Genomic DNA, 57,369 nt, shown 5'->3' with positions numbered 1-57,369 from the left:
AAGCGCATGGGCCTGGCCTCGACCCAGGAGCCGGTGTTTTTCCTGCAGCGCCGCCGCTGGATCGACCGCCGCCCGGTGCTGCTGGAATTCAACGCACTGCTCGCCAGCTGGTGCCCCGGCCTGCTGGAAGCCGACCTCAATACCTCGCTGACCCAACTGCTGCGCGACCGTTTTGCGCGGGTGCAATCACGCTGTGAACTGCAGATGCACATCGGCACGGTGAATGAAGAACAGGCCGAGCTGCTGCAATTGTCGCCGGGCTCCACCAGTGTGTACCTGGAGCGCTTGAACTTCGGCGAGGACAACCAGGCGGTGGAATTCGACCAGGAATACTGGCGCCCGGATGCACTGTCGATCGTGATGGAGACGCGGTATCCGGGTACGCGCTGAGGCATCAGGCTTTGATGTTCTGCCGGATATTCCAGCCAAACTTCACTGGCCCACCGTCCTTGGCGCCGTCAGCTTTTTGCGGCTGGTAGCTGACGTCGACGGTGGCAAAATTCAGGGCGATGCTGTCGTACAGCACATCATCCTGGCTTTGAGCACCGGTGCCGTAGGACACCACCATGACCTCCTTCAAAGTCATCACCAGGTACTCCACCGGGCTGGCCCCGCCGGCCTTGCGCACCACCAGCCTGGCTTCGGGGTAATGCTTGCCGCTGGCGCAGGCCATCATCAGATTGGGGCTGGATTTATCCAGTGGCTTTTTCAGGTTCAGGTTGGCAATCGTGACTTTGCCCGCACCGCCACCGGTACCGGAATGCATCGAGCCTGTCTGCGACAACCCCCACCACCACTCGGTTATATCGATCTCGTCGCGATGGGCCTGGTCCCGTGACTCACCCTTGATATCACCGAGTTTCAAAAACATATCGACTGCCATGTTGGCTCCCTGTCGTGGTGTGCGTCGGTAATGACGTGGGGCACACTTTTCCTCAGCCGCACACGGGTTCACAAGACGTAAAAGTGGGTTCAGGACATGCCTGACTCTAAATGGCGAAGCTTCCGACATTCATCCCAGCCCCGGCATCTTTACTCTCTCGACTCCCCCGAAACAGGAGTCAAGGAATGACGGTGTCCCCGCTCAAGGATGGTTTCCCCTCAGCCCACCGCGCCACACGGCAACGCATTGAAAGCAGCATCGACCTGCGTCAGTTGTTCTTCGTCATCGACAGCGACCCGGCGCTGATTGGTGCGGGAGTGGTGTACATCGATGAAATGTTCAACGTAGTGGTACTGCGTGAGTTTCAGGCGATTTGCAGGGTGCAACCCATCAAGGTGGTGTTGCGAGAGGCGCCGAGGTATGTGGGGCCGGTGGAGTTCAAGCGGATGCTGGAGCATGAGCCTCGTGATCCGGAGTTGATGAAAGAGGCGCTGCCCACGGCGGTGACGTGTGCGGGGGCGCTGTTGAGTTGGCATGTTATTTACAGCGGGGTCGCCTGGATGCCTTTTACGGGAGGCACAAGCGTTGTCATCTCATTCATTGGCACAGCCGCAGTGGCAGCGGGTCTCTTCCAGTGCGCAGTTGGAGCCTACCGAACAGTCAACGAAGCGTGGGAGCCGCAGAGGAATGACGGCCTGGACAGTAATGCCTGGTACGAAGGGATGATGGCGGCCCTGGATGCCGTCTCTTTACTTGGCGTCGCAACTTCTGCAGTGACGACTATGAAAGTGATCAACCTGTCCAGGCGGGCAACAGGAAAATCACTTCGAGAGGTTCTCCAGAGGCTGAGCCGACAAGAGCGAGCAAAATTGACGGATGAGCTGCTGAAAATCCAGGACCCGCGACTGACACCCAAGCTCCTCAAGCTGAAACAAGCCGCAGGCAGTTTCCCCAAGCGCATCCCCGCGACACAGATAGAACCTATTATTGCCACCCATCGCAATGATGCGTTTGCGGCAGCGTTAGGCCTTACAAGCAGCACCCTATCCGGAAACACCAAGACGCTGGCCGTTGGCATCTACGAAGCGCTCAGCGAATGAAAAAACGCCAAGAACCCTTCTACATCGTAGATCCTCGCCCGCTTTGGAGGCATCACAGATTAGCGTTGTTTGGCGGACTGTTGGCCTTGTGCTTTTCGATTGCCACTGCCAGCACGCTCATGAACCTCACCTACTTCTCTGACGCCTCCGACGAATTCATCGATGGCGTATTTTTCCTCGGAGGGGGCATGGCATGCGTGGTTTTTGGCGTCGCACAGAGCATTGTCCTCCACGGTTACCCTCGGTGGGTTTGGCTTCAGGCGGGCGTGTTCATGATTTATTTGCTGCTTGTGCTGCCGACCGCCCTGTTCAGCCCTGATCACCGCTTATTTATCCTTGCCCTGCTGAGCCCGGTATTTGGGCTTATGTGCCTGAACAGCAAGCGCCAAAGGGAAATGCGTCAGGAAATGCTCGAAATCCGGTACGCACGAAGAGACGGTGGCGTGACTCGCGCAAAATCAGGAGTCAAGGAATGACGGTTTCCCCGCTCAAGGATGGTTTCCCTTCGGCCCACCGCACCACACGGCAACGCATTGAAAGCAGCATCGACCTGCACCGGCTGTTTTTCGTCATCGACGCCGACCCAGCGCTGGTAGGCGCGGGGGTGGTGTATATCGATAAGGATTTCAACGTCGTGGTGCTGCGTGAGTTTCAACCGATTTGCAGGATGCAGCCGATCAAGGTGGTGTTGCGAGAAGCGCCGAGGTATGTGGGGCCGGTGGAGTTCAAGCAATGAAAAAGCAGAGAGCCCTGAAAACCCTTGAGTCGTTAGGATTTGACAGCAGTAGCAGTAAACTGCCTGACGGGAAAACGATGGATGGAAAAGATCCCTGTTACTCGATTTTTTATATAGAAGATCCACGACCACTGTGCAAACGTTACATGCCAGTCATCGGCGGGTGGATACTTGCCGGGTGTTTTTCGATTGCCATGACCGGGGTGCTGATATTGGACACTTATCTATCCGGAGCCCCTGAGAATACGACGCTTCGCAATTGGTTCTTTAGCGGCTTAGCAATCAGCGTGGTGTTTTCCATCGCCCAGGTACAGGTGCTATACGGTCGCCGCCACTGGGTCTGGATCAACGTCGCAATTTACCTCCTCTGCCTACTGATTTCCCTCGCCACAATTTTCTGGCTCCCCAACACCTACATCTACTCAATGGCCCTCGCCGCCCCCCTGACCGGCCTGCTGATTCTCAACAGCAACCGCTGCCGCGAACTGCGCCACAAGATGGTCGAGATCCGCCAAAAACGCAAAACCATCATCGCCCCCCTGAAAAAGCAGCGCCGCTGGAAAGGGGTGTAACTGCCGCTGTTGCTTGCGTAACAACCTGCCGCCCGCGTGTTGCATAAGCAACGCGCCAACCGTGCGCGTTGAAAAATCCCGAATAAATTCATCAACTTAATTATGACAAAATGATGGCATATAGCTTGCTATCGATGTCAGCAGCTTACTCTTCAAAGAGCGGCCCCTGCGCGATGGGACGGCATTCCGCCTGCCCCGCGCTCAAGAATCGGATTTCTTAAGGGACCTTGCCATGCACTCGCTGCTTCGCAACCATCGCTACACCAAACCCGCCCGCCCGTTTGTCCTTGCCAGTGCGCCCTTCATGGCGTTGCTGGCCGGCGATGCGCTGGGGGCCGACAACCAGACCACGACTGCCCTGCCGCAGGTCACGGTGACCGCCCAGCGGCATGAAGAATCCGCCCAGGACGTGGGTATCGCCCTGACCGCGCTCAGCGGCCAGGACCTGCAGAACAAGGGTGTGACCAACGTCAACGAGCTGCAGAACTACGTGCCCAACCTCGACATCGCGCCGCAGTACGGCGGCGGCAACCCGCTGTTCCGCATTCGCGGCGTCGGGCTCAAGGATTACGGCAGCAACAACACCTCCACCGTCGGCGTATACCTGGATCAGGTCGCCTTGCCCTACCCGATCCAGACTCAGGGCCAGCTCTTCGACCTGGAGCGCGTCGAGGTGCTGCGTGGCCCGCAGGGCACGCTGTACGGGCGCAACAGCACGGCCGGCGCGATCAACTTCATCACCAACAAACCCACGCGTGAATTCCACGGTGGGCTGACCACCAGCTACGGCTCCTACAACGCCAGCAACGTCGAGGGGTTTCTCTCCGGGCCGCTCAGCGACACCCTGCGCGCACGCCTGGCTTTCATCACTGAACAAGGCGGCGCCTGGCAGGAGAACCGGGTGACCGGGCAAAGCCTGGGCGACAAGGACAACACCTCGGTGCGCGGCCAGTTCGATTGGGACGCCACGCCGGACATCAACTTCAACCTGACCGTGCATGCCGGCGAGGACAAGTCCGACAGCCGCGGCTCGTACCTGTACCAGGGGCTGAAACCCAACGCCAACGGCGCCGCCTACTCAAGCATCAGCCCGGAAAACGACGGCAAGAAAACCGGCTGGGGCCTCACCCCGGGCTTTGCCAAGCTCACCGGGCTGTCGGTGGGTGACAAGCCGCATCGCGATAACGACAACACCGGTTTCGCGCTCACGGGTACGTTCGACCTGAATGACCATTTGAGCGTGACCAGCATCACCGCATCCGACCGCTTCCGGCGCCGCGAATACATCGACTGGGACGCGTCGGTGATCCCGCAATCGGATGAATACTTCGACTCCAAGATCGAAGTGTTCTCCCAGGAACTGCGCCTGGCCTCCCACGACAACGAGCGCTTCAACTGGCAGACCGGCCTGTATTTCGCCCAGGACCGCCTGGACGAAAACTTCTACTCGGACTTCAGCGCCAACCTCGGCTACGGCACCTACACCTCCTACACGCAGAAATCCAACACCTACAGCGCCTTCGCCCAGGGCGACTACCAGCTGACCGATGACTGGAAATTGATCGTCGGTGTGCGCCAGGAAAAAGAACACCGCGAACTCGAGGATTTCTCCACCCAGCGCATCCTCGTCAACAACGGCGTGTACCGTCTCGGGCAGTTGAGTTTCCCGGCCGCCGACAGCGACCTGGACAGCAACTCCACCTCCTGGAAGCTCGGCCTCGAGTACCAGCTCACACCGTCGACCCTGCTGTATTCGACGGTCAGCCGCGGGATCAAGTCCGGTGGTTTTACCGCCTACAACTCCAGCTATGCCGAGCAGATCGCACCGGTCAAACCGGAAAAACTGCTGGCCTATGAAGTGGGCTTCAAGAGTGACTTGAGCGACACGCTGCGCTTCAACGGCTCGGCGTTCTACTACGACTATCGCGACCAGCAATACCAGTCGCAGGTGTGGATCAGCCAGGCAGTGGGCAACGTCGGCCGGCTGGTGAATATTCCCAAGTCGAAGATCTACGGCTATGAGCTGGAGCTGCAATGGGAGCCGGTGTCGGGCCTGACCCTCGGCCAGTACTTCGGCACCAAGAAAGGCAAGTACGTCGACTACCAGGGTCTGAACAGCACCGCGACCCGCGCGGTGGGGTTTGCCTACCCGGTGTACACCGACTTCTCCGGTTCCAGCCTGACCAACTTCCCGAAAATCAGCTACGGCGGCCAGCTGCAATATGTGTGGGACGTCGGCGGTTTTACCTTCAGCGCCGAGAGCGACTACTCGTTCCACGACCGCATCACCGGCAGCAACGGCACCACCACCCAGGCCTACTGGCTGGCGAATGCGCGCCTGGGTGTGACGCCCAAGGGCAGCAACTGGTCGGGCGCGCTGTGGGCCCGCAACGTGTTCGACAAGAAATACGACCTGTACCACGGCTCGTTCCTGTCCAACGCCCAAATCGCCACGCCGGGCGACCCACGCACCGTGGGTGTCCAGGCCAGCTACAAATTCTAGGGACCTGTCATGACTTTTGATCTGAACCGCCGCCAGGCCCTGCGCCTGCTGGCCGGGGCGGCGGCTGCGCCCCTGGTGTTGCGTTACGGCAGCGCGCTGGCGAATGTCGCCACGCCGTTCACGCTGGGGGTCGCCAGTGGCGATCCCTGGCCCGATGGCTTTGTGATCTGGACTCGACTGAGCACGCTGCCGCTGTTTCCCGGCAATGAATACGCGCTGCCGGCGAGCATCCCGGTGGATTGGGAAGTCGGCCTGGATGAACACTTCCAGCGCATTGCCCAGCGCGGACGCACCCAGGCCCTGGCGATCAACGGCCACGCCGTGCATGTGCAATTGCACGGGCTGCAACCGGGGCGCGAATACTGGTATCGCTTCATCGCCCTGGGCGAGCGCGGGCCGACCGGCCGCGCCCTGACCCTGCCGGCACTGAACGCCAAAGTCGATCACCTGCGCCTGGGCGTCGCTTCCTGCGCCCATTACGAGCGTGGGCTGTTCAGTGCGTATCGGCACATGGCCAACGAGCGTCCCGACCTGGTGCTGTTTCTCGGCGACTACATCTACGAATACACCAACGCCCCCGGCACACAGGGCCTGGCCCGCTCATACGGCGCCCCCGAAGCCACCGACCTGGCCGGCTACCGGTACCGCTACGCATTGCACAAGACCGACCCGGACCTGCAACAGCTGCACGCCGCTGCACCGTGGATCGCGACCTGGGACGACCATGAGGTGCAGGACGACTACTCCGGTGTGTCCTCCAAGGATCCGGGCGTGACCCTCGCGGCCTTCCAGCAACGCCGGGCGGCGGCGTACCAGGCCTTCCTGGAGAACATGCCGTTGCGGCGCCCGCCGCTGGGCAGCAATGGCAGCCCGCAGATTTACCGGCGTTTCACCTATGGCGATCTCGCCGCGATCCCGGTGCTCGATGGCCGCCAGTACCGCTCGCGCCAGCCGTGCTACCAGGCGCCGAATTTCGGCAAAGGCCACATGGAACTGAGCAGCTGCGTGGACCTCTCCGATCCCAAGCGCACGCTGCTGGGGTTTGAGCAGGAACGCTGGCTGTACGACGGTTTGCGCCGCAGCGACAGCCGCTGGAACCTGCTCGCCCAGGACCTGCTGGTGGCGCCGTTGCGGGCGGAACGGCCGGGCACCGATGGCGCGCGGTACTGGACCGACAGCTGGGACGGTTTCCAGGCGGCGCGCGGGCGGCTGATCGACAACCTGCGTGAAAGCCGGGTGGCGAACCCGGTGGTATTGAGCGGGGACTATCACTCGTTCTGGGCCAACCATTTGTATGAGCGGCCGGAGGATCCGGATTCGAAGTTGGTGGCGGCGGAGTTTGTCGGCACCTCGATCACCTCCAATGGGCCGAGCTACGAGGCAGTGCAGTCCATATTGCCGGCCAATCCGCAGATCCGCTTTTACGACAGTCGGCCCCGTGGATATTTGTCGCTGGACCTGACGCCGGAGCGCCTGGCGGTGAAGATGCAGGCGATCTCCGATCGCCTGGACCCCAACGCCACGGTGTCGACGCTCAAGCACTTTGTCGTGGAGAGTGGCAGCCCGCAGCTTATCGAGGCCTAAAGCTGCACCACCCTCCTTGCAGGAGCCGGCTTGCCGGCGATGGCGGTCGCCGAATTGACGCTTAAAGAAGGCGCCTCATCGCCGGCCAGCCGGCGCCTGCAGGGGGTGTGCTGGCCGGGAATATCGGCCAGCAGGCTACGGGTGTAGTCATGGGCAGCCGCGGTGAAGATCTGTTCACAGGCGCCCTGCTCCACCACCCTGCCCGCCTGCATCACCACCACATGATCGGAAATCTGCCGCACCACCGCCAGATCATGGGAGATAAACAGGTAGCTCAAGCCCAGCCGTTCTTGCAGGTCCGCGAGCAACGTCAGAATCTGTCCCTGAATCGACGCATCCAGCGCCGACAACGCCTCATCCAGCACCAGCAACTGCGGCTCCAATGCCAGCGCCCGTGCAATCGCCACCCGCTGCCGCTGCCCGCCCGACAACTCCACCGGCCGACTCCCCAGCAACCGCGCCGGCAACTCGACCTGTTCCAGCAAGGTCGCCGCGCGCTGGCGGCGCCAGGCGCTGTCGCCCAACGCAAAGGCCTGCAACGGCTCGCTGATGATCTGCTCCAGGCTCAACCGTGGGTTCAGCGAGGCATAGGGATTCTGGTAAACCACCTGGATCTGCCGCCGCAACGCCAGCCACTCGCGGCGCGACACGTGGCTGATGTCCTGCCCATCGAATACCACGCTGCCGCTGTCCAACCGCTCCAACCCGAGAATCAGGCGCGCAGTGGTCGACTTGCCCGAGCCCGACTCCCCCACCAGGCTGGTGGTGCCGTGACGCGGCAGATGGAACGACACCCCGTCCACCGCCAGCGGAGTCGGGTGGCGCCAGGTCGAGAAATCCTTGCGCAGCCCCTGCACCGTCAACAGCGGCGTGGCCTCCACACGCTGCGCACTCACCTGCCGGCGTTGCTGCACCAACAAGCTTGGTGCCGCCTGCAGCAACTGCCGGGTGTAGGCATGCTGCGGCGCCTCGAAGACGCGACGCGCATCGCCGGTTTCGACGATGCGCCCCTGGTGCATCACCAGCAGCCGGTCGGCGCGGTCAAGGGCCACGCCCAGATCATGGGTGATCAGCAACACTGCCGTGCCACGTTCACGGGCCAGGGTTTGCAGGCGATCGAGAATCTGCCGCTGCACGCCCACATCCAGCGCGCTGGTCGGCTCATCGGCGATCACCAGCGGCGGGTCATTGGCCAGGGCGATGGCGATCAGCACGCGCTGGCGCATGCCGCCGGAGAGTTGATGCGGATAACCGCGAGCAACACGCTCGGCGTCCGCCAGCCCGACTTCGCGCAACAGTGCCAGGCTGCGCTGGCGCGCCAGCGGCTTGGGCATGCCGTGCAGGGTCAGGGCCTCGAGCAGTTGGTGGCCGATGCGCTTGACCGGGTCGAGGGACAAGCCCGGATCCTGCGGCACAAAGCCCACGCTGCGCCCGCGAATGCTTTGCCACTGGCGTTCGCTGGCAGTGGTCAATTCCTCGCCTGCCAGGCGAATGCTGCCGGATTCGATCTGCGCGTTGCCCGCCAGCAAGCCGACCAAGGCTGCCGCCGTGGTCGATTTACCCGAGCCGGACTCGCCGACAATCGCCAGGATCTCGCCGGCCTTGAGCTGGAAATCAATGCCCGCCACGCCTTCGGTGCGCCCGTCGCGGCCGTGGTAGGCGATACGCAGGTCGCGTACGTCGAGCAAAAGGTGGTCTGTCATCGTGTGCCTCCTTGATCCTGTTGCAACGCCCGCGCCAGTTGGTTGGCCGACACCACGACCGCAGCCACGACCAGGCCCGGCAGGCTGGTGTACCACCAGGCGGCAATCATGAAGTTACGCCCTTCGGCCACCAGCAGACCCCATTCGGGTTGCGGCGGTGGCGCGCCGAAGCCGAGAAAACTCAAGGCCGAGACCGACAGCACCGCACTGCCGAATTCCAGCGCGGCTAACGCGAGCACCGGCGCGCTGGCGTGGGGCAGGATGTGCCGCGCGATAATGGTCCACGGCCCGACACCACAGGCCGATGCGGCCTCGACAAACGTACTCGCACGCCAACGCAACACTTCGCCGCGCACCAGGCGCGCGAAGGTCGCGACCGACGACAGGCCCACCGCCAGGGCGATGTTCAGCGTGCCAAAGCCCAGCACTGTGATCACCGCCATGGCCAACAGCAATGCCGGGATCGCCATCAAGACTTCCACCAGGCGCATCAGCACCGCGTCTACCCAGCCGCCGAAGAACCCCGCCAACACCCCGAGGAGGATGCCGCTGACCAACGCAATCAGCACCGCCAGCAAGGTCGCGCGCAACGACAGCCCGGCGCCGTACACCGTACGGCTATAGAGGTCGCGGCCGAGGTGGTCGGTGCCAAACCAGTGCGCCAGGGACGGGCTCTGCAAGGCATTGGCCGGCACCCCGAGCAGCGGGTCGAAATGCGTGAACAACTGCGGCCACAACGCCCAGCCCAACACCAGCAGCAGGACGATCACGCCCAGCGGCAGCAACGGGCGGCGGCGCAACGCGCGCAAGTGGCGCGGACGCGGCAAAACAGCGGTCAAGGCAAGGCTCATCGTGCAGCTCCGCGAATACGTGGGTCGAGCAACGGATACAACAGGTCGACCAGCAGGTTGACCGCGATAAAGATCAATGCCGCCAACACCACCACGCCCTGTACCACCGGAATATCCTGGGTGCTGACCGCCCCCTGGGCCAGGCGGCCGACGCCCTCACGGGAGAACACGGTCTCGGTGACCACCGAGCCGGCCAGCAGCGAGCCGACAATCACCCCGCTCAAGCTGAGGATCGGGATCACCGCGTTGTGCAGCACATGGGTCAACAGCACCCGCAGCGGGCTCAGGCCCTTGGCGCGCAGTGCATCCACGAATGGCAGGCGCGCGGTGGCGGCCAACGAGCGCGCCAGCACCTGGGCGATCACCGCGCTGGTCGGAATCGCGAGTGTCAGGGTCGGCAGGACCAGTGAGGCAAACCCCTGGTTGCCCATCGCCGGAAACCAGTGCCAGCCGAAGGAAAACCACTGCAACAACAGCAGCCCCACCCAGAAGGTCGGCAACGACACGGCCACCGCCGGCAAGCCGAGCAACAGGTCGCGCAGCCAGCGCCGGCGGGTCAGGCTGGCGACCAGCGCGAGGCTCACGCCCAGCACCAGCGCCACCGCCAGCGACACCAGCGCCAGGGCCGCCGTCTTCGGCAACGCCTCGGCCAATGACGCCGATACCGGCTGGCCACTCTGGATCGAGTTGCCGAAATCCAGCTGCACGGCATGCCACAGGGCAATGCCGTACTGCACCGCCAGCGGCTCGTCGAGGTGGTACTGCGCGCGTAGCGCCGCGACTTGCTGCTGGTTGACGGTGCTCTGCTCGCCGCTCTGGTTGAGCATGATGCTCACCGGGTCGCTGGGCAGCGCGTACAGAATCACGAATGACAGGCTGAACGCCGCCCACAGCACCAGCAACGCCTGGCCACCACGGCCCAACAGGTACAGCGCGGTGCCCCTCATGGCTGCAACCAGGTGTCGAAGAACTGCAGCCGCGAGGACGCTTCGTAATGCAGGCCCTGGACCTTCTTGCCGTGGGCCAGCACCGTCGCCAGCTCCACCAGGGCAATCGCATGACCGTCACGCAGCAGCAACTCGCTGGCCTGGTCGATCAGCCCCTGGCGCTTGGCGCTGTCGAGTGTCTTGGACGACTCGCTCAACAGCCGGTCCACCTCGCCCGGTTCGCGCTTGTTGATGTTGTAGCCCCGGGCGTCATACACGGTGCGCAGCACGTCCGGGTCGGCGCGGGTCAGGTTGAGAAAGCGCACGCTGAAATCCCCACCGGCCTGGATCGCCGTGACCTGGCTGATGGTGGATTTATTCAGTTGGAAGTCGATGCCCACGCCCTTCAATTGCTGCTGCACCAGTTCCAGGATGGGCGTCTGCTGCCAGTAGTCCAGGCGAAACGCCAGGCGCTTGCCGTCCTTGACCCGCACGCCATCCGCGCCCACTTGCCAGCCGGCCTCGTCCAACAGCCGGCGCGCCCCTTCCGGGTCATAGGCCAACAGGCTGGAAAAGTCGCGGTACAGCGGCGTGCTGGTGGCAAGCAAGGCGGTGGCGGGTTTCTGGTAGCGGGAAATGATGCGCTGCAACTCAGCCCGGTCGATCGCCTTGTTCAGCGCCTGGCGCACCTTGATATCGGCGAACAGCGGCGTCGATTCATTCAGCGCCAGGTTGAACACCACGCCGGGATTGGCCCGGGTCAACAGCACCAGGCCCTGGCCTTCGATGCCCGGTTCATCCTGTGGCGCGACGCTGGTGTTCACCTCGATCTGCGCGGACGCCAGGCTGCCCAGGCGCACGCCGGATTCGGGAATGATCAGGAACTCGATGCCGTCGAGCCAGGCCTTGCCCGTGTGGGCCGCCAAGGAAGAACCCCAGGCGTAGTCCTCGCGCCGGCTCAGCGACACTTTCTGGTTATGCACGAACGACTTCAGTACAAACGGCCCCGAGCCGACCAACTGGCCCTGGCAGCGCTCACCTGACGACAAGGCCAGGTTGGCGGGCGACAACAGTCCCAGGGTCATGGTCGAGGTGGCTTGCAGGAATTGCGCGTTGGACTGCTCGAACTCGACCACCACCGTGTGGCTGTCCGGGGTGTCGATGCGCTTGAGCCCGGCCAGGTAGGTCGAGCCGAGGATCGAGCGCGCGCCCAGGGCCAGGATACCTTCCAGGTTGGCCTTGACCGCCGCAGCGTCCACCGCCGCGCCGTCGCTGAAGGTCGCGCCCTGGCGCAGCACAAAGGTGAAGCGCCGCGAATCCGCATCCACCTCCCAGCGCTCGGCCAGCCACGGCACAATGGCGCCGGTGACCGGGTCCTGGTCGGTGAGGGAGTCCACCAATTGCCTCCCGACGTTCAGCGCGGTGTTATTGCCCGCCTGCTGCGGGTCGACGCATTGCGGATCGCCGTCCAGGGCGACGCGCAGTGTGCCGCCGCTGTGGGGCTTGGACGGGTCGGCCTGGCTGACCTCGCCGGACGGGCCGCCACACCCGGCCAGCAGCAGCGCCAACAATGCGACTGAAAACGGCTTCATGGACGCGCTCCCTGACGACGGTTGGCGATATACGGCAAGCCGAGGTTTTCGCGCAGGGTCTGGCCCTGGTATTCCTGGCGGAACAAACCGCGGCGCTGCAACTGCGGCACCACGCCATCGGCAAAATCGGCGATGCCCTGGTGCAGCCCGGAGAACATCACGTTGAAGCCATCGGCAGCGCCACTTTCGAACCATTCCTGGAAGTCATCCGCCACACTTTCGGGCGTGCCGATCAGGATCCGATGCCCACCGGCGGTCAGCTTGTTGAACAGCTCACGCACGGTCGGGCGCTCGCGGCGGATCAAGTCAAACACCAGCTTCTGCCGGCTCTTGTGGGTGTTGGTGTCGAACTGCTCGGGCGGCAGCGGCACCAATGAATCGAACGGCAGCTCCGACAGGTCGAAACCCAAGCTGGTAAAGCGCGAGATCGAACTGAGGAACGCCTTCGGGTCCTGCAGCTCCTGCAGTTGATCGTATTTGGCCTGGGCTTCGGCCTGGGTACGCCCGATCACGGTGGAGACGCCCGGCAGTACTTTCAGGTGCTCGGGGTTACGCCCCAACCCGGCAGCGGTGTGTTTGATTTCACGGTAGAACGCCTGGCCCTGCTCCACGGTGTGCTGGGCGGTAAAGATCAACTCCCCGGCGCGCGCCGCCAAGCGCCGGCCGGCATCGGAGGAGCCGGCCTGGGCAATCACCGGGTAGCCCTGCACCGGGCGAGCAGCGTTGAGCGGGCCCTGCACCTGGAAGTATTTGCCGTGGTGGTTGAGCACGTGCAGCTTGTCGGTATCCAGCCATTGCCCGGAAGCCTTGTCCTGGATAAATGCATCGTCGGCCCAGCTGTCCCACAGGCCGGTGACCACGTCGTAGAACTCTTCGGCGCGCTCATAGCGGTCGGCGTGCTTGATGTGGTCGTCGCGGTTGAAATTCTCGCCGCCGCCCAGTGAGGTCACCAGGTTCCAGCCGACCCGGCCACCGCTGAGGTGATCGATGTTGGCGAACTTGCGCGCAATGTTGTACGGCTCGTTGTAGGTGGTGCTGGCGGTGGCGATCAGGCCGATATGCCGTGTCGCCAGGGCCAGCGCTGGCAACAGCACCAGCGGGTCCCAGCGCACGCTGTTGGGGCCGCGCGCCAGGGCCAGGGGGTCGAGGTCGACGTTCACCGTGTCGTTGAAAAACAACGCATGAAAACGCGCCGCCTCAAGCTTTTCGGCGATCCAGCGAAAGTGCTCGAAATCGCGGAACGAGTCGGCGGCGGCACTCGGGTGGCGCCAGGCCGACCCCATGATCCCGGCACTCGGAATGAAGGCGCCGAGCAGTATCTGTCGTTCTTGTTGGCTCATGTCGCAGTCCTCATCAGAAGGTGTAGGTCGCGCGGGTGTACCAGAACGCACCGTAGGGATCGAACGGCGAGATGCTGCCGAACTTGGGGAACCCGTTGATATCGCCTTGGGGGAACGCGTTGTTGTCGGCCTTGACGTTGAGCAGGTTGTTGGCGCCCACCGCCAGGTTCAGGTCCTTGGTGAGGTTGTAGGCCAGCTCCAGGTCGGTGAGCCACTTGGCGCCGTAGGTCACGTCATAAGCCGGGTTGGTGTCACGGGCGATGACCTTGTCGTAGCGGGTCAGGCCGGCGTTGATGTCAAACTTGTCGACCTTCCAGTTGGCGCTGAGGATCAGCTTGGTCTTGGGGTTGGCCACGGTCAGGTATCCCTGGGCCACGCGGTCGAACAGCGCCAGGTTGCTGCCCACGGCGGTGAGTGCGGCGGGCGTCGACTTGATGCTGTCGATCGTGGTCTTGTTGTAGTTGGCCGCCACGCCATATTTGACGGTGCCGAGGGCGCCGTAATCGACGCGGTAGTCGGTGACCAGGTCGATGCCGCGCGTGGTGGTGTCGGCAGCGTTGGTGAAGTACTTGACCCGGTAGCCAGGACGGAAGCCGTTGGCCTGCAGGATCTGGTCGACGCCGCTGCCGTAGAGGAAACCCGTCTGGGCGATGCGGTCGCTGATCTCGATCTGATAGGCGTCCACAGTGATATTCGCTTCGGGCACCGGCTTATAGGCGAAGCCGAGGCTGATATTGCGCGACTTCTCCGGCTTCAGATCCTCTGCGCCAAGCGCCTGGGCCAGCGGCGAATCGACCCGCACCGACTTGGCCTCGACGAACTGCGCCACGCCATTGACGGTGGTGTATTGGTTGGCGGTCTGCGCATACACCGATTGCGACAGCGACGGCGCGCGAAAGCCGTTGCTGAGGGTGCCGCGCAAGGCGAATTCAGGGGTGAAGTCATAGCGCAACGAGAGCTTGCCGCTGCTGGTGTTGCCTGAGCTGTCGTCGTAATGCTCGAAGCGCCCGGCCACGCCCACATAGAGTTTCTCGGTGGGGTTGAGGCCCACATCCAGGTAGCTGGCGTAGCTGTTGCGACTGGCCTGGCCTTCGTCATCCGGGGTCAGGGTGATCGCGCCCTGGGCGCCCACCGCGCCGGGTTGCCCGGCCAGCGGACCGCTGGGGTAGACATAGCCGCCGTTGATGTACGACAGCGGGTTGCCCGACTCGGTCTTGTAGCGCTCATGCCGATGCTCGAGGCCGGCCGAGACTTGCAGCGGCTTGCTCAGGCCGATGTCGAAGGCGCGGGTCAGGTCGAGGTTGTTGGTCCACTGGTCAAAATAGTTGGTGTAGGTGGTGAAGTGCGTGGGGCTCGACGGGCCGAGCGAGGCGTTGAGGGTGTCGTCGGCGCCGGCCACGCCCTTGTCGCGGCCAAAGGTCGAACTCAAGTCCCAGTTCCACTCGGCGACCTTGCCCTTGCCGCCGGCCGCGACCTGGTAGTCGGTTTCGCGCAGGGTGTAGAACGGCGCCGTACCGTCGGGGTAAATCGAGGGGATGATGTTGGTGGAGTTGGGCCGCCGGTAGTTCTGCCCGCCCCGCGCGTCGCGCTGGCTGAGGGTCGAGAACGAGTACAGGGTCACGTCGTCCAGGGGCAGTTCGGCGTTGTAGGCGACGTTGATCGCCTTGATTTTCGGCAGGCCGTTTTTCTGCACGTCCTTGTCGTTGGCCTCGCGCGGGTCCGGTGAGCCGTTGGCCTGCGGGTAGTAGAACGCGCCCGTCGCATCGCGGGCACGCACGGCGGTCTGCTGGGACTTGGCGTCCAGAGACAGGTTGAAAAAGCCGTCGTTGGGCAGCGCGAAACCGTTGTTCAGGGTCTGGCGAATCGTGCCGCCGTCGCCCTTGGTGTACTCGCCATAGGAGGTGCTGACCGAGCCACCGTTGTCGTTCTGCTTGAGGATGATGTTGATCACCCCGGCAATCGCGTCCGAGCCGTACTGCGCCGAGGCGCCGTCGCGCAGCACCTCAATATGGTCGATGGCGCTGACCGGGATCATGTCCAGGTCCACCGGGTTGGTGCCGTAGGCCGCCGTGGAGTCGAGGTTGATCACCGCGCTGTTGTGGCGGCGCTTGCCGTTGACCAGCACCAGCACGTTGGAGCCGTTGAGGCCGCGCAGGCTGTAGGGCCGCGCGATGCTGTCGTTGGACGTGCCCGAAGGCCGCTGGGAAAACGACGGCAGGGTTTTCTGCAAGGCGGTCCGCAGGCTGCTGGAACCGGTTTTCTCCAGTTGCTGGGCGCTGATCACATCGATTGGCGACGGACTGCTGGTGACGGTGCGCGCCTCGCTGCCGCGCGAGCCGGTGACGATCACCGTGTCGAGCGTGTCATCGCTGGTGGCGGCGTAGGCTGGCAGCATGGAAAAGCCGGCGAATATCAAGGGAGCGAGTTGCAGGGTGGAACGGTAGGCAATGGGTTTCATGGCAGGTCAACTGTTCAGAATAGGGTTGAAGTCGTCACGCCACAGCGCTCGTGCATCGACGCTCTGGCTGATCAAATGGTTGGCATAAAACAGGTCCGCCACCTGCTGCTGGGAGGTCATGGCGTCGGCATCGATGCCTTGCAGGCGGCCCGGCCGGCTGCGCTGCTGGAACTGGCGCAGGTACAGGGCACGATCGATGCCGGTCAGCACTTCACTGCGCTCGGCCCAGCGTTCCGGATGGGCGTTGACCCAGGCCCAGGTGGCTTGCTCACGCCGCAAGAAATCGCCTACCTGGCTGCGGCGCTGAGGGTTGGCCAATACCTGTTGCGTGGTCGCAATCACGTAGTTGCCGGAGTAGTAGCGGCTGACGTCCGCCAGCAGTTCGCCGTCCATCTGGCTGGTGGCTTGCAGCGCGCTGATGCCGCCGGTGGCGATGGCATCCACATGGCCGTTGCGAAACGCGGTGAGCGCGTCCTGCATCGGCAGCGGTACCGCCGTCACATCGGCCAGGGACAGGCCGTTCTGCGCGAGCATGTTCAGCACAAAGTAGTGAGTATTGGTGGCCCGTACGTAGCTGATGGTCTTGCCCTTGAGGTCCTGGACCGTGCGGATGCCAGCGCCTTTTTTCACCACCAGACTCGTGTCGTTGCGGTCGCCTGCGTACTGGGCCACCAGTGCAATCGGCACCTTGGCGATCGAGGCGAAGATCGGCGGGATCTCGCTCATGAACGCGTAGTCCAGGTGGCCGCTGCTCAGGGCTTCGAGTACCAGGTTGCCGCCGCTGACATCCACCCATTCCACCGGGTAGGGCGTGTCGGCCTGGCCGGCGTCAGCCAGAAACGACGCGGCGGTGCCCTTGTAGCGCCACACGCGCAAGGGTTCGGCGGCCTGGGCGCCCAGCAGCGCGCCAGCCGCGAGGGTGCCGCCAGCCAACAGTAATTGCCGACGAGTCAGGGTGTGCATGGCAGGTGCCTCAGTCGAGCAGGTCGGGTTCTTCGGTGCGGATCTGGTCCCACAGCGGCAGGAAGTTGAGCCAGGCGAAGAACTCGTGGCGGGCCTTGTCGAAGCCGCCCTCCAAGGCGTCCGCCGGCGGCACCAGCGGCTGCCCGGCCGACCGCGCGGCGAGGTGCACGCGGGCGGTGTCTTCGGCGAGGATGAACCGCCAGGCGGCGCTTTCTACCGTCGCGCCGGTGACCCACAGGCCATGGTTCTGCCACACCAGCAGGTTGTTCTGGGCGAAGGTCTCGACGAACGCCTGGCTGACGATGTTGCGGTCCTGTTCCAGCGCGCCACTGGCGGTGCGCAGGGCGTGGCGCGGGAAGATCACCTGGTCATTGAGGAAGGCGCCGGACTCGGCGGTGATCGGCTCGAACAGCTGGCCCAACGACGACCAGACGCGGCCATGAAAACCATGAAAGTGCGCAATGCCGACCACATCCGGGCGTGCCTGTTGCAGGTCGTGGTGCAGTTCCAGGGCGCTGGTATTCAGCAGGCCCTCGCCTTCCACCACCTGGCCATTGCCATCGACGCGCAACAAGTGCGACACGGTGATCTGCGAGAACAGCACGCCCAGCGGGTTGATCCAGTACTGCTCGGGATGGACCGGGTCGCGGGCGGTGAAATGTCCCGCCACGCCTACCTCGAAACCCAGGCGGCCGAACAGGCGGTAGGCGGCGGCCAGGCGTTGCTTGCGGTGCAGGCGCTCTTGCAGCGGGTCGTCATGGGTGGGTACGGCGCCCAGCGCCAGGCGATTATTGTCGTAGGGCAAGGTGTAGATGGTTTGCGGGAACAGTGTGGAATGACTCATACAAGCAACCCCTGATCAGGCAGTTTTTATAGGCGAGCGAATTCGTGGCTCGGCAGGGCCGGCAGTGGAAACGCAAGGACGGTGTGGCGGCGGGAAGTGTGGTCAGGTCGTCATGATCAGGGGGCCCTCGCAGGTGGGTATCGTCGGTGCTCACCTCCACCATGCGAGGGGTCGGGTCGAGTGTGTTGTCGCTGGGTTGAAAGGTATTCGTCTAAGAAACGTCTGTAAAAGGCTTTGTAGTCATATGCTAATAATCAGCTTTTTTTAATATGCTGGTAGGTGATGATCAGTTAATTGCATTTTTTTTGGGGTTTTTGGGGATGGGGGGCATATCCGTTATTTGGGTGATGGTCGACTATGGTTCCGCTCTTACAGCGGGTCACTTTTGAACAGCGCAAAAGTAACCAAAACGCTCTTGCCCCAACACTCGGCACCTCGCCTAGGCTCGGTGTGCCCGTAATCCGACATTGATTTGGGGGGCCGCCGCCACGCGCCATCCATGGCGCGGGGCGGCTAAACCGGCATCCCTGCCGGTTTACCCCCCAAATCAATATCGAATTCCGGCCAGCGTGTTTGATGGGGCGCCTAGATCAAGATCAAGATCAAAAGCAAAAGCAAAAGCAAAAGCACGGCGGCCTGGCAGCCGGCCTGAGTGGTTAGATCAAGAGCGGATACGTGTAGGAGCTTGCTTGCCTGCTCCCACAGGAATTGAGGTATGGCTTAGGCACCCGGGCATACGGAGATCAAATGTGGGAGCTGGCTTGAACTGGTCAAGTAATCTTGGACACCGATTAAGGTTTCACGCCACCAGCTTCTCCCTGGCGACTGGTGACCGATAGTCGTTGTAGCTATGCGGCCTGGTGATGTTGTAGCGCGATACATAGCGCTGCACATCCGCTCGGGCCTCATGTTCCGACCCGTAGCCTGCTTCTGGCACCCACTCTGATTTCAAACTTCCAAAGAAACGCTCCATCGGAGCGTTATCCCAGCATTCGCCTTTACGGCTCATGCTTTGTCGGAGTCCATGTTCCAGCAGGCGCGCCCACGTGGATGTTGAAACCATCCACCGCGCCCTCGACAAACCAGCGCTCGATCTCGTCCGCCACAGTCTTCGGCGAGCCGACGAAACTCGAAAACGGCTTGGCAAAACGCAGCGCCGCCTGACGCAGGGTCAACTTCTGGTCACGGGCCACTTGCTTGATGTTCTCGGCATGCCCGCGATAACCGTTGCTGCCCAGGTCGCCCAGTTCCGGAAAAGGTTCGTCGAGCGGGTACTGGCTGAAGTCGTGGTAGTTGAACGGCCGCCCCAGTTGTACCAGCGCCTTGTCCAGGTCCAGCTCGCCATTGCGCGCGCGGTCGATGGCCTGGGCCTCTTCGTCGGTGTCGGCAATAATCGGCGAAATGCCCGGCAGGATGGTCACGTGGTCAGGGTTGCGCCCCGCCGCTGCGGTGCGTCGCTTGATGTCGCTGTAGTAGGCCTGGGCGTCCTCGAAGTTACCCACGCCGGCAAAAATCCCCTCGGCATAATTGGCCGCCAGGCTGCGCCCGGACTCGGAGATGCCCGCCTGGAAAATCACCGGCTGCCCCTGCGCCGAACGCTGGATATTCAACGGCCCGGTCACCGAGAAAAACTCGCCATGGTGGTCGAGACGATGCTGGCGCTGCGGATCGAGAAAGACCTTGCTGGCTTTGTCGCGCACGAAGGCGTCGTCCTCGTAGGAATCCCACAGGCCTTGCACCACCTCCAGGTGTTCGGCCGCGCGGCGGTAGCGCTCGGTATGGTCGATATGCTGTTCACGGCCAAAGTTGCCAGCCGCGCCTTCAAGGCCCGTGGTGACCACGTTCCAGCCGGCACGCCCGCCGCTGATCAGGTCCAGCGAGGCGAACTGCCGCGCGACGTTGAAAGGTTCGGTATAGGAGGTGGTCAGTGTCGCCACCAGGCCGATCTTCGAGGTCGCCCCGGCGATGGCCGAGAGCAGGGTCAGCGGCTCCAGGCGGTTGAGAAAATGCGGCGCCGAATCCGCAGTGATGTAGGGGCTGTCGACGATGAAAACCAGGTCGAACTTGGCCGCTTCCGCCTGCCGCGCCTGGGCACGGTACCAGTCGATATCGACACTGGCATCGCCTGGGATCTGCGGGTGCAGCCATTCGTTCTGCGCGGTGCCGACACCGGTGAGGATGGCGCCGAATTTGAGTTGCCGCGGTGCTGTGGACATGGGAGGTCTCCTGGTTGGCATCAAGCAGTGCGGGCGGCGATGGCTTCGACTTCCACCAGTGCACCGGGCAGTGGCAACGCCACCACTTGCAACGCCGTGCGCGCGGGTTTGTGCGGCTGCTCGGGCGTGCCGAAGAATTGCGTATAGCCACGCTGCAAGCCGGCAAAATCGAGCTTGCCGGCCGTCTCTTCGGCGCCGACCAGGAACACGCGCAATTGCACGATATCGCCCAGGTCGAGGTCGTGTTGCTGAAGGATCCTGCGGATCTTGTTGAACACCGACACGGTCTGCACTTCGGTATCGCCATAGGCCGCCGGCGTGCCCGCCTGGGCATTGGCGTCGTGCAGGTCCGGCAAGGTGCCGCTGACGAAGATCAGGCTGGCGGAAGCCGGCACGGTGACGGTCTGCGAGATCGGGAAATCGCCGACGCTGGTACGTTGAATGCTGTCGCTCATGGTGTTGATCCTCAGGAGGCGGCCAGGGCCGCAAGGTGGGTTTGTTGGGTCACGCGCTCAGCCAATTGCGCGACCACATGCCGTGCCGAGTTGGCCGCCGATTCCTGCCAGATGCCCACGCCGCTTTGCACCAGGCCATCGCCGGCGAAGTACACGCGCCCATGCGCCTGTTCGAGCAAGGCACTGGCGTCGGCGGGGAAGTGTTCGCGTTGCAGCCACGGGCCTTCGCTGTAGGGAATCTGTTCCCAGGACACGGCCAGCGGGTTGCGCAGGTGTTTCGAGTAGCCCGGGTGCAACAGCTCCACGGCTTCCTTGGAGGTGGCGTACTGCTTGTCGAACGGCTGGGCGCCAAAGGCCGCGGCGCCCTCCCCGGTCACGTAGCCCGCCACCAGCAGGCCTTCGCGGGTGTTGAGGTCGTTGCTGGGGTACCACAGCAGGCGCGCCGGATGCTCGATCCAGGACAGGCCGCCGTAGGTGCGATAGTCGGTCTCCCAGAAGCGCGGCGATTGCCAGGCGACTTTGGTGGCCTGGTCGCTGCGGGTGCTGAGCAAGGCGGCCTTGATCGGGTCGCTGAAGTCCGTATCGAGCCTGGCCAGCAGCGGCAACGGCAGGGTCGAGACCAGGTAATCGGCGCGAACCACCTGTTCACGGCCACTCGGGGTGTCGTGGTAGGTGACAGCCACGCCGTCTTCCAGCTGGCGGATCTGGCGCACCTGCGCGCCCAGTTGCACCTGTCCACGGACCCGCTCGTAGAACGCATCGGTGATGCGGTCCATGCCGCCGACCGGCTGGAACATGGTCGCCGAGAATTCCGGAAACTCGGTATGCAACAAGGCGCCCCAGAGTTCCGGGTGCAGCAGTTGATCCAGCGCCAGCGGACCACGGCTGGCCGGCAAGGCACCAGGATGCGCGGGCGATTCCAGGTGCCCGGAACGAATCGTGCCCTCGAAGGCCAGCTCCTGGGACAGGTCGCCATACACCTGCAGGAACGCCAGCAACCGCGTGCGTTCTTCACTGCTCAACACATCATCGAGGGCATCGCGCTGCACCGCCCTGGCCAGCAACCCGGACAGGTGCCCGCGCGCATCGTTGATCGCCTGGCCGACGGTGAACGCCGGCTTGCTCACATCCGGCCGCACCTGGGCGCCATGGCTGCTGTTGACCAGCACTTCGAGGGGCACGCCCAGCTCGCTGCAGTAGTCGAGAATCGTGCGGTGCTGGCTGGGGATGCGCGCAGGGCCGGCGTTGAAATACAGGCCCTGATCGAATGCCACGGTCTGCGTGCGACCGTCCGTGTAGTCGACGCGGTCGCCGTTGCGCAGGGTCCAGGTGCGTCCGCCGACCCGCTCACGCGCCTCCAGCACTTGCACACTGAAGCCGGCGCGGGTCAGCTCCAGCGCGGTGACCAGCCCGGCGATCCCGGCGCCGAGCACCAGCACGCGGGTGCCCTGCCCCAGGCCTTCCTTGAGTTTCAGCGGTTGCGGGCGGCGGTGGGATGAAGGCCCCAGGCCCAATACCGCGAGCGCATCCTTGACGGCTTTTTCGCCGCCGACCGCAGCAATGCTGGACAGCGCTTCACGTCGTGTCAGTCCCATGTCAAATCCTCCTTAATCCGGCAGGCCCGGTGGGTTGATCAGCGACTTGTCGACCCGCTCCACGTCCAGGCCCCAGCGTTGCAGCACCTGCTCGTATTGGCCGCCGGCAATCGCGCCTTCCAGCGCGGTGTGGATCGGCTTGACCAGGCCATTGTCCTTGCGCGTGGTCACGGCGATATCCGCCTGCAACGGCCAGCCACCGTTGACGGTGCCGACGCGCTTGATGCCTCCGGTGATCGCGGCGGAATAGGCGTACACCGAGTTCGGCCCGAACAGCGCATCACTGCGCCCGGACTGCACCGCCAGTTGCGCAGCGGCCTGGTCGTCGAAGTACTGCAACAGCGCAGGCTTGCGGCCGGCCTTTTCATTGGCGTCGTTCCAGGCCAGCAGGACTTTTTCCTGGTTGGTGCCGGAGCCGACGATGATCTTCAGCCCGGCAATGTCCTCGGCCTGTTTGATCTCGGTGATCTTGCTGGTGCTCTTCACGTAGAAGCCCAGCACGTCCTGGCGATAGGTGGCGAAGTCAAAGCGCTTCTTGCGCGCCTCGGTCACCGTGACGTTGCTGATCACCGCGTCGTATTTCCCCGAACTGACACCCAGGGGCCAGTCTTCCCAACTGGTCTGCACCACGTTGAGTTGCAGGCCGAGGCTGTCGGCCACCAGTTGCGCGGTATCGGCTTCGCTGCCGATGGTGGTCTTGTCGTCACTGGCGAGCAGCGCCAGGGGTGGCCCGGCGACACCGGACACGGCGACGGTGAACTTGCCCGGCTGGGCGAACTTGAAGCCTGGCGGGATCTGCGCGATCGCCGCTTCATTGCGCGGCACATGGATGCGCACGCGGTCAGGGCTGAGGTCAACCTGTTGCACGGCGAAGGCGCTTTGCGCGGTGCTGACGGCCAGCGCCAGCAGGGCCACGCGGGCTGTGGTGATAAACATGGGCAGTCACTCCTTGAACTAAAGCACCTTGCCGAGAAAGGCCACGGTGCGGGGATGTCGGGGTTGGCGGAAAATTTGTTCGGGCGGGCCTTCTTCAATCAGTTGCCCGTCACAGAGGAACACCACGTGGTCGGCCACTTCGCGGGCAAAGCCGATTTCGTGGGTGACGATCACCAGGGTCACGCCCAATTGGGTCAGGCCCTTGATCACGTCGAGCACCTCGCCCACCAGTTCCGGGTCGAGGGCCGAGGTCGGTTCATCGAACAGCAGCACCTTGGGGTCCAGCGCCAGGGCGCGGGCGATGGCAACGCGCTGTTGCTGGCCGCCCGAGAGCTGGCGCGGGTAGGCGTCGACCTTGTCGGCCAGGCCCACCTTGGCCAGCAGTTCACTGGCCTTGGCCTGCGCCTCGGCCTTGCTCCAGCGCTTGTGGGCCAGCGTCGCCTCGGCGATGTTTTCCCAGGCAGTGAGGTGCGGGAACAGGTTGAAGTTCTGGAACACGAAACCGACGTCGATACGCCGCTTGAGAATCTCGCGCTCCTTGAGTTCATAGAGCAGGTCGCCCTTGCGCCGGTAGCCGACGTATTCACCGTCGATGGTGATGTGCCCGCTGTCGATCTTCTCCAGGTGGTTGATGGTGCGCAGCAAGGTGGATTTGCCCGAGCCCGAAGGCCCGAGAATCACCGTGACCTTGCCCGGATCGATGGTCAGGTCGATGTCCTTGAGCACCTGCTGGTTGCCAAAGCGCTTGCCCACGCCCTGGATCTGGATACGCCCTGCGCGTGCTTCAGCCATGGGTTTTCTCCTTCAGCCAGCCGCGTATGCGTTGCAGCGGCGTAGGCGGCAACACGCGCGCGGTGCCCCGTGCAAAGTGGCGCTCGACGTAGTACTGCGCGCTGGTGAGCACGGTGGTGATGATCAGGTACCAGACGGTCGCGACGATCAGCAGCGGGATCACCGCCTGGGTGCGGTTGTAGATAACCTGCACGGTGTAGAACAGCTCCGGCAGGGCCAGCACGTAGACAATCGAGGTGCCCTTGACCAGGCCGATGATTTCGTTGAAACCCGACGGCAGGATCGAGCGCAGCGCCTGGGGCAGGATGATCCGGAAGATCCGCCGCGAAGCCGGCAGCCCCAGGGCCGCCGCGGCCTCATGCTGGCCGGCGTCGACGCCGATCAGGCCGCCGCGAATGATCTCGGCCGCATAGGCCGCCTGCATCAGGCTCAGGCCGAGCACCGCCACGGTGAATTGGCTGAGCACGTCCACCGTCGACCACTCGGCGAAGACCACGCTGGTGAATGGCACGCCGAGCACGATGTGGTCGTACAGGTAGGCGAAGTTGTAGAGGATGATCAGCACCAGCAGCGCCGGCATCGAGCGGAAAAACCAGATATAGCCCCAGGCCAGGGCCGCCAGCAACGGCGACCCCGACAGCCGCGCCAGCGCCAGCGCGGTGCCGAGGACGATGCTGAACACGGTGCTCAGCAGGGTCAGCAACAGCGTCTGGCCGAGGCCGCGCAGCACCGACGGCGAGAAGAACCACTGCCCAAACACGCCCCACTCCCAGCGTGGGTTGGTGGCCAGGGAGTGCACGATGGCGAGCAGCACCAGCGCGGCAAAGATCGACCCTGCCCAGCGCCAGGGGTGCCGCGCCGGCACCACCTGCAAGGCCTTGATCGGCGTGGAGACACGGCTCTGGCGAACCGGCTGGTCGGTGACCTCATCAATCAGGTCATAGGATTTGGCGACGATGGGCATGGTTTATTCCTCGGCCTTAGAAGGCATAGGTCAAGCGGGTGTAGTAGTAGCCACCGGTAAAACCGAAGGGCGAATAGGTGCCGTAGCTGCTGACCATGGTGCTGCTGGGTACGCCTTGTTTCTTGGGGTAGACGTCGAACAGGTTCTTGGCCCCGATGGCCACGTTGAGGTCTTTGGTGAGGTTGTAGCCAAGGTCGAGGTCGGTGATCCATTTGGCGCTGTAGATCCGGTCGAGACTGCGGTCATCGGAGACGTTGACCTCCTTGTAGGAGCCGTAGCGGGTCAGGGCCAGGTTGAGGTTGAAGCGGTCGATGCTCCAGTCGCCGCCCAGGATCAGCTTGGTGCTGGGCTGCACACCGGTGATCAGGTTGCGCGCCTGGCGGTCCATCAGGTCATAGGCGGTGCCCAGGATCGTGGTCGACTCCTTGTAGTTGAGGATCTTGGTCTGGTTCCAGTTGAACGCCGCCGTCCACTTCAGCGCGCCGTACTGGCCCAGGTCCTGGCTGTAGTTGCCGACCAGGTCCAGGCCTTTGGTGCGGGTGTCGGCACCGTTGATGAAGTACTGCCCGCCGGAGGTGGAGGTGATGCCGTTGCCTTGCAGTACCTGGGTGATTTCAGGGCCCAGCAAGGTGCCGGTGAGGGTGATGCGGTCACGCAGGTTGATCACGTAGGCGTCGGCGGTGAAGTTCAGGCGATCGGTGGGCGTCAGGGTGAAACCGAGGCTGAAGTTGGTCGAGCGCTCGGGCTTGAGTTCCTCGGCACCGAGGGCCTTGGCCGCTGCCGAACCGACCGGCAGCACGCCGTAGTTGATCGACTGGTACACCCCGTTCACCACGCCATACGTGGTCGAGCGCGCACTGAACAGGCTGTTGGCCAGGGACGGTGCACGGAAGCCATTGCTCACGGTGGCGCGTACGGCGAACTGCGGGGTGAAGTCATAGCGGGTGGTCAGCTTGCCGCTGCGGGTCGCACCCACGCCCTGGTTGTAGTGTTCGTAGCGAAAGGCGGTGCCCACGTACCAGTCCGGCACAGGGTTGAAGCCGACGTCGACATAGCTGGCCAGGCTGTTGCGCGAGGCGCTGCTTTCTTCATCCGGCGAAATGCCGTTGGTGACCTGCGCCCCGGACGATGCACAGTTGCCCGGCGCCACGCAGTAGCCGCCGTTGGCATAGGACGCGTAATCACCGGCCTGGACCTCATAGGTGTCACGTCGATGCTCGAAGCCGTAACTCAGGTCCAGGGGCTTTTGCAGGCCGATGTCGAAGCCGCGCTTGAAGTCGAGGTTGGTGGTGAGTTCGGTGGAAATCCAGGTGCCGGAGGTGAAGTGGTTCGGCGTGGCCTCGCCCAGCGACGGGTTCTGGTTATGCGTGGTGCCCTGCTCTGCGTCGTTGCGCCCGTAGGTGGTGGACAAGTCCCAGTCCCACTCGCCGACCGTGCCTTTGCCACCCAACGCCGCCTGAAAATCGTCCTCGTCGATAAACCAGGTCGGCGTGTAGCCGCCAGGGTAACCGTTGGGTCCGGTGGTAATGGTGTTGGTGATGGTCGGCAGGCGGAAGTTCTGGCCCTGCTCGGCCTTGCGTCGCGAATACGTGGTGAAGGAGTAGAGGCTGAAGCTGTCGTCGATCGGCAACTCGGCGTTGTAGCCCAGGGTCAGCAGGTTGGTCTTGGGGGTGCCGTAGCCGCCGTAGGTCGAGCGCCCGGCCTGCTCATAGGCCTGGGCGTAGGTGTAGCCGTTGGCGCTGGCCTTGTTGTCATCGTTCTGGCTGCGCGCATCCAGCGCCAGTTGCACGATGCCGCCGTTGCCGATTTCAAAGCCCTTGTTGAGGCTTTGCTGCACGGTCTGCTTCTTGCCGTCATAACCCTGGCCGACATTGGTCACCGAGGTGCCGCTGGTGTCGGCCTTGAGGATCACGTTGATCACCCCGGCGATGGCATCCGAACCGTACTGGGCAGCGGCACCGTCGCGCAGCACTTCCACATGGTCGATGGCGCTGATGGGGATCAGGTCGAGGTCGGCCGGCGCCGCGCCGGTGTTGATGCCGTTGATATTCAAGGTCGCGGCCGTGTGGCGGCGCTTGCCATTGACCAGCACCAGCACTTCGGCGGCGCTCATGCCACGCAGGTTGGGTGCGCGGGCAATGCCGCTGGCGTCCCAGCCGGTCTTTTCCGGCAGGGTCAGCGACGGGATCACCGCGCTCAGGGCTTCCATCAGACCGGGCTTGCCGGTGCTCTGCAATTGCTTGGCGCTGACCACATCGATCGGCACCGGGCTGCTGGTGACCGTGCGCTGTTCGGCGCCACGGTTACCGGTGACCACCACGGTAGACAGGGTGCTGTCGTCCTGGGCCTGGGCCGCAGCGGCCAGGATTGCCAGGGCCACTACGGCGGTCGGTTGTAAAACGTGCTTCATAGCCACTCCAGACTTTCCAAATCGCGAGGTCGGGCAATCACGCGGTCGTGCGCGGTGCTCGATGTTTTTTCGAGGGGTGTTGCGGCGATTGGAACTAGGTGTGGGGCAGGTGTGGGGATTGAATTGGCAACATACGTTGAACTCCCTTCCAACGATTCTGCCGCGGGGCGCGTGACCCGGTTGTGGCGGGCAGAATCTGAATTACGCTGGGTACCATCCGAGGTCAGGGGTAGGCTGTTGGATTCAACATAAAGGAATGGATATCAAAAATATAATGCTATTTGGGCATAAGCTAATATTCTCTAAATTCATTATTTTTGATTTGTTTTATTCTTGTTAGTAATGTCTTTTTGAGATTATAGGGGGAGCATATCCGTTTCTTTGGTAACGGCGGCTATGGGTTCCGCCCTTACGGCGGCTCACTTTTGAAAAGCGCAAAAGTAAGCAAAACGCTCTTGCCCCACCACTCGGCACCTCGCCTAGGCTCGGTGTGCCCGTAATCCGACATTGATTTGGGGGGCCGCCGCCACGCGCCATCCATGGCGCGGGGCGGCTAAACCGGCATCCCTGCCGGTTTACCCCCCAAATCAATATCGAGTTCCGGCCAGCGTGGTTAATGGGGCGCCTGAGGATCAAGATCAAAAGCCGGATCAAAAGCCAGATCAAAAGCCAGATCAAAAGCTGATTGGCTTTTCTGTGGGAGCTGGCTTGCCTGCGATGGCATCACCTCGGTAAATCAGGCATACCCAGGTGACGCCATCGCCGGCAAGCCAGCCCCTTCATGTTGACCAAACCGGTCGGCCTCAAGGCCGCAGCAGCTGCATCTGCTGCCGATAATCATCTGTCACCTGCCGCGCCTGGCCGTTGCTGGTGATCACCTTGGGCGTGATCAACACTATCAACTCGGTGCGATCCTTGGACTTGCTGGTATTGCCGAACAACCACCGCAACCCGGGGATTTTCCCCAGGTACGGCACCGCGCTGACGCTCTCGGCGTTGTCCTGCTTGATCAACCCACCGAGCAATACCGTCTGCCCGCTCTGCACCGCGACCTGGGTCGACACCGAGCGCGTGGAGATGCGCGGGTTCACCGGCGTGTCGCTGTTGGAACCCGAGTTCTCGGCGTCGCTGACCTGCTGTTGAATATCCATATACACCAGGCCACCCGGATTGATGCGCGGCACCACATCCAGGATCACCCCGGTCTGTACATATTCGACGCTGCTCAAGGTGGTGTCCGCATCGCCGGTGTTCACCGTGGTCTGGCTGATGGGAATGTTGTCGCCGACCTGGATCTGCGCCGGCTGGTTGTTCATCACCACCAGCGACGGTGCCGACAGCACCTGGGTGCGGCCGTTGGTTTCCAGGGCATGCAGGGCCACTTGCAGGTTGGAACTGACGAAGGAGTAGAACAGCGAATCCGTCGCGCCCAGCCCTGCCCCGCCGCCACCCAGGGCGCCTTGGCTGCCCGACGCATTCGCCACCGTGGTGCTGGCGGAATTGCCCGCGAGGCGACCCAGGTACCACTGCACGCCGAGGTCCAGCTCGCCGGTGAGCTTGACCTCGAGGATGCGGGTCTCGATCTGCACTTGCAGCGGTGGGTTGTCGAGCCGCTTGATCGCGGCTTCGATCTCTTTCCACTGTGCCGGGCGGGTGCGCACCAGCAGTTGGTTACTGCTTTGTTGTGCAGTGATGCGGGTGCCGGCCTCGAGGCTTTTATCCGACGCGGCGGGTGGTGTTTCCTCGGTGGCTTCGGGCTCATCGGCAGGCGGTGGCGGAGTGTTCTGCAAGCCGCCGGTGCTGTTGAGCGACGACAGGGTGGTGGTGCGCAGACCCGGTGCGACTCTGGCCGGGGTGTCGTCCTTGATCGCGCCATTGCCGTAGATCTGCCGCAGGTATTTGGCCAGGTCGGAGGCTTTCATGTTGCGCACATCGTAGACGTACATCTGCGGCTCGTTGCCGCCGCCTTCATCGATGGTGCGAATCCAGTCGCCCACTTCGCTGAGGTACTGCGGCTGTGAAGAGATCGCCACCACCGAATTGGTGCGCTCGATCGGCAAAAACCGCAACATGCCGGCCAGGGGCATGCCGCTGTCCGGGCCGAACAGGCTCTGCAGCTCGGGCATCAGCTCGGCCACCGAGGCACGTTGCAGGCCGAATACGCCCACCGACATGCCCTTGAGCCAGTCCACGTCGAAGGTGTCGATGGTGTCCTGGTAATTGGCCAGTTCATCCGGGGTACCCGCCAGGCTCAGCACGTTGCGCGCCGGGTCCACCAGCAAGAATGCGTTCTCCCGGGCGAACGGCTTGAGCAGTTTCTGCATCTCGGTCGCCGAGATATACCGCAACGCAAACAGCCGCGCCGACAAGCCGCTGGACGGCTTGGCCACCGGCATTTGCGGCACCAGCTTGCCCGCCACGGCCTGGTTGGCCGGCAGGATCACGTAGCGCTGGCCCTGGCGGATCATGGCGTTGTCGGTCCACGACAGCAGGGTTTCGAGGATCGACAGCGCCTGCTGTTTGTCCACCGGCTTGGAGGTGGAAAAGCTGACATTGCCCTTCACGCCCTGGGCGATGCTGTAATTTTCATGCAACAGGTCGCCCATCACGCTGTTGATCACCGCTTCGATGGGCTGGTCCTGGAAGTTGAACACGATATCGCCGCTGCCCTCCTCCTTCCCCGGCGCCGTGGCGGCGGGCTGGCGCACGAACTGCTGGTTGCCGCGAATCAGCTGGCGCTGCGGCGGCGCAGGGATGGCCGCCTGCGGTTTTTCGGCCACGGGCGGTGCGCTGGGCGGACGTTGCGAACCGGTGCCTTGCATGGCTTCGTGGAGCAGATCGTCGTCCGGCTCGAGACGCTCGGGAAAGGCGCCACAGCCACCCAGGGCAATGGCGGTGGCCAGGCAAAACGTTGAGGTGCGCATATCGATCAAGGGAGGGGCTCGCGGGGAAGAGAAGTCGGTGGGCGGGAGGACGGCGGCGGCAAGCGCCTGGCGTAGAGGCTCAAGGTTTGCGTGCGGCCGTCCAGCACAAAACGGGCGTATTGCGGGGTCAGGTGTTCCAGGCGCCAGCCGTTGGGCAGGGTCTGCCCCAGGCGCACGGTCAACCCGCGGCCATCGGCCTGCTTGAGCATCGCCATTTGCAGGTTGCCGGTGATCATGATCCCGCTGAGGGTCAGGTTGGCCAGGCTCGACACCTGGGCCTTGCCGACCACGCGATCGGGGCTGCGATCGGGGCTGAACAGCGGCGCCTGCCAGGTGGCGGCGAGGCTTTCCAACGGCACGCTGGGCGCCACTTGCACCCTGGCCGAAGGATGGGCACGCGCGGCGGGCTCGGGCAACCACTGCGGTTCATCGCCGATGCTGCTGAGGATCACCGCCATCAACACGGCCAAGGCGGCAGCCAGGACCAGCAAGCCCCATTCAAGGGGGCGCAAGGCACTGATCATCGCGCCCCCTGCGGTTGCAGATAGCCGCGCACCAGCAGGTGCACCACCAGTTGGCCCGCGCCGCCACTGGCCGGGGCCTGCTGGCTACGGCGCACGCGCAGTGCATCGACGAACAGGAACGGCGGCTGGTATTCCAGCTCGTGCAGGATCGCCGTGAGCGGCTCGATGGCGCAGTTGAGGGTGAGGCTGACCTTGACCTGGCGATAGGGCTCGCCGTCGTCCTGCTCCGGGGTGATCGGCTGGCGCTGGGTCAGGCTGCAGCCGCCGCCGAGGTTGGCGTGGCTGTTGATCAGGTCGGCGAGGCGCTGCATCAGGTCGGCGGCGACCACGTCGGGGTCATCCCCGGGCAACAGGCTGGTGCTGCTGGCCGGGTCCTGCCTGGCCTGCTCCAGTTGCTGGCGCAGGGAGTCGCCCTGGCGCAGCACGCCGGCGTAGCGTTGCTGCTGCTCGCGCAGTTGCTCGGCCTGTTCGCCCATGGCGCGCAGGGGGCCGGCGAACCAGCTGTCGATCAGCAGCCAATAGGCCGCGCCGACCACCATGGCCAACAACAGCAAGGCCGCGCCGCGACGTTCACGGGGTGTGAGGGGTCGGCGCATCGGCGGCCTCCTGGCGTAGATGCGCGCGCAAGGCAAACTGGTCCTTGCCGGTGCGGGCATCGGGTTGAATCACCCCTTCGAACTGGGCGTTTTCGAGGCTGTGACAGCCCTTGATCCGGGTAATCAGGGCGCTGGCTTTGGCGCTTTGCCCGGCAAACGAAATCTCGCCGTCCTTCACATCCAGTTGGTCGAGCCAGGTGTCGGCGGGCAGGCAGGTGGTCAAGTCATTGAGCAGCGCAGCCAGGGGCGGTTGCGCCAGTTTGCGCCGGGTCAGGTACTGCGCCGCACCACGCGTGGTGAGCAGTTGCTGGCGCAGCGCATGCACGTGCGCGACCTCGGCCTTTTGCTGCTGGACACTGGCGTGCATGGCGTCGAGCACGCGTTGGCGGTCGTTGAGCCACAGCAGCATCGCCGCGATCAGCAAGGCGCCGCACAGCCACGGCAGGCTGCGTTGCAAGCCCTTGCCCACCGGGCGTTGACGCGGTCGCAGCGGCGCCGGAAGCAGGTCGATGCCCAGGTTGGCCACATCCACCCGATGGGGATGCAGGCCGAACGCTGCGCAGTCGATGAGGATCTGGTCCAGGCGCTCGCGCAGGATGGCGACCAATGTCACCTCAAGGTGGCTGGACGTGCGCCGTTCCTGGCGGGCGACGAAGTACAGCTGTTCGGCTTCGAACGGCGTGTAGCGGTCCAGTTCATAGCCGACCACGGCGTTGAGATTGCGCGCAGCTGCCAGCGGCAGTTGCACGGTTTGCAGCAACACCGCCTCTGGCGCGAGCATCAGCACCTGGCGCGTGCTATCCACGGCAACCGGCGCCGTCAGCGGCCACGGGTGGATCTGCTCCGGCGGTTCGCGCAGCACCAGCCAACGCGGCAGGCAACCGCGCAGTTCCGCGAGCCACAGGCGCCAGCCTTGTTGCAGCAGGCTGCCACGCCAGTGCCGGGCGATGGGTTCGAGTCGATTCATTCTTGCCAACGCAGCACCCGGTAGGGTTGTGCGCTGTCCTCCGATGGGCTCAATAAAACCGTGACTTGCAGCCGGGCCTGATAGCCGCCGGGGCGTTGGGCGCGGCTGTCGACCACCAGCACTTCGCCCGGGTCGGCGCCCTCGGCGTCCGCGTGTGGCAGGTTGAGTGCCTGGCGCATCAAGGGACTGGCGAAGGCCGGGTCGGGGCGATCGAGGTCGCTCCACAAGGTGATCTCGGGCAGCAGTTGGCTGTACAGCGCCTGGGTCATGCCGGGCAACTGGCGCACTTCTTCCAGCACCCGAAACGGCGCCAGGCCCTGGTTGCGTCGCGCCTCCAGCGCCTTGACCCACTGCCCGGCCTCGGCCGGACTGGCGCCGCAGGCCAGGGCCAGGCGCATGAGGTCCTGCGCCTCGGCGTTGATCAGGTAGAGCTTGCCGCGCTCGCTGCGCAGATTCACCTGCACCTGCGCGTCATCAAAACTCAAGGCCCTGTCGAGGCCATCGGCGATCCAGTGTCGATCAGCCATGGCCATGGCCATGGCGATGCCGGCTTCGGCGGCCAGTACGGTCTGGGTGTGCTGGCGCAGCCACAGGGCCTGGCGGCTTTCCAGTTGCACCCAGCCGGCCAGGCCGCCGAGCAACACGGCGAGCAAGGCCAGCACCCACAGCACCAGCAGCAGCGCGGCACCGCGCTGGCGCCTCATTCCTCGACGCTCCCGCTGGACAGGTTCAGGCGCAGGGCTATCACCTGGGTCACCCAGGGCACCGGTCCGTCGACATGCGCGGCGATACGCACCGCCGTCGGCAGGCGCCGGGGCCACGGCCAGGTGTCGATCCAACCAGTCGGTTGCCCCAGCGGGGATAGCCCGCGATAGCTCAATTGCAGCCTTTGCAGGTGGTCGAGCAGCACCTGCGGCTCATCACGCGCGACGGTGCTGGCCGATTCCAAGCGCGAAAACGCCACCTGCAATTGCTGCCCGGTCCTTTGCACCGTGAAGCGTTGAATGCCGCCGCCGAGCACACCGGGCAAGGTCGCCACAAACTGCAGGCGCTCGGGCGTGCCGACAAAAAAGCCCTCGGCCTGGCTGTCGTCCTCGGTCACATCCAGGGGCAGCGCTTCGCTGATCGCCGTGCGCAAAAACTGCTGGGCGGCGCGCCTTTCATCCAGGCTGACCGTGTAGCGCTGGGCCTTGGCCACCGCGCGATTGGCGCCCAGCAATGCGCCGCCGACCAGCACCAGCAACACGCTGAGCAAACTCAGGACCACAAGGATTTCCAGCAAGGTGAAGCCCTGCTCGCGGCGCGTCACAGGCGTGCCTTCAGGGTGCTGAAGTGCGCCTGGTGCTGGCCTTCGCGCACGCTCAGGTCGAGGCGAAACAGCTGCGGCTGCTGGCGGGTACGGGTCAGTTGCCAATGGATGCCATCCAGTTCGCCCTGGCTGCGCCCTTCGACCAGGCGCCCGGCCGCTTCCTGGTCCAGCACGGTGAGCGCCACGTGGGTGAGCCGATCGCTGCGGGCAACGTGTGCCAACGAGCGCGCGCTCTGGCCGAACGCGACCAGCAGCACCGTGCTGCACACCGCCATCAGCGTCAACGCCGCGAGCATTTCGAGCAGGGTGAACCCCGCCTGGCGTTTCATGGCAGCACCCGGGACTGGACGCTGCCGGTCAGCCAGCCGATATCTATGCGCCAACGCCGACTGCCGTTGGCCAACACCAGATGGCCGCCGGTGGAACTGCCATCGGGGTAAAACTCGATGGCCGATCCCGCCTGTTCAGCCGTGTGCAACCTGACCTGCAACTCAGGCGGCCAGTGTTGCAGCGCACGGCCCGGCGCCTGGAAAGTCCTGCCCGGCAAATCAAATGCCGTGCGCGCTACCTGGCCGTCGACAATCGCCCCGGCCCGCGTGGTACGCAGCGCATCGACCAGTTGCCCGACCACCCGCCGCTCCTGCGCCGCCTGCAGCCCCTGGCGCACCCCCAGCCCCAGCAGCCCGGCAGCGACGCCCAGCAGCAGGATCACCACCAGCATCTCCAGCAGGGTAAAGCCGCGCTGGGCCATCGCCGGGTTACTCCCAATTGCCCAGGTCGGCGCTGTAGCCGTCGCCGCCCGGTTGGCCGTCCTGACCGTAGAAGATCAGGTCGAAAGCGCCGTGTTCACCGGGGAAGCGATAACCGAAGGCGTGGCCGAACGGGTCCTTGAGGTCCGACGGCTTGGCGTATGGCCCGGCCCAACTGGCCGCGTTGCCGGGCTTGTCCACCAACTGCTGCAGGTTGTTGGGCGGCGAGCCGACATCCAGGGCGTAGCTGTCGATTTTCATGCTCAGGCTCGCCAGCTGCGCCTTGCCCGCGCCGTATTTGCCCTTGTCCACATTGCCGCCGACCTGGCGCACCACAATGGTTGCGACGATGCCGAGCAGCACGATCACCGCGAGCATTTCCAGCAGGGTGAAACCGCGTTGGCGGCGTGAAGATTTCATCGGTGTGGCTCCTTGAAGGTTCATATATTGCTGGTCAGGCTCATCAGCGGCAGCATGATCGCCAGCATGATCACCGCCACCAGCACGGCCATGACCACAGTCAGCGACGGCACCAGCGCGGCGAGCAGGCGGTCGATGCCGCGCTTGGCCTCGACGTCGAAAATGTCGGCCACCTTGAGCAGCATGCTGTCCAGTTCACCGGCCTGTTCGCCGACCTCAATCATTTGCAGGGCCAGCTCCGGCAGCAGCGGTTGGCTGCCGAACGCGCTGGCCAGGGTGCCGCCGCCTTTCACCGACTCCGCCGCCTGCGCCACCTGGGCCTGCAGCGCGCGATTGCTGCAGACCTGCCGCGCGATCACCAACGCTTGCAGCAGCGCCACGCCGTTGCTGAGCAAGGTGCCGAGGGTCCGTGCCAGACGCGCGGCTTCGACCCGCTGCAACAGCGGACCGATCACGCGCAGGCCGAGCAGGCGCCGGTCGTGGCGTTGCCGGCGCAGGGGATCGCGCAGGCGCGCGGCGAGTGTCCAGGCCATCACGATCAATGCCGCCAACACCGCCAGGCCATACCGACCGAGGAACTGGCCGAGCGCGAGAATCACCTCGGTGATCCATGGAATCGGCACGCCCAGGTCCTCGAAGATCGGCACGAATTGCGGCACCACATATGCCAGCAGCAGCGCCAGGGAACCGAGCACGCCGACCACCAGGAACGCGGGATAGATCAGCGCATTGATCACTTCGCCCCTTAATAACTGGCTGCGCTCCAGGTAATCGCTGAGCTGGCGCAAGGTGCTTTCCAGCGCGCCGCCAGCTTCACCGGCACGCACCATGCTCAGGTACAGCGGGGAAAAGTTGTCGCCCTCTTGCGCAAGCGCCGCGGATAACGTCTGGCCTGCCTTGACCTGCTCGCGGATGCGTTCGATCAACGCGCGCACCGCGGGCGGGCCGGGCTGTTTGAGCAACAGGCCGAGGGCACGTTCCAGGGGCTGGCCGGCGCCCAACAGCGTGGCCAGTTGCTGGGTGAAACTCACCAGCGCTGCGCCCTTCAACGGCCCGCGCGTGTTGCGCAACAGTCGGCTGCCCGCCGCTTCGATGTTCAGCAGCAACAAGCCGCGCTTGTGCAAGGCGGCGACGGCGGCAGCCTGGTCGGCGGCATCCAACGTGCCGCTCTGCGTGGCACCCTGGCTGTCCAGGGCGCGGAATTTGAACAGGCTCACGCGCCCTCTCCACGGGTGACGCGCAGTACTTCTTCCAGCGAGGTAATGCCCGCCAAGGCCTGGCGCAGGCCTTCTTCATGCAAGGTGCGCAAGCCGGCACGACGGGCGGCCTGCTCCAGGGTGTCGGCGTCGGCGTGGCGCATCAGCAGGCTGCGCAGTTCATCGTTCATCACCAACAGTTCGGTGATGGCGCTGCGGCCGTGATAACTGCCACGGTAGAGCAGGATCGGGCGCTGTTCGGTCAGGCGGTCGAGGCCATGTTCCTCGACCAGTTCCGGCGGTGCTTCGAACGCCACGCGCGTGGCCGGATCCAGCCGTCGCACCAGGCGCTGCGCCAGGATGCCGCTGACGGTCGAGGCGATCAGGTAACTCTCCACGCCCATGTCCAGCAGCCGCGTGATACTCGCGGCGGCGCTGTTGGTGTGCAGGGTGGACAGCACGAGGTGGCCGGTGAGGGAAGACTGGATAGCGATGCGGCAGGTTTCGAGGTCGCGGATCTCGCCGATCATGATCACGTCCGGGTCCTGGCGCACGATGGAGCGCAGCGCACCGGCGAAGTCCAGGCCGATGGCCGGCTTGACCTGGATCTGGTTGATGCCTTCGAGTTGGTACTCCACCGGGTCTTCGACGGTGATGATCTTGCGTTCGGTGGTGTTGAGCCGCGCCAACGCGGTGTACAGCGTGGTGGTCTTGCCCGAACCGGTGGGCCCGGTGACCAGCAGGATGCCGTGGGGCCGCTCCAGCAGATCGAGGAAGGCCGCCAGGCGCTGGCCGTCGAAGCCCAGGCTGGGGAAGTCGAACTGCACGGTTTGCCGGTCCAGCAGGCGCATCACCACCGACTCGCCGAAACTGGTCGGCACCGTGGAGACCCGCAGGTCCAGTTCCTTGCCCTGGATACGCAACATGATCCGCCCGTCCTGGGGCAGGCGCCGCTCGGCGATGTCCAGGCGCGCCATGATTTTCACCCGCGAGATCACCGCCGCCGACGAACTGGCCGGCGGCGCCTCGGCGTCATGCAGCACGCCGTCGATGCGGTAGCGCACCTTGAGCTGGTTTTCGAAGGGTTCGATATGGATATCCGACGCGCGCTGTTCCACGGCGCGCTGCAGGATCAGGTTGACCAGGCGAATCACCGGCGCTTCGGAGGCCATGTCCTTGAGGTGTTCGATATCTTCCAGCGCGCCGCCCTGCTCATCGAGGTTCTCGATCAGCGTGCCCATGGCGGAACGCCCCTGGCCGTAATAGCGCTCGATCAGCGTGTCGACTTCAGTACGCGGGCCGATCGCCAGCCACACCGGCACCTGGCAGGCGTAGGCCAGGGCCTGGAACGGATAGGCCTGCGACGGGTTGGCCGCGAGCACGCGCAGCCCGCCCTGGTTCCAGCCCATGGGCACCACTTGGTAGTGGCGCATGAAGCGCTCGGTGAGCACCGGCAAAGGGTCGAGCAGCGGCGGCGCGGCATCCGCCAGCAACAGCGGCGCACCGAGCAGGCCGGCCCAGGCACGCGCCAGTTCGATGTCCGAGACCAGCCCCAGGCGCGTGAGCAGCCCCAGCAGGTCGCCGGCATCGGTGGACAAGCGCCGGGCACGCTCCAGGTCGACGGTTTTCAGCCCGGCGTGCTGCATCAGCCACGCGCACACTTGGTCGGTGTGCGGTATCTGCAGATGGCAGGCATCGATAGGCATGGACGACATAATAGTGGGTGTCTGATTGCGAGAAAGTATGGCTATTTGGAACTACTGGGCATTAAAGGTAAAAGGCCATTAGTTCGCCACGCCGCAGTCGAAGTTAACCGGGGTTATCGACTGGAAGTTACAACGCTAGTTCCGGAAGCTCGGAAACAAACTGAAAAGAATAGCCAAGGACTGTCCCGGATTTCCGGTACAACCCTTGATTTAAAGCCTTCGTTACCTGCCGTCAGGATTTGGCTAATTGCAATTAGCCACGTGCTTAGTTATTCAGGCACTTTCGCGTTCGATCAAGCGACATTGCAAAAGATTCAAGCGCTGAACTTCCTCTTCAACCGGCAATACGCCCAAACTTTGCAGAACCCGCGTCGCTGCTAATACACCGATATCCAGGGCCGGCGGTTTGATCGTACTGAGGCTCGGCAACAACATTTCGGCAAACGGATAATCGCCAAACCCCAGCACCGCGCAGTCCTGCGGGATCTTCACGCCGGCACGCTGCCCGGCCAACAGGCCGCCGGCGGCCAGGTTGTCATTGGCGAAGAAGATCGCGTCGGGCGGTGTCGCATGGCCCATCAGGGTTTCCATCGCCTGCTTGCCCGCTTCAAAGGGCGCGCGGTCAGCGTCGGGGGCGAATACCCAGGGGGCGACGCCCAACGCCGTCAGCGTCGCGGCGAACCCGTCTCGCCGTTCCAACGCGCTGAAGTCGCCCGGGGCGCTGTTCTGCACGAAGGCGATGCGCCGATAGCCCTGGCCATGCAGGTAGCGCGCGGCCGTGACGCCCACATCGTAGTGGGAGAAGCCGATCTGCAACGGCTCGCGCTCGGGCACGTAGTCCCAGGTTTCCACCACCGGGATATCGACGTCGGCGATCATCTTTTCGGTGCCCGCGCTGTGGAAGCGACTGGTCAGCACCAGCGCCGCCGGCGACCAGCCGAGGAAGGCGCGCACCGCGCTTTCTTCCTGTTCGGCGCTGAAGTAACTGGACGCCAGCAACAGTTGGTAACCGTGGCGGCTGAGCGTGTCGCTGAAACCCTGGATGGTATTGGCGAAGATCGGCCCCGAGATGTTCGGGATCACCATCGCCACGATCCGCCCCCGCGCCGAAGCCAGCCCGCCGGCCACCAGGTTGGGCACATAGCCGAGTTCGGCGACTACCGCGGCGATGCGCTCGCGACGCTCGGGCGAGACCTGTTCCGGCTGGTTGAAATAGCGCGACACGGTAATCGCCGATACCCCAGCCTGGCGCGCCACGGTGTTCAAGGTGACGCGCCCGGCGCCACGGCGTTTGCGCGGTTTGTCTTCGCTCACGGGATGATCCTGTTAAAAACCAAAAAGAATATAGGACTAATTTTTTAGTATTTGACGCTCTAAACCAGACCTACCAATAATGCCGATGTTAGCGCTAACAAAGCGCGTTGTCTGCTACTCGCTCGAGCGAATGCCCAAGACAGTTTCACAGGCGCTGACGGTCGCAAGAACCGCAGCGGTTCAGGGCATTTCTTTCGAGCGGACACAGCATGCACAGACGCACTCACTTGTTTTTACTCGCCGGTTTGACGGCCCTCCCAGTACCCGGCGCCTTTGCCGCCGACGAGGCGGAACCGACGCTCAAGTCCGTCACGGTCACGGCCACTCGCCGCGAAGAGTCGCTGCAAAAAGTCCCGGTGGCGGTCTCCGTCCTGGACGGCGAGCAACTGGAGCGCGACAACCGCAACGGCGTGGCGAGCATCGCACAACAAGTGCCGTCACTGAACTTCCGCACCGGCGCATCGAACAAGGACACGTCGCTGTTCGTGCGCGGCGTCGGCACCATTTCCACCTCCCCTGGCGTCGAGCCGACCGTGGCCACCGTAGTCGACGGAGTGGTCTACGCGCGCCCCGGCCAGGCCACCCTCGACCTGCTCGACCTGGAGCGCATCGAAGTACTGCGCGGCCCGCAAGGCACGCTGTTCGGCAAGAACGCCTCGGCTGGCGTGCTGAACATCACCAGTAAGGCGCCGACGGCCGAAACCCATGGCTATATCGACCAGTCCTACTACAGCGGCAATGAAAGCCGTACCCGCTTCGGTATCGGCGGCAGCCTGGTGCCGGACGTGCTCAAGGGCTCGATCAGCACGTTGTTCGGCAGCTACGATGGCAACGTCGACAACCAACATAATGGCCAGGAGGTCAACGGCTACAACCACAAGGGCATTCGCGGCAAACTGGAATTCACCCCGAATGACGACGTGAAACTGACCCTGATCGCCGACTACATGCAGTCCCACGACGATGCGCCGAATGGCGTGGTGAGCAAGTCCCTGACCCCGGCCTTCGCCAATGCGTTGAACCCGGTGCGCGCCTCCAGCGACAACCGTGATATCAACACCGACACCCGCAGCCATGTGGAAGACACCAACAAGGGCTTGTCTGCGCAACTGGACTGGAACCTGGGCGACTACACCCTGACCTCGATCACCGCCTGGCGCGGCTGGGACAACACCCAGTACCAGGATGGCGACCGCCTCGGCAGCGTCACCGCCGCGTTCCCCGGCACCGCCGACAAAGGCGAGCTGGCCTTCGATCAATACTCCCAGGAACTGCGCCTGGCCTCGCCCAAAGGTGAATTCCTGGAGTACGTCGGCGGCCTGTTCTACATGCACGGCAAAGACAAAGAGACCTACCAGCGCACGCTGACGACCACCACACGCACCGACCGTGGGATCGCCGACTACAGCACCACCAGCGACAGCTACGCGGTATTCGGCGAGACCACGCTGAATTTCACCTCGCGCTTTCGCGGCATCGCCGGCCTGCGCTATACCCACGACGACCTGAAATACGATCACCGTCGCACCTCCACCTCGGCCACCCTGGTCAGCGGGATTCAACCGGCCACCTCGAGTTCCGGCTCGGTGGATGAGGATGGCTGGTCCGGCCGCCTCGGCGTGCAGTACGACATCACCGACAACATCACCAGCTACCTCACTTACTCGCGCGGCTACAAAGGCCCGGCGTACAACGTGTTCTTCAACATGCTGGCGCGTGACACCGACGCGCTCAAGCCGGAAACCTCCAACACCTGGGAAGCCGGGATCAAGGCCACGGCCTGGAACAACCGCCTGACCACCAACCTGGCGGTGTTCCACAGCGATTACGACAACTACCAGGCCAACTTTTTCGACACGGTTGCCGGGCAGGTGGTCACGCGCCTGATCAACGCCGGCAGCGTCAGCACCGAGGGCGTCGAACTGGATTACGCCTTGCAGGCCACCCAACAGCTGAAATTCTCGGGTGCCCTGGCCTACACCCGTGCACGCATCGATGAATTCGCCTGCCCGGCGGGCGCGGCGGCCACCTGTAATGTCAATGGCAAGCCGCTGCCTTACAGCCCGGACTGGAAAAGCTACGTGCGCGCCGACTACACAATCCCGCTGGATAACGGCCTGGACATCGAACTGGGCACCGATTACAGCTGGCAGAGCGAAGTGCAGTACGACATCAGCCAGAATGTCGACACCAAGCAAGGCGCCTACGGCATCTGGAACGCCAGCGTGGCCCTGGCCGACTACAGCAACGGCTGGCGCGTGGCGTTCCTGGCCAAGAACCTTGCCGACAAGTCCTACTCACCGCTGCTGGCCACCGGCGGCAACTACATCTACCGCGCCGTGCCCCGTGACGATGAACGTTACTTCGGCGTGCAACTGCGCAAGGATTTCTAAGCATGAGCCGTCAACTGAAACTCGGCGCCTTCCTGATGGCCACCGGGCACCATGTCGCCGCCTGGCGCCACCCGGACGTGCCGGCGAATGCCGGGCTGGATTTCGCCCAGTACAAACACCTGGCGCGCGTTGCCGAGGCGGCGAAGTTCGATGCGCTGTTCGTGGCAGACAGCATCGCTGCCGCCACCGGTGAGGTCGCCAGCCATATGGCGCGCTCGGACCATTTCGAACCGCTGACATTGCTGTCGGCGTTGAGTGCAGTGACGGAGCATATCGGCCTGATCGCCACGGCGACCACCAGCTATAACGAGCCTTACCATGTGGCGCGTAAATTCGCCTCGCTGGATCACTTGTCCGGCGGGCGCGCCGGCTGGAACCTGGTGACCTCGGACAACGCCGCCGAAGCGCAGAACTTCGGGCGCGAGGAACACCTGGGCCATGCTGAGCGCTACAGCCGCGCGCGCGAGTTTCACCAAGTGGTCACCGGCCTGTGGGACAGCTGGGAAGACGATGCCTTTGTACGCGACAAAGCCAGTGGCACCTATTACGACCCGAGCAAGCGGCATGTGCTGGAGCATGTCGGCGAACACTTCCGGGTCAAGGGCCCGTTGAATGTGGCGCGCTCGCCCCAGGGCCAGCCGGTGATCGTGCAGGCCGGCTCTTCCGAAGCGGGCCGCGAGCTGGCCGCGCAGACCGCCGAGGTGGTGTTTACTGCACAGACGTCGCTGGCCAATGGCCAGGCGTTCTATGCCGACCTCAAGGCGCGGTTGAGCCGGTATGGACGTGAGGCGGACGCGCTGAAAATCATGCCCGGCATGTTTGTGGTGGTCGGGCAGACCGAAGCCGAGGCGCAGGCCAAATTCGCCGCGTTCCAGGCGCTGGTTGAACCTGAAGTGGGCGTCGCGTTGCTGGGGCGCATGCTGGGCAATTTCGACCTGTCCGACTACCCGCTGGACGGGCCGTTGCCGGCGCTGCCGTTGACCGACAGCGGGCAGCGTAGCCGCCAGCAACTGTTGAGCGAGCTGGCCGAACGCGAGCATCTGACACTGGCACAACTGGGCCGGCGAATTGCCGGCGGTCGCGGGCATTACAGCCTGATCGGCACACCCACGCAGATCGCCGACGAGCTGCAGCGCTGGTTCGAACAGGGTGCAGCGGATGGTTTCAATATCCTCGTGCCGCATCTGCCGGGGGGCTGGAAGACTTTGCCCGCGAGGTGGTGCCCGAGCTGCAACGGCGCGGCCTGTTTCGCACCGAATACAGCGGCTCGACCTTGCGCGAAAACCTCGGTTTGGCGCGCCCGCAAAATCGCTTCAAGGAGGTTCAGGCATGAGGATTGCCACATTATTGCTCAGTCTGCTGGCGGTTACGCACACCGCATTGGCGGCCGCACCGGACACTTTGCGCATCGGCTACCAGAAAGGCTCGATCGCCCTGGTGCTGGCCAAGGAACATGGCTTGCTCGAACAGCGCTTCCCGCAGACGACGGTGAAGTGGATCGAATTCCCCGCCGGCCCGCAGATGCTCGAAGCGCTCAACGTCGGTGCGCTGGACGTGGGCTCGACCGGTGACATCCCGCCGCTGTTCGCCCAGGCCGCCGGTGCCGACCTGGTCTACATCGGCGCCGAGCCCCCCAAGCCCAGTGCCGAAACCATTCTGGTGCGCAACGACAGCCCGCTGCATTCAGTGGCGGACCTGAAGGGCAAGAAGGTCGCGTTCCAGAAGGGCTCCAGCTCTCACAACCTGATCCTGCGCGCCCTGAATAAAGCCGGCCTGAGCTACAAGGATATCCAGCCGGTATACCTGCCCCCCGCTGACGCGCGCGCGGCGTTCGAACAAGGCAGCGTGGAGGCATGGGCGATCTGGGAACCCTACTCGTCACTCGCCTTGAGCCAGAGCCCCAGCCATGTGCTGGCCAACGGCGAAGGCCTGGGCCTCTCGGGGCCGGTGTATACCGCGCGGCGCGAATATGCGAACGCCAACGGCGGCTTTATCCATGATCTCTTGGATGAACTCAGCAGCGCCGAAGCCCTCACCCGCAGCCAGCGCGAAGACAGCCTGCGCGTGCTGACACAGTTCATGGGCCTGCCCCGCGAAGTGATCGCACGCTACATGGATAACCGCCCGCCTTCGCCGATCTTGCCGATTGATGAGGGCATCATTAACGCGCAGCAGGCGACGGCAGATTTGTTCTATCAGAACCACCTGCTGCCCAAGGCGATTGAAGTGAAGAAGGCAGCGTGGAGTGTTGCCGCTCACTGATAACAGCACTGTGGAGATGCCCATGAAGGCGGTGGGTCAGTTGACCTTGTATCGACAGATAGCCCGCCATCGCAGGCAAGCCAGCTCCCACAGGTTGCGCGGTGCCCTGAGCCACAATACAAAACCCCATGTGGGAGCTGGCTTGCCTGCGATAGCGGTGGGTCAGCCACTGCATAAGGTGACAGACACACCGCCTTCGCGAGCAAGCCCGCTCCCACAGTTTTGATCATCGTCCGGGTTTGGATTCGAGGTGTTTCGCCAACATTCGCGCCGACGGTACGACCCGGTTCGAACTTGAAACACAACCCAAATGTGGGAGCTGGCTTGCCTGCGAAGGCGGTGGATCAGCCACTGCATGAGGTGACTGAAACACCGCCTTCGCGAGCAAGCCCGCTCCCACAGTTTTGATCATCGTCCGGGCTTGGATTCGAGGTGTTTCGCGAACATTCACGCCGACGATACGACCCGGTTCGAACTTGAAATACAACCCAAATGTGGGAGCTGGCTTGCCTGCGAAGGCGGTGGGTCAGCCACTGCATAAGGTGACTGATCCACCGCCTTCGCGAGCAAGCCCGCTCCCACAGTTTTGATCGTCGTCCGGGCTTGGGATTCGGGATATTTCGCCCACATTCGCGCCGACGGTACGACCCGGTTCGAACTTGAAACACAACCCAAATGTGGGAGCTGGCTTGCCTGCGAAGGCGGTGGGTCAGCCACTGCATGAGATGGCTGACACACCGCCTAAGCCAGCAAACCCACTCCCCCACTTTCTAACCGAGCCGGGTGCTCTTCTCGACCAGGCACATGGGCGTGCCCGCCACCGGCTCCTGCATGATCTGCACTTGCACTTCAAACACCTGGCGCATCAACTCGGCACTGATCACTTGCTCCGGCGCGCCATCGGCCACCAGCTTGCCGCCGTGCATCACCGCTAGGTGATCGGCGTAGCGGCAGGCCTGGTTGATGTCGTGGAGCACGGTGATCACCGTCTTGCCTTCGGCGGCGAGTTCACCCATCAGGTCGAGCAGTTCGACCTGGTGGCTGATGTCGAGGTAGGTGGTGGGTTCGTCGAGCAGCACCACGGGCGCGTTCTGCGCCAGCACCATGGCCAGCCAGGCACGTTGGCGCTGTCCGCCGGACAGGTCGGCCAGGGCACGGTCGGCCAGGTTATCCAGTTCCAGGCGCTGCATGGCCTGGGTCACATGGGACTGGTCGTTGCCGCTCAGGCGCCCCCACAGTGAGTTGTGCGGGCTGCGACCGTAGGCGATCAACTGGCGCACGCTGACGCCCTCCGGCACCGGCAACACCTGGGGCAGAAACGCGACCTGTCGCGCCAGTTGGCGGGCAGACAGGCTCGCATAGGCCTGGCCATCCAAGGTCAACTCACCCTGGGTCGGCTTGAGAATGCGCGCAAATGCCTTGAGCAAGGTGGACTTGCCACAGCCGTTGGGGCCGATCAACGCGGTGACCTTGCCCACCGGCGGCGCGAACGACAGGCCCTGCACGATGCGCGTCGCGCCGTAACCGATATCGAGCTGTCGTGCGTGGAGAATACTCATGTGATCAGCCCTTGAACCGTGCCAGCAACCAAAGAAAATACGGCGCGCCAATCACCGCCGTGAGCACCCCCGCAGGGATTTCGCTGGGCGCAATCAAGCTGCGCCCGAGGGTGTCGGCGAGCACCAGCAGCAGCGCGCCGATCAGCATCGCTGCCGGCAGTAAATAGTGGTGATGCCCGCCCACCAGGCGCCGCGCCATGTGCGGTGCGACCAGGCCGATAAACCCGATCGGGCCGATCACGCCCACCCCCAGGCTGGTGAGCAGCACCGCGCAAGCCATTGCCAGCCAGCGCGTGCGGCCGAGCGCGGTGCCCAGGCTGTGGGCGGCTTCATCGCCCAGGGCGATCAGGTTCAGCGGCTTGGCCAGGCGCAATCCCAGCGGGATCAGCACCAGGAACGGCAGCACCAGCGCCACATGGTGCCAGTTGCGGCTCCACAGACTGCCGGTCAGCGCGAGCAAGGCGGTGTTGATATCCAGCGGATGGGACAGGATCAGAAACTCGGTGACGCTGGACAGGGTCACCGCAATCGCCACCCCGGACAGCGCAAAGCGCACCCCGGAAAAACTCACGCCGGTGTTGTACAGCGCCAGCAGCAACGCGCCGCCGGCACCGCCCAGGCACGCCACCAGCGGCAGCCAGGCGATCGGCAGGTGCGGCCAGCCGATGATCGCCACGGTCAGCGCCAATCCCGCACCTTGGGTCACGCCGAGGATTTCCGGCGAGGCCAACGGGTTGCGAATCACCCCCTGCACAATCGCCCCGGCCAGGCCGAATGCGCAGCCTGCAAGGATCGCGATCAGGCTGCGTGGCAGGCGGTGATTCCACACTTCAAAGTCGAGCGCGTCATGGGCCAGCAGACGGTCCAGCACCGTCTCCGGCGTGAGCCACACGGTGCCCGCGCTGAGGCTGACAAAGGTCGCCAGCAGCAACAGGCCGAGCAACAGCCAGAGGCGCAATCGTGGCTGGGTCATAGGGCACGCCTGGCGAGAAAGAGGAAGAACGGTGCACCAATCAACGCGGTGACCACCCCGGCCGGGGTTTCCACCGGGAAGGCCACGGCGCGGCTGAGCAGGTCGGCGCCCAGCACGATCACCGCACCCAGCGCCGCGCTCAGCGGGATCAGCCAGCGATAATCGTTGCCGAGAAACTGGCGCAGGATATTCGGCGCGATCAGCCCGACAAAACCAATCGGCCCCACCGCGCAGACGCTAGCGCCCACCAGCAACAGGCTGGCGACAAACACCTGCAGGCGCAGGCTGGCGATGCCCACGCCCAACGAGCGCGCGGCGTCTTCGCCGAGGTTGATCAGGTTCAAGCGCGGCGCGCACCACAGCGCCCACAGGCCGCCGATCAAGGTGCACGGCCAAAGCAATTGCACCTGCGCCGCACCGACGTTGGCCAGGGAACCGGCCAGCCAGTTCAACACGCTTTGCGCCTGGGCCTCGACCAGGATCACGGTGAGGCGGGTCAAGGCTGCACACAGGGCTGCGACGGCAACGCCCGCCAATACCAGGCGCCCCTGGGCCGTGGTCGGCGACCAGGCGCCGCCGAGGCTGAACACCGTGATCCAGGCCAGCGCGCCGCCCAGGCAGGTCATCAACAAGGCGCCGCCGGCGAACGGCAACGCGACCAACCCGGTGGAAAACAACGCAAGCCCCAACGCCGCCCCCGCCGTCACGCCGAACAACGAAGGCGATGCCAGGCGGTTGCGGGTGATGCCTTGCATCAGCGCCCCGGCCAGGCCCAGGCAAGCCCCCACCAACGCCGCGCACACCGCACGCGGCACACGCAACTGAGCCACGATATAGGCCATGTTGCCGCCAACACGGCCCTGATGAACCAGGCCGTTCCAGGCATCCGCCGCCGTCAGGGTGAAAGGCGACCAGCTGTACAACGACAGCCAGAACAACCCGGCGCCGAGCAGCAGAATGCCGGCTGCCGCCACACTGCGCGCCATGCTTATTGGCTCAGTACGGCTTTACCGCCCTTGAGAATCGCCAACGCGTCTTCGGCGATCTGCTCCGATGCCAGCACCCCACGGTTACGCGCCCAGCTGTCGCCATCCACTTCGGCCACCTGCTGGTGACGTACGGCGCCAAGCACTTGCCACAGCGGCTGCTTGCTCCAGCTGTCGACGATGCTCGGGCGGCGGTAATGGCCGACCAGCAACCAACCCGGGTCGAGGGCGAGGAGTTGCTCCAGGCTGACGAACTCGGTCGGCGCCGCATTCGCGCGTACCGCTGGCACCTTCAGGCCGATCGCCTGCAGTACGCTGCCCGCGTAGGAGTCCGGGCCGTGCACCGAGAAGCTGTCTTCCCGCGCGACACCAAACAATACGTTGGTGCCGGCGGGGATCTGCGCGGCGATTTTTTTCAGGTTGTCGCGGTTCTGCGCGATACGCGCTTGCATCTGCGGGCCTTTGCCGAGGGCCTTGCCGATCAGTTCGGCGGACTTGAGGCTGCCCTGGTAATCCTCGCCGCGCGAGGGCAGCAACAGAGTCGGCGCAATGCTCGCCAAGTCGCTGTACAGCGCCTGATGACGGTTAAGGTCGGCAACGATCAGGTCCGGCTTGAGCCGGGCGATTTCCTCGATGCTCGGCTGCGAACGCAGGCCCACGGACTGCCACTGTCCGATGGCTTGGCGCACCCTGGGCAGCACGCGGTTGGCGTCGCCATCGTCAGCGGCGCCAACGGGTGTGACGTCGACGGCGGCCAGGCTGTCGAGAAAGGAGAACTCCAGCACCACCACGCGCTTGGGCGCATCCGGCAGATGCACGGCGTGCTGGCCGTCATTGAGGTCGATGGGCGCAGCGCTTAATACGCTTGAAGAAAACGCCAGGAGGCAGGCGGCAAGGGTCGGGATGGAGCGCAGCATTCGCATGACAAGTACCTCGGCGTTAAAACACCCCGGCTAGACAGGCTGGGGAAAACGGCGGGTACTATTCCATATCGGCGCGGCGTGATCAAAAAACATTCTCATTTCCACCTTGGGAACGGGCTTGCGGTGCTGAGCAAGCCTGCTGGGGTGAGCAGGCTTGTTGGAGTCAGCAAACTTATTGTGATGAGCACGCTATTGTGGCGAGCGGGCTTGCCCCGCGTTGGGCTGCGCAGCAGCCCCAAAACAGATCAGCATGGAATGCCTGGCACACCGCATTTTGCTTGAAAGGGGCTGCTGCGCAGCCCAACGCGGGGCAAGCCCGCTCGCCACAAAAGATCCTGTGCACCCCGCCCTGCAGGCGCACCTTAGAAAGCCTGAGAAAGCCCCCCCAGGCATACCCGTCACAGCGATCAGAAATCAACAGTAGCCGATAACAAATACGTACGCGGTGTCGACAGGGTCAGCCCCGGCTCGCTGTCATCCGACGCTCCCGCCGAACTCCAGTAGCGTTTATCGGCGACGTTTTCCACGTTCGCGCGCAAGGTAATGTGCTTGTCATCCACCTTGAACGCATAGCGCGCGCCGACGTCAACGCGGTTCCAGGCGTCGATCTCCTTGACGTTGGAGGTGTCCAGATACTGCGAGCTGGAGTAGATGCCACGGCTGGTCAGGGTCAAGCCTTCGAGGCCCGGCACATCCCATTCGGCGCCGAGGTTGACGTTGTACTTGGGCGTGGCCGGTGCGCGGTTGCCGTTGGTGGCACCGTTGGTGGTGTCCTGCAGCTTGCTGTCGATGTACATCACCCCGCCGAGCAGGCGCACGCCCTTGAGCGGCTCGCCGAACATGCTCAGCTCCGCCCCGGTGTTCTGGCGCTTGCCGTTGGGGCCGAACACCGTCGTGATGGCATTGGTTTCGTAGGCGGGCTGCTTGATACGGAATACTGCAGCGGTCACCGCAAAGGCGCCGGCGTCGTATTTGGCGCCGACTTCCACCTGGCGGCTGATGAACGGCGGGAAGATTTCATCGTCGTTGGCCGAGGTCGACGGCGCGACCTTGCCCTGGCTCAGGCCTTCCATGTAGTTGGCATACAGCGACAGTTTGTCGGTGGCCTTGAACAACAGGCCACCGGACGGCGAGATCTTTTCTTCGTCGTAGGCGGTGCGGCCTTTGACCCCGTTGTTCCAGTCATCCACCTTGACCCGCTGCCAGCGCGCGCCGAGGGTCAACAGCAGGCGGTCGTCGAAGAAGCCCAGGGTGTCGGACAACGCCACGCCGCTGAAGCGGTTCTCGGTGTAGACCTTCGGATCGGGGCGGGTTTGCACCGAGGGTGTCGGTATCTGCACCGGGTTGTAGAGGTTACTGCGGCCCTGCGCATACCGTGCGCCGCCATTTTCGAAATCCATATAGAAGTAGCTGGCGGCCAGGTTGACCTCATGGCTCACCGAGCCGGTCTGGAACCAGTTGCGCACGCCGGCGGTGTAGGTGCGCACATTTTCATCGCGGGTGAAATCGCGCGGCAGCACCAGGAAGTCGCCGGCGGCGTTGGTCACAGACACTGCATGGCGCAGGAAGTCGTGGTTACTTTTGCGCGCGCCCATACCGCCGTACAGCATCACGTTATCGCTGAGGTCGTACTCGGCGTTGACCGTCCCGAAGGTGTCGTTGGTGCTGGCCTTGCTCCAGGACTGCGCGTAATTGCGACGCACATCGTTGGCGCTCGGCACCGGCGCATTGGCTGCCACCTGCACCCGCTCCTGCGGGGCATCGGTGTCGCGCTCGGTGTGACCGATATCCGTGGAAAGGCGCAGGCGCTCGCCACGAAAATCCAGGCCGAGCACGGCCATTTCACGGTCGACACTCTGGTGGTCCCACTCGGTGTCGCCGGACTGCTTGACGCCGTTGAAGCGGATACCGAACTTGTTGTCCTCGCCAAAGCGCCGTCCTACATCCACGGCGCCGCCGGCCTGGCTGTCGGAGGCCCAGTCGCCGGTAAACGAGTTGATGTCCTTGTCGGTGGCGCGCTTGGGCACCACGTTGATCCCGCCGCCCACGCTGCCACGTGGCGAGATGCCGTTGATCAACTGGGTCGGGCCTTTGAAGATGTCGACGCGGTCGGCCATTTCCATGTCGATGGTGTAGGTCGGCAACACGCCGTAGAGGCCGTTGTAGGCCACATCGCTGTTGAACAGGCTGAAGCCGCGGATGGTGAACTGTTCATAGCGCCCACCGGCCGGGTTGGTGGCGCGTACCGACGGGTCGCTGGCAATCAGGTCACCGAGCGTGCGCGCCTGCTGGTTTTTCACCGCATCCTGGGTGTAGGTGGTCATGCTGAACGGGGTTTCCATGAAGTCCCGCGTGCCCAGCAGGCCCTGCGAGCCGCGCCGCGCCACCTGGCCACCGGCGTAGGTGTCGCCGTCGTAGAGGCCGGTGGTGCCGAGAATCGAGGTCGGCGCCAGCTCCAGGCTGCTGCCATCCGGTATCGGCACCAGCATGTAATCGCGGTCGCCCATCGGTTGCAATTGCAGGCCCGACCCTTGCAGCAAGCGGGCAAAGCCCTCCTCCACCCCATATTCACCGGACAAGCCACTGCTGCTGCGGCCGCTGACCAGCGCCGGGTCGACGGACAGGTTGACGCCCGACAACCCGGCAAACCGGGTCAGCGCCGCGCTCAGGCTGCCGGCCGGCACCTGGTAGCTGCGCCGGGCGGCGGTGTCTTCGGCATAGCTGACGGGGACGAACAACGGGCTGGCGCTGAGGCTCAGCATCAGGCTCAGTTTCAGCAACGGGCGCAAGCGCAAAGGTAGAACTGCGGGCATTGGAGGAAGCTCTCGATTTTGTTCACTTGCCTGGAATGACAGGCGAGGCGAAAAAAGGGGACAGGCTTCGGCCAACTTTCTTCAACATCGCAGGGAAATGGCGACGCCACCTCCCTGAAAAATGGGGAAAAGAGCCACAAGAGTTTCGGATTTTTCGAAGCGTCCGTTTATGTAGTCTTTTTTATAAAGGAACTCCCACGAAGCTTTCGGGTCGGCTGATGTACCTATTTTTCATTTCACTACACGGATGGGTCGGATGAAACAGATGTCCTTCGTCGAGACCGAGCATGCTGGCGCCGCCAAGGACGCTCTGTATGCCCGCCTCTCAGGCCCCAGGCACGCTAACGCAAGCCAGCAGGCTGTGCACGACTTTGATAGCTGTCGGAATATCGAATCAGGCGCCGTATTTATTATTGCCTCCGGCCTGTCAGCCAAGTCATTCCCGTTCGAAACGTTTGCGCACGTGCCTATGATCACGATGAATGGCGCTGTCTCGATGTTTCTAAACACAGACATTCAACCGTTTTTTTACGCCTGCACCGACAGAAGCTTCTCCAAGCAACAGCCGGATTTATTCAAATACGCCATGGCAACCAGCAAACGCGTGGCGCTGTGGGAGGACCATGCGCAATCGTCCCGTGCGCGTCCGACCGGTCAGCTCTATCGGCTGACCAAGGCGAAAAGGCCCACCTGGCTCGATGCGGCCATGGGCAGACACGCAGCCCTGGTGGCCGACCACTCCCTGCTCGCAATGCGCAAAAGGCCGGTAGGCTTCAGCAAAGACATGAGCAAGGGCTTTTTCGACGCACGAACCGTGGCCTACCTGGCCATCCAGTTGGCCTACCACGCCGGCTTCACCAAGGTCTTTCTGGTCGGCGTCGACCTGCATGAAAATTCGGGACGGTTCTACGAGACCCAAGACTCGGTCAAGTCGCCCTGCGGGCTCGATGAGCACTATGAAACCCGCATCCTTCCCTCGCTCGAGCTGATGTCCAGGAAGGTCATGGGTAATGACTTCATGGTGTACAACTTCTCCGACTGCTCGCGGATCCCAGAGAGCGTCATACCCCGCGTGACGCTGGGGGAAGTCCAGGCGATGCTCCAGTAAGCCTACGCGCAGCACTTCCAGGGCCCAGCCCTGGAGCGCGCCGATCACGCTCCCCCTCAATCGCCGCGGCCGGGCAGCATGCCTGCGAGCACGTTGTCCTTGTCAATGAAGTGATGCTTCAGCGCCACCAATGCATGCCCACCCACAAGTACCCCGCATAGCCAGGCAGTGTAGGTGTGGATGGCCTTCGCCAAGTCATAGAGACTTTGATCAGGCTCCACCAGCGGCGGCAACAGCAACAACCCGGCGAGCAGGATGGGTTTGTCTGCAACCGAACTCCAGTACCAGCCAGACATCGGCAACCCCACAAGCGCAACGCCGTACAACAGCAGATGACCGACGAACGCGCCCCGCTGCATCAGCGGGCTCATCGTCGCAGGCATCGCCGGAGCCGCATGTGTAAGACGCCAGCCAATACGCAGGACGATAAGCAAGAGCAGAACGCTGGCCATCGCCTTATGGACAAAGGTGAGCTGGTGCTGAGGGTTAAGCTCATCGCGCCAATGCACCGCCACAATCCCGACAAACCAAGCCACCACCCAGATCAGCGCCATGCCCCAGTGCAACCACTTCGCGGTGGCCGTATAGCTTTCTGCCTTCGACATTCGGATAGCCCTCCCTTTCTTAGAAGCTTGGATTATCGTCAATGGGCGTTATCGAAAAACCGTAAAATGCCGATGATGATGATCGAGTTTTCTGATTTTCCAGGGGGGGGATGGCGGGTCTTCAGATAGGCTGCAGCGTTAAGAAAGTGGGGACTTCACCGGCCTTCGTGGCCAGCCTGCGAGGCGCGATTACTTTTTTACGGGCATGAAAAAGCCCAATCGTTTCAGATTGGGCTAAGTCATTGAAAATATGGTCGGGACGGAGTGATTCGAACACTCGACCCCTAGCACCCCATGCTAGTGCGCTACCGGACTGCGCTACGCCCCGACTAGGCGTGTTACTGGGTTTGCTTCGCAACGAAGCGATCAGGAATATACCGCAAGCTTTTGAAATGTGGAAGTATTTTAAAAGCCGGATTTATTTCTTCAAAACCACCAGCACATCTTCGAGTTCGGAGATCATCTGGCGGATCAGTTGCTTGTACTGGGTGGTGTCGTCTTTGGCTTCATCACCGGACATGCGCTGGCGCGCACCACTGATGGTGAACCCCTGGTCGTACAGCAACGCACGGATCTGTCGGATCATCAGCACATCCTGGCGCTGATAATACCGACGGTTCCCGGTGCGTTTGACGGGGTTGAGTTGAGGAAACTCCTGCTCCCAATAGCGCAGCACGTGCGGCTTTACCGCGCATAGCTCGCTGACTTCACCAATGGTGAAGTAGCGTTTGCCTGGGATGACGGGTAGCTCGTCGTTATGACTTGGTTCCAGCATAAGCCTCAACTCGGGCCTTCAACTTCTGCCCTGGACGAAAGGTGACCACACGGCGAGCCGTGATCGGGATTTCTTCTCCCGTTTTTGGATTGCGGCCAGGCCGCTGGCGTTTGTCCCGCAGGTCAAAATTGCCGAAACCGGACAATTTGACCTGCTCATTGTCTTCCAGAGCGTGCCTGATCTCTTCAAAAAACAGCTCGACCAATTCCTTGGCCTCGCGTTTGTTCAGACCCAACTCTTCGTACAGACGTTCCGCCATCTCAGCTTTCGTCAAAGCCCCCATACGTCACTTCCTTAACGTGGCGTTCAACCTTTGTTCGAGCGAGGTGAGGATATTTTGTGTCGTGGTATTCACCTCATCGTCATTAAGAGTGCGCGATGGATGCTGCCAGGTCAAGCCAACTGCAAGGCTTTTTCTATGCGGATCAATGCCTTTACCCTGATAGACGTCAAATAGCCTGAGGTCTGTCAGCCATTCCCCTGCATTTTCACGGATTACATCCAGAACGGCAGTGGCGGCCACTTCACGGTCAGCGATCAGCGCCAGGTCGCGACGCACTTCAGGGAAGCGCGACAACTCGCTGAATTTAGGCATCTTGCCCGCAGCGACTTCAGCCAGGACCAGCTCGAAAACGAAGACTGGGCGGTCCAGCCCCAGGGTTTTCGACAGCTCAGGGTGAATAGCCCCCACGAAACCCACCAGGCGACCTTCGCGCTCAATGCGTGCAGTCTGGCCCGGATGCAGTGCCGGATGCTGACCCGGTACGAAAGTGAAGTCATCCAACGCACCGGCAAAGCCCAGTACCGCTTCCACGTCGGCCTTGACGTCGAAGAAGTCCACGCCATCGCGGCCCTGCGCCCAGCCTTCCGGCAGACGGCTGCCACAGACAACGCCCGCCAGCATTGGCTCTTGCTTGAGGCCGTCGAGTTGACCGACGAAACGCAGGCCGCTTTCGAACATCCGCACGCGGTCTTGCTGACGGTTCAGGTTGTGGGAAAGCGCCTTCACCAAGCCAGGCCACAGCGACGAACGCATGGCAGCCATGTCGTTGGAGATCGGATTGGCCAACAGCAGCGGCTCGACGCCCGGGTTGAACAGTTCGAACTGCTTCGGGTCGATGAAGCTGTAGGTCACCGCTTCCTGGTAGCCACGGGCAACCAGCAGACGGCGCAACTCAGGCAAGTGCGCACGCGCCTCGGCCTTGGGTTGTGGTGCCAGGCGGGCTTGCGGGTAGCGAACCGGCAGACGGTTGTAACCGTATAGACGCGCCAGCTCTTCGATCAGGTCGACTTCCAGGCTGATATCGAAGCGATGGCTTGGCACTTCAATGTGCCACTGCCCTTCCCCACCGGCGGTAATACCCAGGCCGAGAGCGGACAACAGTTGCTCGATTTCAGCCGGCGCGATCACCAGGCCGAGCATCTGCTCGACGCTTTTGGCACGCAGGGTAATCGGCGCAATGGACGGCAGGTACTGCTCACTGACGGTTTCAGTGATTGGACCCGCTTCACCACCGGTGATTTCCAGCAGCAGGCCCGTGGCGCGCTCCATGGCTTCACGGGCGAGTTTCCAGTCCACACCACGCTCGTAGCGGTGCGAGGCATCGGTGTGCAGGCCGTAGGAACGAGCCTTGCCAGCGATGGCGATCTGGTCGAAAAACGCGCTCTCCAGGAAGATATCGCGGGTAGTCGCGGATACACCGCTGTGCTCGCCACCCATCACACCGGCAATCGCCAGGGCGCGGGAATGGTCGGCGATTACCAGGGTATCGGCACGCAGGCTGACTTCCTGGCCATCGAGCAGCACCAGCTTCTCGCCTTCTTCGGCCATGCGTACACGGATGCCACCGTTGATTTCGGCGAGATCGAACGCGTGCAGCGGTTGGCCCAATTCCAACATCACGTAGTTGGTGATGTCGACAGCGGCATCGATGCTGCGCACGTCAGCGCGACGCAGACGCTCGACCATCCACAGCGGAGTAGGCTTGGACAGGTCGACGTTACGGATTACCCGGCCCAGGTAACGTGGGCAGGCGTTGGGCGCCAGTACTTCGATCGAGCGCACTTCATCGTGCACTGCCGCTACGGGAGCGACCACGGGGCGAGTCACGGGGGCGTTGTACAGCGCGCCCACTTCACGGGCCAGGCCGGCCAGAGACAGGCAGTCGCCACGGTTCGGGGTCAGGTCGACCTCGATGCTGGCGTCTTCCAGTTCCAGGTAGACACGAATGTCCTGGCCAACCGGTGCGTCGGCCGGCAGCTCCATCAAGCCGTCGTTGCCCTCGCCCACCTGCAGCTCGGCCTGGGAGCACAGCATGCCGTTGGACTCGACGCCACGCAGCTTGGCCTTCTTGATCTTGAAGTCGCCTGGCAGCTCGGCACCGATCATGGCGAACGGGATCTTCAGGCCCGGGCGCACGTTAGGCGCTCCGCACACGACCTGGAAGGTCTGCGCGCCATTACTGACCTGGCACACACGCAATTTGTCGGCGTCAGGATGTTGCTCGGTGCTCAGCACCTCGCCCACCACCACGCCACTGAAAACACCGGCGGCCGGCGTCACGCTATCGACCTCAAGGCCGGCCATCGACAGACGAGCAACCAGCTCGTCGCGACCTACCTGCGGGCTTACCCAGCCACGCAGCCATTGTTCACTGAATTTCATCCTGCTCTCCTAAAGATTCGTTACGACTAGCGAAATTGCGCGAGGAACCGCAAGTCGTTGTCGAAGAACAGACGCAAGTCATTCACGCCGTAACGCAGCATGGCCAGACGCTCGACGCCCATGCCGAAGGCAAAGCCCGAGAACTCTTCCGGGTCGATCCCGGACATGCGCAGCACGTTGGGGTGAACCATGCCGCAGCCCATCACTTCCAGCCAGCCGGTCTGCTTGCAGACGCGGCAACCTTTACCGCTGCACATCACGCATTCCATGTCGACTTCGGCGGACGGCTCGGTGAACGGGAAGAACGAAGGACGGAAGCGCACCGCCAGCTCTTTCTCGAAGAACACCCGCAGGAACTCTTCGATGGTGCCCTTGAGATCGGCGAAGTTGATGTCGCGATCAACCAGCAGGCCTTCGACCTGGTGGAACATCGGCGAGTGGGTGATATCGGAGTCGCTACGGTACACACGGCCTGGGCAGACGATGCGGATTGGCGGCTTGTTCGCTTCCATGGTGCGGACCTGTACCGGCGAGGTATGGGTGCGCAACAGCATGTTCGCGTTGAAATAGAAGGTGTCGTGCATCGACCGGGCCGGGTGATGGCCTGGGATGTTGAGCGCCTCGAAGTTGTGATAGTCGTCTTCGACCTCAGGGCCTTCGGCAATGCCGTAGCCGATGTGGGTGAAGAACTGCTCGATTCGTTCCAGAGTCCGGGTGATCGGATGCAGACCGCCCGAGGCCTGGCCACGGCCAGGCAAGGTCACGTCAATCGACTCGGCGGCGAGCTTGGCCGCTAGATCGGCCTCCTCGAGCGACGCCTTGCGCGCATTGAGCACCTCTGTGACACGCTCCTTGGCAACGTTGATCAGCGCACCGACTTGCGGACGCTCTTCAGCCGGCAAATTCCCCAGGGTCTTCATCACCTGAGTCAATTCGCCCTTTTTGCCAAGGTAGTGAACCCGGATTTGCTCCAGGGCATTGATATCTTCAGCGCTTTGCACAGCCTCAAGAGCTTGAGCGACGAGCGCGTCCAGGTTTTCCATGTACAGACTCCAGATACAAAATAGGGGAAGAGCTTGAAGGCTCTTCCCCTATTTATGACGTTTAACACCTAGGGCCACAGGAGTGACCCAGGGTGACTGTCGGGGGTACTTAAGCCAAGGTGGCTTTAGCTTTCTC

At 63.3% G+C, this 57,369-nt stretch carries 48 protein-coding genes, 1 tRNA gene and 3 pseudogenes (2 of these 52 only partly in view); 11 read left to right on the top strand and 41 right to left on the bottom strand.

What is annotated here, in order from left to right; translation table 11 throughout:
- Positions 1-390 carry the 3' portion of a UTRA domain-containing protein gene (locus NTD80_RS09350; protein WP_065904260.1) on the top strand. The gene continues 345 nt to the left of window position 1, outside the view, so 390 of the gene's 735 nt are visible here — the last part of the coding sequence; its start codon lies off the left edge, out of view; the stop codon is at positions 388-390.
- Between the two features lie 4 nt (positions 391-394).
- Here the strand turns inward: NTD80_RS09350 and NTD80_RS09345 are convergent, their stop codons facing one another.
- Entirely contained in the window at positions 395-883 is a 489-nt protein-coding gene (locus NTD80_RS09345) for an Hcp family type VI secretion system effector (protein ID WP_262133284.1), read from the bottom strand.
- 185 nt (positions 884-1,068) lie between these two features.
- Between NTD80_RS09345 and NTD80_RS09340 the strand changes: the two genes are divergently transcribed.
- From NTD80_RS09340 to NTD80_RS09315, 6 genes and pseudogenes are all read left to right on the top strand, one after another.
- Entirely contained in the window at positions 1,069-1,983 is a 915-nt protein-coding gene (locus NTD80_RS09340) for an NAD synthetase (protein WP_262133283.1), read from the top strand.
- Positions 1,980-2,459 carry a hypothetical protein gene (locus tag NTD80_RS09335; protein ID WP_262133282.1) on the top strand — a complete coding sequence of 160 codons (480 nt, stop codon included), beginning with the start codon at positions 1,980-1,982 and terminating at the stop codon, positions 2,457-2,459. The genes NTD80_RS09340 and NTD80_RS09335 overlap by 4 nt, the downstream gene beginning before the upstream one ends.
- Positions 2,456-2,716, top strand: a pseudogene (locus NTD80_RS09330) (NAD synthetase); the annotation flags it as partial. The gene NTD80_RS09335 and the pseudogene NTD80_RS09330, both read left to right, overlap by 4 nt.
- A complete protein-coding gene (locus NTD80_RS09325) occupies positions 2,716-3,291 on the top strand; it encodes a hypothetical protein (RefSeq protein WP_262133280.1) in 576 nt (191 codons plus the stop codon). The pseudogene NTD80_RS09330 and the gene NTD80_RS09325, both read left to right, overlap by 1 nt.
- Before the next feature lie 232 nt (positions 3,292-3,523).
- A complete protein-coding gene (locus tag NTD80_RS09320) occupies positions 3,524-5,794 on the top strand; it encodes a TonB-dependent receptor (protein ID WP_213551079.1) in 2,271 nt (756 codons plus the stop codon).
- 9 nt (positions 5,795-5,803) lie between these two features.
- Complete coding sequence (locus NTD80_RS09315) at positions 5,804-7,378, top strand: alkaline phosphatase D family protein (protein WP_262133278.1); 1,575 nt, start codon at positions 5,804-5,806, stop codon at positions 7,376-7,378.
- Here the strand turns inward: NTD80_RS09315 and NTD80_RS09310 are convergent.
- The 28 genes and pseudogenes from NTD80_RS09310 to NTD80_RS09175 form a co-directional block, all read right to left on the bottom strand.
- Positions 7,375-9,081: a dipeptide ABC transporter ATP-binding protein gene (locus NTD80_RS09310; RefSeq protein ID WP_262133277.1), complete on the bottom strand. Its 1,707-nt coding sequence runs from the start codon at positions 9,079-9,081 to the stop codon at positions 7,375-7,377. The two genes, NTD80_RS09315 and NTD80_RS09310, sit on opposite strands and share 4 nt — an antisense overlap.
- Positions 9,078-9,932 (bottom strand): ABC transporter permease, encoded by an 855-nt coding sequence (locus tag NTD80_RS09305; RefSeq protein ID WP_120449140.1) that lies wholly within the window; start codon positions 9,930-9,932, stop codon positions 9,078-9,080. The genes NTD80_RS09310 and NTD80_RS09305 overlap by 4 nt, the downstream gene beginning before the upstream one ends.
- A complete protein-coding gene (locus NTD80_RS09300) occupies positions 9,929-10,879 on the bottom strand; it encodes an ABC transporter permease (protein WP_106803230.1) in 951 nt (316 codons plus the stop codon). The genes NTD80_RS09305 and NTD80_RS09300 overlap by 4 nt, the downstream gene beginning before the upstream one ends.
- On the bottom strand, positions 10,876-12,450 hold the full coding sequence (locus NTD80_RS09295) for an ABC transporter substrate-binding protein (RefSeq protein ID WP_262133275.1): 1,575 nt from the start codon (positions 12,448-12,450) through the stop codon (positions 10,876-10,878). Before NTD80_RS09295 ends, NTD80_RS09300 begins: the two co-directional genes overlap by 4 nt.
- On the bottom strand, positions 12,447-13,790 hold the full coding sequence (locus tag NTD80_RS09290) for an LLM class flavin-dependent oxidoreductase (protein WP_262133274.1): 1,344 nt from the start codon (positions 13,788-13,790) through the stop codon (positions 12,447-12,449). Before NTD80_RS09290 ends, NTD80_RS09295 begins: the two co-directional genes overlap by 4 nt.
- A 13-nt stretch (positions 13,791-13,803) precedes the next feature.
- Positions 13,804-16,248 (bottom strand): TonB-dependent receptor plug domain-containing protein, encoded by a 2,445-nt coding sequence (locus NTD80_RS09285; protein WP_262133273.1) that lies wholly within the window; start codon positions 16,246-16,248, stop codon positions 13,804-13,806.
- 6 nt (positions 16,249-16,254) lie between these two features.
- On the bottom strand, positions 16,255-17,211 hold the full coding sequence (locus NTD80_RS09280; RefSeq protein ID WP_262133272.1) for an ABC transporter substrate-binding protein: 957 nt from the start codon (positions 17,209-17,211) through the stop codon (positions 16,255-16,257).
- Between the two features lie 10 nt (positions 17,212-17,221).
- On the bottom strand, positions 17,222-18,055 hold the full coding sequence (locus tag NTD80_RS09275) for a class II aldolase/adducin family protein (protein WP_262133271.1): 834 nt from the start codon (positions 18,053-18,055) through the stop codon (positions 17,222-17,224).
- Between the two features lie 799 nt (positions 18,056-18,854).
- Positions 18,855-19,091 (bottom strand): annotated as a pseudogene (locus NTD80_RS09270) (integrase core domain-containing protein); the annotation flags it as partial.
- Positions 19,054-20,271, bottom strand: a complete 1,218-nt coding sequence (locus NTD80_RS09265; RefSeq protein ID WP_262133270.1) for an LLM class flavin-dependent oxidoreductase — start codon at positions 20,269-20,271, stop codon at positions 19,054-19,056. The gene NTD80_RS09265 and the pseudogene NTD80_RS09270, both read right to left, overlap by 38 nt.
- Positions 20,272-20,291: 20 nt before the next feature.
- Positions 20,292-20,726, bottom strand: a complete 435-nt coding sequence (locus NTD80_RS09260; protein ID WP_106803223.1) for a RidA family protein — start codon at positions 20,724-20,726, stop codon at positions 20,292-20,294.
- An 11-nt stretch (positions 20,727-20,737) separates the two neighbouring features.
- On the bottom strand, positions 20,738-22,321 hold the full coding sequence (locus tag NTD80_RS09255; protein ID WP_262133269.1) for a flavin monoamine oxidase family protein: 1,584 nt from the start codon (positions 22,319-22,321) through the stop codon (positions 20,738-20,740).
- Positions 22,322-22,333: 12 nt separating this feature from the next.
- Positions 22,334-23,257 carry an ABC transporter substrate-binding protein gene (locus NTD80_RS09250; RefSeq protein WP_065903548.1) on the bottom strand — a complete coding sequence of 308 codons (924 nt, stop codon included), beginning with the start codon at positions 23,255-23,257 and terminating at the stop codon, positions 22,334-22,336.
- An 18-nt stretch (positions 23,258-23,275) separates the two neighbouring features.
- The gene (locus NTD80_RS09245) at positions 23,276-24,049 is read right to left on the bottom strand and encodes an amino acid ABC transporter ATP-binding protein (RefSeq protein ID WP_262133268.1); all 774 of its coding nucleotides are present in this window, start codon (positions 24,047-24,049) and stop codon (positions 23,276-23,278) included.
- Entirely contained in the window at positions 24,042-25,013 is a 972-nt protein-coding gene (locus NTD80_RS09240) for an amino acid ABC transporter permease (protein WP_262133266.1), read from the bottom strand. Before NTD80_RS09240 ends, NTD80_RS09245 begins: the two co-directional genes overlap by 8 nt.
- Before the next feature lie 16 nt (positions 25,014-25,029).
- A complete protein-coding gene (locus tag NTD80_RS09235) occupies positions 25,030-27,423 on the bottom strand; it encodes a TonB-dependent receptor plug domain-containing protein (RefSeq protein WP_262133265.1) in 2,394 nt (797 codons plus the stop codon).
- An 803-nt stretch (positions 27,424-28,226) separates the two neighbouring features.
- On the bottom strand, positions 28,227-30,347 hold the full coding sequence (gene gspD, locus NTD80_RS09230; protein WP_262133313.1) for a type II secretion system secretin GspD: 2,121 nt from the start codon (positions 30,345-30,347) through the stop codon (positions 28,227-28,229).
- A gap of 5 nt (positions 30,348-30,352) precedes the next feature.
- Positions 30,353-30,871: a general secretion pathway protein GspN gene (locus NTD80_RS09225; RefSeq protein WP_262133263.1), complete on the bottom strand. Its 519-nt coding sequence runs from the start codon at positions 30,869-30,871 to the stop codon at positions 30,353-30,355.
- Positions 30,868-31,467, bottom strand: coding sequence for a type II secretion system protein GspM (gene gspM, locus NTD80_RS09220; protein ID WP_120449156.1), 600 nt, complete (start codon positions 31,465-31,467; stop codon positions 30,868-30,870). Before gspM ends, NTD80_RS09225 begins: the two co-directional genes overlap by 4 nt.
- A complete protein-coding gene (locus NTD80_RS09215; RefSeq protein ID WP_262133261.1) occupies positions 31,442-32,434 on the bottom strand; it encodes a PilN domain-containing protein in 993 nt (330 codons plus the stop codon). The genes gspM and NTD80_RS09215 overlap by 26 nt, the downstream gene beginning before the upstream one ends.
- Positions 32,431-33,138 carry a general secretion pathway protein GspK gene (locus tag NTD80_RS09210; protein WP_262133260.1) on the bottom strand — a complete coding sequence of 236 codons (708 nt, stop codon included), beginning with the start codon at positions 33,136-33,138 and terminating at the stop codon, positions 32,431-32,433. The genes NTD80_RS09215 and NTD80_RS09210 overlap by 4 nt, the downstream gene beginning before the upstream one ends.
- A complete protein-coding gene (locus NTD80_RS09205; RefSeq protein ID WP_213554395.1) occupies positions 33,135-33,743 on the bottom strand; it encodes a prepilin-type N-terminal cleavage/methylation domain-containing protein in 609 nt (202 codons plus the stop codon). The genes NTD80_RS09210 and NTD80_RS09205 overlap by 4 nt, the downstream gene beginning before the upstream one ends.
- Positions 33,740-34,072, bottom strand: a complete 333-nt coding sequence (locus tag NTD80_RS09200) for a prepilin-type N-terminal cleavage/methylation domain-containing protein (protein ID WP_106803216.1) — start codon at positions 34,070-34,072, stop codon at positions 33,740-33,742. The genes NTD80_RS09205 and NTD80_RS09200 overlap by 4 nt, the downstream gene beginning before the upstream one ends.
- Positions 34,069-34,494, bottom strand: a complete 426-nt coding sequence (locus tag NTD80_RS09195) for a prepilin-type N-terminal cleavage/methylation domain-containing protein (RefSeq protein WP_262133259.1) — start codon at positions 34,492-34,494, stop codon at positions 34,069-34,071. Before NTD80_RS09195 ends, NTD80_RS09200 begins: the two co-directional genes overlap by 4 nt.
- A gap of 7 nt (positions 34,495-34,501) precedes the next feature.
- On the bottom strand, positions 34,502-34,912 hold the full coding sequence (gene gspG, locus NTD80_RS09190; protein ID WP_106803214.1) for a type II secretion system major pseudopilin GspG: 411 nt from the start codon (positions 34,910-34,912) through the stop codon (positions 34,502-34,504).
- Positions 34,913-34,932: 20 nt separating this feature from the next.
- A complete protein-coding gene (gene gspF / locus NTD80_RS09185; protein ID WP_262133258.1) occupies positions 34,933-36,129 on the bottom strand; it encodes a type II secretion system inner membrane protein GspF in 1,197 nt (398 codons plus the stop codon).
- A complete protein-coding gene (gspE, locus tag NTD80_RS09180; protein ID WP_262133257.1) occupies positions 36,126-37,823 on the bottom strand; it encodes a type II secretion system ATPase GspE in 1,698 nt (565 codons plus the stop codon). Before gspE ends, gspF begins: the two co-directional genes overlap by 4 nt.
- Before the next feature lie 264 nt (positions 37,824-38,087).
- The gene (locus tag NTD80_RS09175) at positions 38,088-39,128 is read right to left on the bottom strand and encodes a LacI family DNA-binding transcriptional regulator (protein WP_106803211.1); all 1,041 of its coding nucleotides are present in this window, start codon (positions 39,126-39,128) and stop codon (positions 38,088-38,090) included.
- Positions 39,129-39,337: 209 nt separating this feature from the next.
- Between NTD80_RS09175 and NTD80_RS09170 the strand changes: the two genes are divergently transcribed.
- From NTD80_RS09170 to NTD80_RS09160, 3 genes and pseudogenes are all read left to right on the top strand, one after another.
- Positions 39,338-41,521, top strand: coding sequence for a TonB-dependent receptor (locus NTD80_RS09170; protein WP_262133255.1), 2,184 nt, complete (start codon positions 39,338-39,340; stop codon positions 41,519-41,521).
- Positions 41,522-41,523: 2 nt separating this feature from the next.
- A pseudogene (locus tag NTD80_RS09165) lies at positions 41,524-42,854 on the top strand (LLM class flavin-dependent oxidoreductase).
- Complete coding sequence (locus NTD80_RS09160; RefSeq protein ID WP_262133254.1) at positions 42,851-43,783, top strand: sulfonate ABC transporter substrate-binding protein; 933 nt, start codon at positions 42,851-42,853, stop codon at positions 43,781-43,783. The pseudogene NTD80_RS09165 and the gene NTD80_RS09160 overlap by 4 nt, the downstream one beginning before the upstream one ends.
- A 770-nt stretch (positions 43,784-44,553) precedes the next feature.
- Here NTD80_RS09160 and fecE read toward each other — a convergent pair.
- From fecE to NTD80_RS09135, 5 genes are all read right to left on the bottom strand, one after another.
- Positions 44,554-45,342, bottom strand: a complete 789-nt coding sequence (fecE, locus tag NTD80_RS09155; RefSeq protein WP_065903609.1) for a Fe(3+) dicitrate ABC transporter ATP-binding protein FecE — start codon at positions 45,340-45,342, stop codon at positions 44,554-44,556.
- Between the two features lie 4 nt (positions 45,343-45,346).
- Positions 45,347-46,315 carry an iron chelate uptake ABC transporter family permease subunit gene (locus NTD80_RS09150; protein WP_262133253.1) on the bottom strand — a complete coding sequence of 323 codons (969 nt, stop codon included), beginning with the start codon at positions 46,313-46,315 and terminating at the stop codon, positions 45,347-45,349.
- Entirely contained in the window at positions 46,312-47,301 is a 990-nt protein-coding gene (fecC, locus tag NTD80_RS09145; protein WP_120449169.1) for an iron-dicitrate ABC transporter permease FecC, read from the bottom strand. The genes NTD80_RS09150 and fecC overlap by 4 nt, the downstream gene beginning before the upstream one ends.
- 2 nt (positions 47,302-47,303) lie before the next feature.
- Complete coding sequence (locus tag NTD80_RS09140; RefSeq protein WP_371920694.1) at positions 47,304-48,218, bottom strand: Fe(3+) dicitrate ABC transporter substrate-binding protein FecB; 915 nt, start codon at positions 48,216-48,218, stop codon at positions 47,304-47,306.
- 413 nt (positions 48,219-48,631) lie between these two features.
- Positions 48,632-51,037 (bottom strand): TonB-dependent receptor, encoded by a 2,406-nt coding sequence (locus NTD80_RS09135; RefSeq protein WP_262133252.1) that lies wholly within the window; start codon positions 51,035-51,037, stop codon positions 48,632-48,634.
- A 256-nt stretch (positions 51,038-51,293) separates the two neighbouring features.
- On the opposite strand from NTD80_RS09135, the gene NTD80_RS09130 reads away from it, so the two are divergent.
- Complete coding sequence (locus NTD80_RS09130; protein ID WP_262133251.1) at positions 51,294-52,145, top strand: lipopolysaccharide biosynthesis protein; 852 nt, start codon at positions 51,294-51,296, stop codon at positions 52,143-52,145.
- Between the two features lie 56 nt (positions 52,146-52,201).
- Here the strand turns inward: NTD80_RS09130 and NTD80_RS09125 are convergent, their stop codons facing one another.
- The 7 genes from NTD80_RS09125 to rplT form a co-directional block, all read right to left on the bottom strand.
- The gene (locus NTD80_RS09125; protein WP_262133250.1) at positions 52,202-52,750 is read right to left on the bottom strand and encodes a cytochrome b; all 549 of its coding nucleotides are present in this window, start codon (positions 52,748-52,750) and stop codon (positions 52,202-52,204) included.
- Positions 52,751-53,001: 251 nt separating this feature from the next.
- A tRNA-Pro gene (locus NTD80_RS09120) sits at positions 53,002-53,078 on the bottom strand.
- A 90-nt stretch (positions 53,079-53,168) separates the two neighbouring features.
- Positions 53,169-53,525 carry a MerR family transcriptional regulator gene (locus NTD80_RS09115; RefSeq protein WP_003174972.1) on the bottom strand — a complete coding sequence of 119 codons (357 nt, stop codon included), beginning with the start codon at positions 53,523-53,525 and terminating at the stop codon, positions 53,169-53,171.
- Entirely contained in the window at positions 53,506-53,808 is a 303-nt protein-coding gene (gene ihfA / locus NTD80_RS09110) for an integration host factor subunit alpha (protein ID WP_002553164.1), read from the bottom strand. Before ihfA ends, NTD80_RS09115 begins: the two co-directional genes overlap by 20 nt.
- Before the next feature lie 3 nt (positions 53,809-53,811).
- Positions 53,812-56,190, bottom strand: a complete 2,379-nt coding sequence (pheT, locus tag NTD80_RS09105) for a phenylalanine--tRNA ligase subunit beta (protein WP_262133248.1) — start codon at positions 56,188-56,190, stop codon at positions 53,812-53,814.
- 26 nt (positions 56,191-56,216) lie between these two features.
- Positions 56,217-57,233: a phenylalanine--tRNA ligase subunit alpha gene (gene pheS, locus NTD80_RS09100; protein ID WP_034099107.1), complete on the bottom strand. Its 1,017-nt coding sequence runs from the start codon at positions 57,231-57,233 to the stop codon at positions 56,217-56,219.
- A 109-nt stretch (positions 57,234-57,342) separates the two neighbouring features.
- Positions 57,343-57,369 carry the 3' end of a 50S ribosomal protein L20 gene (gene rplT, locus NTD80_RS09095; RefSeq protein ID WP_002553161.1) on the bottom strand. It continues 330 nt past the right edge of the window, so only the last 27 of its 357 coding nucleotides appear in the window; its start codon lies beyond the right edge, outside the window; it ends in the stop codon at positions 57,343-57,345.

Origin of the sequence: Pseudomonas sp. 13B_2.1_Bac1 (assembly GCF_025466155.1) — a bacterium.
Lineage (GTDB): Bacteria > Pseudomonadota > Gammaproteobacteria > Pseudomonadales > Pseudomonadaceae > Aquipseudomonas > Aquipseudomonas aylmerensis.
The sequence above is the reverse complement of the archived record's forward strand: the minus strand, read 5'-3'. Positions and strand labels throughout refer to the sequence as shown.

Excerpts from the sequence above, each read along its gene's own strand:
- gspG (WP_106803214.1), bottom strand. The coding sequence starts at position 34,912 with ATGAAATCTTCACGCCGCCAACGCGGTTTCACCCTGCTGGAAATGCTC.
- pheS (WP_034099107.1), bottom strand. The coding sequence starts at position 57,233 with ATGGAAAACCTGGACGCGCTCGTCGCTCAAGCTCTTGAGGCTGTGCAA.
- NTD80_RS09305 (WP_120449140.1), bottom strand. The coding sequence starts at position 9,932 with ATGAGCCTTGCCTTGACCGCTGTTTTGCCGCGTCCGCGCCACTTGCGC.
- NTD80_RS09295 (WP_262133275.1), bottom strand. The coding sequence starts at position 12,450 with ATGAAGCCGTTTTCAGTCGCATTGTTGGCGCTGCTGCTGGCCGGGTGT.
- NTD80_RS09255 (WP_262133269.1), bottom strand. The coding sequence starts at position 22,321 with ATGGGACTGACACGACGTGAAGCGCTGTCCAGCATTGCTGCGGTCGGC.
- NTD80_RS09340 (WP_262133283.1), top strand. The coding sequence starts at position 1,069 with ATGACGGTGTCCCCGCTCAAGGATGGTTTCCCCTCAGCCCACCGCGCC.
- NTD80_RS09140 (WP_371920694.1), bottom strand. The coding sequence starts at position 48,218 with ATGCTGCGCTCCATCCCGACCCTTGCCGCCTGCCTCCTGGCGTTTTCT.
- NTD80_RS09225 (WP_262133263.1), bottom strand. The coding sequence starts at position 30,871 with ATGATCAGTGCCTTGCGCCCCCTTGAATGGGGCTTGCTGGTCCTGGCT.
- fecC (WP_120449169.1), bottom strand. The coding sequence starts at position 47,301 with ATGGCGCGCAGTGTGGCGGCAGCCGGCATTCTGCTGCTCGGCGCCGGG.
- gspE (WP_262133257.1), bottom strand. The coding sequence starts at position 37,823 with ATGTCGTCCATGCCTATCGATGCCTGCCATCTGCAGATACCGCACACC.
- NTD80_RS09115 (WP_003174972.1), bottom strand. The coding sequence starts at position 53,525 with ATGCTGGAACCAAGTCATAACGACGAGCTACCCGTCATCCCAGGCAAA.
- fecE (WP_065903609.1), bottom strand. The coding sequence starts at position 45,342 with ATGAGTATTCTCCACGCACGACAGCTCGATATCGGTTACGGCGCGACG.
- NTD80_RS09250 (WP_065903548.1), bottom strand. The coding sequence starts at position 23,257 with ATGTTTATCACCACAGCCCGCGTGGCCCTGCTGGCGCTGGCCGTCAGC.
- NTD80_RS09245 (WP_262133268.1), bottom strand. The coding sequence starts at position 24,049 with ATGGCTGAAGCACGCGCAGGGCGTATCCAGATCCAGGGCGTGGGCAAG.
- NTD80_RS09320 (WP_213551079.1), top strand. The coding sequence starts at position 3,524 with ATGCACTCGCTGCTTCGCAACCATCGCTACACCAAACCCGCCCGCCCG.
- NTD80_RS09125 (WP_262133250.1), bottom strand. The coding sequence starts at position 52,750 with ATGTCGAAGGCAGAAAGCTATACGGCCACCGCGAAGTGGTTGCACTGG.
- NTD80_RS09280 (WP_262133272.1), bottom strand. The coding sequence starts at position 17,211 with ATGCACACCCTGACTCGTCGGCAATTACTGTTGGCTGGCGGCACCCTC.
- NTD80_RS09215 (WP_262133261.1), bottom strand. The coding sequence starts at position 32,434 with ATGAATCGACTCGAACCCATCGCCCGGCACTGGCGTGGCAGCCTGCTG.
- NTD80_RS09200 (WP_106803216.1), bottom strand. The coding sequence starts at position 34,072 with ATGAAACGCCAGGCGGGGTTCACCCTGCTCGAAATGCTCGCGGCGTTG.
- NTD80_RS09210 (WP_262133260.1), bottom strand. The coding sequence starts at position 33,138 with ATGAGGCGCCAGCGCGGTGCCGCGCTGCTGCTGGTGCTGTGGGTGCTG.
- NTD80_RS09235 (WP_262133265.1), bottom strand. The coding sequence starts at position 27,423 with ATGAAGCACGTTTTACAACCGACCGCCGTAGTGGCCCTGGCAATCCTG.
- ihfA (WP_002553164.1), bottom strand. The coding sequence starts at position 53,808 with ATGGGGGCTTTGACGAAAGCTGAGATGGCGGAACGTCTGTACGAAGAG.
- NTD80_RS09335 (WP_262133282.1), top strand. The coding sequence starts at position 1,980 with ATGAAAAAACGCCAAGAACCCTTCTACATCGTAGATCCTCGCCCGCTT.
- NTD80_RS09325 (WP_262133280.1), top strand. The coding sequence starts at position 2,716 with ATGAAAAAGCAGAGAGCCCTGAAAACCCTTGAGTCGTTAGGATTTGAC.
- NTD80_RS09260 (WP_106803223.1), bottom strand. The coding sequence starts at position 20,726 with ATGAGCGACAGCATTCAACGTACCAGCGTCGGCGATTTCCCGATCTCG.
- NTD80_RS09170 (WP_262133255.1), top strand. The coding sequence starts at position 39,338 with ATGCACAGACGCACTCACTTGTTTTTACTCGCCGGTTTGACGGCCCTC.
- NTD80_RS09275 (WP_262133271.1), bottom strand. The coding sequence starts at position 18,055 with ATGAGTCATTCCACACTGTTCCCGCAAACCATCTACACCTTGCCCTAC.
- NTD80_RS09315 (WP_262133278.1), top strand. The coding sequence starts at position 5,804 with ATGACTTTTGATCTGAACCGCCGCCAGGCCCTGCGCCTGCTGGCCGGG.
- NTD80_RS09135 (WP_262133252.1), bottom strand. The coding sequence starts at position 51,037 with ATGCCCGCAGTTCTACCTTTGCGCTTGCGCCCGTTGCTGAAACTGAGC.
- gspM (WP_120449156.1), bottom strand. The coding sequence starts at position 31,467 with ATGCGCCGACCCCTCACACCCCGTGAACGTCGCGGCGCGGCCTTGCTG.
- NTD80_RS09130 (WP_262133251.1), top strand. The coding sequence starts at position 51,294 with ATGAAACAGATGTCCTTCGTCGAGACCGAGCATGCTGGCGCCGCCAAG.
- NTD80_RS09285 (WP_262133273.1), bottom strand. The coding sequence starts at position 16,248 with ATGAAACCCATTGCCTACCGTTCCACCCTGCAACTCGCTCCCTTGATA.
- NTD80_RS09160 (WP_262133254.1), top strand. The coding sequence starts at position 42,851 with ATGAGGATTGCCACATTATTGCTCAGTCTGCTGGCGGTTACGCACACC.
- NTD80_RS09300 (WP_106803230.1), bottom strand. The coding sequence starts at position 10,879 with ATGAGGGGCACCGCGCTGTACCTGTTGGGCCGTGGTGGCCAGGCGTTG.
- pheT (WP_262133248.1), bottom strand. The coding sequence starts at position 56,190 with ATGAAATTCAGTGAACAATGGCTGCGTGGCTGGGTAAGCCCGCAGGTA.
- NTD80_RS09265 (WP_262133270.1), bottom strand. The coding sequence starts at position 20,271 with ATGTCCACAGCACCGCGGCAACTCAAATTCGGCGCCATCCTCACCGGT.
- NTD80_RS09290 (WP_262133274.1), bottom strand. The coding sequence starts at position 13,790 with ATGAGCCAACAAGAACGACAGATACTGCTCGGCGCCTTCATTCCGAGT.
- NTD80_RS09195 (WP_262133259.1), bottom strand. The coding sequence starts at position 34,494 with ATGGCCCAGCGCGGCTTTACCCTGCTGGAGATGCTGGTGGTGATCCTG.
- NTD80_RS09240 (WP_262133266.1), bottom strand. The coding sequence starts at position 25,013 with ATGCCCATCGTCGCCAAATCCTATGACCTGATTGATGAGGTCACCGAC.
- NTD80_RS09310 (WP_262133277.1), bottom strand. The coding sequence starts at position 9,081 with ATGACAGACCACCTTTTGCTCGACGTACGCGACCTGCGTATCGCCTAC.
- NTD80_RS09345 (WP_262133284.1), bottom strand. The coding sequence starts at position 883 with ATGGCAGTCGATATGTTTTTGAAACTCGGTGATATCAAGGGTGAGTCA.
- NTD80_RS09150 (WP_262133253.1), bottom strand. The coding sequence starts at position 46,315 with ATGACCCAGCCACGATTGCGCCTCTGGCTGTTGCTCGGCCTGTTGCTG.
- gspD (WP_262133313.1), bottom strand. The coding sequence starts at position 30,347 with ATGCGCACCTCAACGTTTTGCCTGGCCACCGCCATTGCCCTGGGTGGC.